The 57,671-nt window shown below is 52.8% G+C and carries 49 protein-coding genes and 1 riboswitch (2 of these 50 cut by a window edge); of the genes, 9 read left to right on the top strand and 40 right to left on the bottom strand.

From position 1 onward, the window contains the following. Both rnz and metH read right to left on the bottom strand, forming a co-directional pair. Positions 1–741, bottom strand: partial view of a ribonuclease Z gene (gene rnz / locus ACFVTB_RS00470; RefSeq protein ID WP_387743541.1) — the 5' portion only. Its footprint begins 195 nt before the window's first position; the window shows 741 of its 936 coding nt (coding positions 1–741); the start codon lies at positions 739–741; its stop codon lies beyond the left edge, outside the window. A gap of 50 nt (positions 742–791) precedes the next feature. Then, a complete protein-coding gene (metH, locus tag ACFVTB_RS00465; protein ID WP_387743538.1) occupies positions 792–4,232 on the bottom strand; it encodes a methionine synthase in 3,441 nt (1,146 codons plus the stop codon). Positions 4,233–4,380: 148 nt separating this feature from the next. On the opposite strand from metH, the gene ACFVTB_RS00460 reads away from it, so the two are divergent. Further along, complete coding sequence (locus ACFVTB_RS00460) at positions 4,381–4,926, top strand: 1,2-dihydroxy-3-keto-5-methylthiopentene dioxygenase (protein WP_387743535.1); 546 nt, start codon at positions 4,381–4,383, stop codon at positions 4,924–4,926. Between the two features lie 56 nt (positions 4,927–4,982). Here the strand turns inward: ACFVTB_RS00460 and ACFVTB_RS00455 are convergent, their stop codons facing one another. The 5 genes from ACFVTB_RS00455 to ACFVTB_RS00435 form a co-directional block, all read right to left on the bottom strand. Beyond that, entirely contained in the window at positions 4,983–7,040 is a 2,058-nt protein-coding gene (locus ACFVTB_RS00455) for an alpha/beta hydrolase fold domain-containing protein (RefSeq protein WP_387743532.1), read from the bottom strand. A gap of 259 nt (positions 7,041–7,299) precedes the next feature. Beyond that, complete coding sequence (locus tag ACFVTB_RS00450) at positions 7,300–8,088, bottom strand: HAD family hydrolase (RefSeq protein WP_387743529.1); 789 nt, start codon at positions 8,086–8,088, stop codon at positions 7,300–7,302. Between the two features lie 22 nt (positions 8,089–8,110). After that, positions 8,111–8,620, bottom strand: a complete 510-nt coding sequence (locus tag ACFVTB_RS00445) for a hypothetical protein (protein ID WP_387743526.1) — start codon at positions 8,618–8,620, stop codon at positions 8,111–8,113. A 221-nt stretch (positions 8,621–8,841) separates the two neighbouring features. After that, positions 8,842–9,027: a DUF896 domain-containing protein gene (locus ACFVTB_RS00440; protein ID WP_387743524.1), complete on the bottom strand. Its 186-nt coding sequence runs from the start codon at positions 9,025–9,027 to the stop codon at positions 8,842–8,844. 452 nt (positions 9,028–9,479) lie between these two features. Continuing rightward, a complete protein-coding gene (locus ACFVTB_RS00435; protein ID WP_387743521.1) occupies positions 9,480–9,848 on the bottom strand; it encodes a LysM peptidoglycan-binding domain-containing protein in 369 nt (122 codons plus the stop codon). Positions 9,849–10,007: 159 nt separating this feature from the next. Between ACFVTB_RS00435 and lexA the strand changes: the two genes are divergently transcribed. Then, positions 10,008–10,628, top strand: coding sequence for a transcriptional repressor LexA (gene lexA, locus ACFVTB_RS00430; protein WP_387743518.1), 621 nt, complete (start codon positions 10,008–10,010; stop codon positions 10,626–10,628). 200 nt (positions 10,629–10,828) lie between these two features. Here lexA and glnA read toward each other — a convergent pair whose 3' ends face one another. The 20 genes from glnA to ACFVTB_RS00330 form a co-directional block, all read right to left on the bottom strand. Next, positions 10,829–12,157: a type I glutamate--ammonia ligase gene (gene glnA, locus ACFVTB_RS00425; RefSeq protein WP_387743515.1), complete on the bottom strand. Its 1,329-nt coding sequence runs from the start codon at positions 12,155–12,157 to the stop codon at positions 10,829–10,831. A 55-nt stretch (positions 12,158–12,212) separates the two neighbouring features. Continuing rightward, positions 12,213–12,623: a MerR family transcriptional regulator gene (locus ACFVTB_RS00420; RefSeq protein WP_387743512.1), complete on the bottom strand. Its 411-nt coding sequence runs from the start codon at positions 12,621–12,623 to the stop codon at positions 12,213–12,215. Positions 12,624–12,685: 62 nt separating this feature from the next. Next, the gene (locus tag ACFVTB_RS00415) at positions 12,686–13,981 is read right to left on the bottom strand and encodes a methionine gamma-lyase family protein (RefSeq protein ID WP_387743509.1); all 1,296 of its coding nucleotides are present in this window, start codon (positions 13,979–13,981) and stop codon (positions 12,686–12,688) included. Positions 13,982–14,058: 77 nt separating this feature from the next. Then, entirely contained in the window at positions 14,059–15,351 is a 1,293-nt protein-coding gene (gene hflX / locus ACFVTB_RS00410) for a GTPase HflX (RefSeq protein WP_387743506.1), read from the bottom strand. Positions 15,352–15,381: 30 nt separating this feature from the next. Further along, on the bottom strand, positions 15,382–16,371 hold the full coding sequence (locus ACFVTB_RS00405; RefSeq protein ID WP_387743504.1) for an AAA family ATPase: 990 nt from the start codon (positions 16,369–16,371) through the stop codon (positions 15,382–15,384). A 278-nt stretch (positions 16,372–16,649) separates the two neighbouring features. Next, positions 16,650–17,207, bottom strand: a complete 558-nt coding sequence (locus ACFVTB_RS00400) for a ribonuclease FAU-1 family protein (RefSeq protein ID WP_387743501.1) — start codon at positions 17,205–17,207, stop codon at positions 16,650–16,652. Between the two features lie 187 nt (positions 17,208–17,394). Then, the gene (locus tag ACFVTB_RS00395) at positions 17,395–18,021 is read right to left on the bottom strand and encodes a peptidylprolyl isomerase (RefSeq protein WP_387743499.1); all 627 of its coding nucleotides are present in this window, start codon (positions 18,019–18,021) and stop codon (positions 17,395–17,397) included. Positions 18,022–18,094: 73 nt separating this feature from the next. Continuing rightward, positions 18,095–20,638: a transglycosylase domain-containing protein gene (locus tag ACFVTB_RS00390; protein ID WP_387743496.1), complete on the bottom strand. Its 2,544-nt coding sequence runs from the start codon at positions 20,636–20,638 to the stop codon at positions 18,095–18,097. 150 nt (positions 20,639–20,788) lie between these two features. After that, positions 20,789–21,031, bottom strand: coding sequence for an RNA chaperone Hfq (hfq, locus tag ACFVTB_RS00385; RefSeq protein WP_387743493.1), 243 nt, complete (start codon positions 21,029–21,031; stop codon positions 20,789–20,791). Continuing rightward, positions 21,028–22,044, bottom strand: coding sequence for a tRNA (adenosine(37)-N6)-dimethylallyltransferase MiaA (miaA, locus tag ACFVTB_RS00380; protein ID WP_387743490.1), 1,017 nt, complete (start codon positions 22,042–22,044; stop codon positions 21,028–21,030). Before miaA ends, hfq begins: the two co-directional genes overlap by 4 nt. Next, complete coding sequence (locus tag ACFVTB_RS00375) at positions 22,016–22,816, bottom strand: class I SAM-dependent methyltransferase (protein WP_387743487.1); 801 nt, start codon at positions 22,814–22,816, stop codon at positions 22,016–22,018. The genes miaA and ACFVTB_RS00375 overlap by 29 nt, the downstream gene beginning before the upstream one ends. Further along, entirely contained in the window at positions 22,813–24,897 is a 2,085-nt protein-coding gene (gene mutL, locus ACFVTB_RS00370) for a DNA mismatch repair endonuclease MutL (protein ID WP_387743484.1), read from the bottom strand. The genes ACFVTB_RS00375 and mutL overlap by 4 nt, the downstream gene beginning before the upstream one ends. 33 nt (positions 24,898–24,930) lie before the next feature. After that, the gene (gene mutS / locus ACFVTB_RS00365; RefSeq protein ID WP_387743481.1) at positions 24,931–27,624 is read right to left on the bottom strand and encodes a DNA mismatch repair protein MutS; all 2,694 of its coding nucleotides are present in this window, start codon (positions 27,622–27,624) and stop codon (positions 24,931–24,933) included. A gap of 411 nt (positions 27,625–28,035) precedes the next feature. Next, positions 28,036–29,481, bottom strand: a complete 1,446-nt coding sequence (locus ACFVTB_RS00360; protein ID WP_387743478.1) for a putative amidoligase domain-containing protein — start codon at positions 29,479–29,481, stop codon at positions 28,036–28,038. A 142-nt stretch (positions 29,482–29,623) separates the two neighbouring features. After that, positions 29,624–30,187 carry an outer spore coat protein CotE gene (locus ACFVTB_RS00355; RefSeq protein WP_387743475.1) on the bottom strand — a complete coding sequence of 188 codons (564 nt, stop codon included), beginning with the start codon at positions 30,185–30,187 and terminating at the stop codon, positions 29,624–29,626. 109 nt (positions 30,188–30,296) lie between these two features. Then, positions 30,297–31,265 carry an aromatic acid exporter family protein gene (locus ACFVTB_RS00350; protein WP_387743472.1) on the bottom strand — a complete coding sequence of 323 codons (969 nt, stop codon included), beginning with the start codon at positions 31,263–31,265 and terminating at the stop codon, positions 30,297–30,299. A 50-nt stretch (positions 31,266–31,315) separates the two neighbouring features. After that, entirely contained in the window at positions 31,316–32,113 is a 798-nt protein-coding gene (locus tag ACFVTB_RS00345) for an ABC transporter permease (protein WP_387744869.1), read from the bottom strand. 187 nt (positions 32,114–32,300) lie between these two features. Next, positions 32,301–33,101 carry an ABC transporter ATP-binding protein gene (locus tag ACFVTB_RS00340; protein ID WP_387743469.1) on the bottom strand — a complete coding sequence of 267 codons (801 nt, stop codon included), beginning with the start codon at positions 33,099–33,101 and terminating at the stop codon, positions 32,301–32,303. A 26-nt stretch (positions 33,102–33,127) separates the two neighbouring features. Continuing rightward, entirely contained in the window at positions 33,128–34,141 is a 1,014-nt protein-coding gene (locus ACFVTB_RS00335) for an ABC transporter substrate-binding protein (RefSeq protein ID WP_387743466.1), read from the bottom strand. A gap of 1,229 nt (positions 34,142–35,370) precedes the next feature. Further along, a complete protein-coding gene (locus tag ACFVTB_RS00330; RefSeq protein ID WP_387743463.1) occupies positions 35,371–36,885 on the bottom strand; it encodes a carboxypeptidase M32 in 1,515 nt (504 codons plus the stop codon). 122 nt (positions 36,886–37,007) lie between these two features. Here ACFVTB_RS00330 and ACFVTB_RS00325 point away from each other — a divergent pair, with 122 nt between their 5' ends. Both ACFVTB_RS00325 and ACFVTB_RS00320 read left to right on the top strand, forming a co-directional pair. Continuing rightward, on the top strand, positions 37,008–37,328 hold the full coding sequence (locus tag ACFVTB_RS00325; protein WP_387743460.1) for an iron-sulfur cluster biosynthesis family protein: 321 nt from the start codon (positions 37,008–37,010) through the stop codon (positions 37,326–37,328). Between the two features lie 63 nt (positions 37,329–37,391). Next, positions 37,392–37,958 carry a beta-class carbonic anhydrase gene (locus tag ACFVTB_RS00320; RefSeq protein ID WP_387743457.1) on the top strand — a complete coding sequence of 189 codons (567 nt, stop codon included), beginning with the start codon at positions 37,392–37,394 and terminating at the stop codon, positions 37,956–37,958. A 25-nt stretch (positions 37,959–37,983) separates the two neighbouring features. Here ACFVTB_RS00320 and ACFVTB_RS00315 read toward each other — a convergent pair whose 3' ends face one another. After that, entirely contained in the window at positions 37,984–38,529 is a 546-nt protein-coding gene (locus ACFVTB_RS00315) for a DUF309 domain-containing protein (protein ID WP_387743454.1), read from the bottom strand. A gap of 128 nt (positions 38,530–38,657) precedes the next feature. Here ACFVTB_RS00315 and ACFVTB_RS00310 point away from each other — a divergent pair, with 128 nt between their 5' ends. Then, positions 38,658–39,089, top strand: coding sequence for a hypothetical protein (locus ACFVTB_RS00310; RefSeq protein ID WP_387743451.1), 432 nt, complete (start codon positions 38,658–38,660; stop codon positions 39,087–39,089). Then, the gene (locus tag ACFVTB_RS00305) at positions 39,089–39,370 is read left to right on the top strand and encodes a YxcD family protein (protein ID WP_387743448.1); all 282 of its coding nucleotides are present in this window, start codon (positions 39,089–39,091) and stop codon (positions 39,368–39,370) included. The genes ACFVTB_RS00310 and ACFVTB_RS00305 overlap by 1 nt, the downstream gene beginning before the upstream one ends. Positions 39,371–39,477: 107 nt before the next feature. Here ACFVTB_RS00305 and ACFVTB_RS00300 read toward each other — a convergent pair whose 3' ends face one another. Next, complete coding sequence (locus ACFVTB_RS00300; protein ID WP_387743445.1) at positions 39,478–39,912, bottom strand: Lrp/AsnC family transcriptional regulator; 435 nt, start codon at positions 39,910–39,912, stop codon at positions 39,478–39,480. A gap of 152 nt (positions 39,913–40,064) precedes the next feature. Here ACFVTB_RS00300 and ACFVTB_RS00295 point away from each other — a divergent pair, with 152 nt between their 5' ends. Next, positions 40,065–40,556: a VOC family protein gene (locus ACFVTB_RS00295; RefSeq protein ID WP_387743442.1), complete on the top strand. Its 492-nt coding sequence runs from the start codon at positions 40,065–40,067 to the stop codon at positions 40,554–40,556. Positions 40,557–40,804: 248 nt separating this feature from the next. Here ACFVTB_RS00295 and ACFVTB_RS00290 read toward each other — a convergent pair whose 3' ends face one another. The 5 genes from ACFVTB_RS00290 to ACFVTB_RS00270 all read right to left on the bottom strand — a co-directional run bounded on the left by ACFVTB_RS00290 (position 40,805) and on the right by ACFVTB_RS00270 (position 48,210). Further along, positions 40,805–41,248, bottom strand: a complete 444-nt coding sequence (locus tag ACFVTB_RS00290; RefSeq protein WP_387743439.1) for a GNAT family N-acetyltransferase — start codon at positions 41,246–41,248, stop codon at positions 40,805–40,807. Between the two features lie 156 nt (positions 41,249–41,404). After that, positions 41,405–43,150: an allophanate hydrolase gene (locus ACFVTB_RS00285; protein ID WP_387743436.1), complete on the bottom strand. Its 1,746-nt coding sequence runs from the start codon at positions 43,148–43,150 to the stop codon at positions 41,405–41,407. Next, the gene (gene uca / locus ACFVTB_RS00280; RefSeq protein ID WP_387743435.1) at positions 43,147–46,821 is read right to left on the bottom strand and encodes an urea carboxylase; all 3,675 of its coding nucleotides are present in this window, start codon (positions 46,819–46,821) and stop codon (positions 43,147–43,149) included. The genes ACFVTB_RS00285 and uca overlap by 4 nt, the downstream gene beginning before the upstream one ends. After that, positions 46,814–47,488, bottom strand: coding sequence for an urea amidolyase associated protein UAAP2 (locus tag ACFVTB_RS00275; protein ID WP_387743432.1), 675 nt, complete (start codon positions 47,486–47,488; stop codon positions 46,814–46,816). The genes uca and ACFVTB_RS00275 overlap by 8 nt, the downstream gene beginning before the upstream one ends. After that, positions 47,485–48,210 carry an urea amidolyase associated protein UAAP1 gene (locus tag ACFVTB_RS00270; RefSeq protein ID WP_387743430.1) on the bottom strand — a complete coding sequence of 242 codons (726 nt, stop codon included), beginning with the start codon at positions 48,208–48,210 and terminating at the stop codon, positions 47,485–47,487. Before ACFVTB_RS00270 ends, ACFVTB_RS00275 begins: the two co-directional genes overlap by 4 nt. 81 nt (positions 48,211–48,291) lie before the next feature. After that, a riboswitch (guanidine-I (ykkC/yxkD leader) is annotated at positions 48,292–48,407 on the bottom strand. Positions 48,408–48,650: 243 nt separating this feature from the next. Here ACFVTB_RS00270 and ACFVTB_RS00265 point away from each other — a divergent pair. Beyond that, positions 48,651–49,982: an APC family permease gene (locus ACFVTB_RS00265; protein ID WP_387743427.1), complete on the top strand. Its 1,332-nt coding sequence runs from the start codon at positions 48,651–48,653 to the stop codon at positions 49,980–49,982. Positions 49,983–50,875: 893 nt separating this feature from the next. Here the strand turns inward: ACFVTB_RS00265 and ACFVTB_RS00260 are convergent. Genes ACFVTB_RS00260 through ACFVTB_RS00245 form a run of 4 tightly spaced genes read right to left on the bottom strand, consistent with a single transcriptional unit; the run spans position 50,876 to position 54,570 of the window. Continuing rightward, positions 50,876–52,114, bottom strand: a complete 1,239-nt coding sequence (locus ACFVTB_RS00260; protein ID WP_387743424.1) for a beta-ketoacyl-[acyl-carrier-protein] synthase family protein — start codon at positions 52,112–52,114, stop codon at positions 50,876–50,878. Next, complete coding sequence (locus tag ACFVTB_RS00255) at positions 52,107–52,580, bottom strand: SRPBCC family protein (RefSeq protein WP_387743422.1); 474 nt, start codon at positions 52,578–52,580, stop codon at positions 52,107–52,109. The genes ACFVTB_RS00260 and ACFVTB_RS00255 overlap by 8 nt, the downstream gene beginning before the upstream one ends. 45 nt (positions 52,581–52,625) lie before the next feature. Next, complete coding sequence (locus tag ACFVTB_RS00250) at positions 52,626–53,822, bottom strand: FAD-dependent monooxygenase (protein WP_387743419.1); 1,197 nt, start codon at positions 53,820–53,822, stop codon at positions 52,626–52,628. Continuing rightward, positions 53,815–54,570 (bottom strand): methyltransferase domain-containing protein, encoded by a 756-nt coding sequence (locus tag ACFVTB_RS00245; protein WP_387743417.1) that lies wholly within the window; start codon positions 54,568–54,570, stop codon positions 53,815–53,817. Before ACFVTB_RS00245 ends, ACFVTB_RS00250 begins: the two co-directional genes overlap by 8 nt. Before the next feature lie 156 nt (positions 54,571–54,726). Here ACFVTB_RS00245 and ACFVTB_RS00240 point away from each other — a divergent pair, with 156 nt between their 5' ends. Then, positions 54,727–56,652, top strand: coding sequence for a glycosyl hydrolase family 18 protein (locus ACFVTB_RS00240; protein WP_387743414.1), 1,926 nt, complete (start codon positions 54,727–54,729; stop codon positions 56,650–56,652). Between the two features lie 65 nt (positions 56,653–56,717). Here the strand turns inward: ACFVTB_RS00240 and ACFVTB_RS00235 are convergent, their stop codons facing one another. Together ACFVTB_RS00235 and ACFVTB_RS00230 are read right to left on the bottom strand one after the other, a co-directional pair. Then, positions 56,718–57,215, bottom strand: coding sequence for an MgtC/SapB family protein (locus ACFVTB_RS00235; protein WP_387743412.1), 498 nt, complete (start codon positions 57,213–57,215; stop codon positions 56,718–56,720). 65 nt (positions 57,216–57,280) lie between these two features. Further along, positions 57,281–57,671, bottom strand: partial view of a LacI family DNA-binding transcriptional regulator gene (locus ACFVTB_RS00230; protein WP_387743409.1) — the 3' end only. 635 nt of this gene lie beyond the right edge of the window; only the last 391 of its 1,026 coding nucleotides appear in the window; its start codon lies off the right edge, out of view; its stop codon occupies positions 57,281–57,283.

Genomic DNA, 57,671 nt, shown 5'->3' with positions numbered 1-57,671 from the left:
ACCGTACAAATGCGCTTTCTCTTCCTGCCCTGCGCCAAATGTCGCTTCGTGGACGAGCAAATCAGCATCGCGGGCAAGCCTTACCGTCCCCTCGCATGGGCGCGTGTCGCCTAATACCGTCACAATGCGGCCCGGCAGCGGTTGACCGGTTACGTCGCTGCCTCGCAGCATGGAGCCGTCCGGTAGCGTAATGTCTTCGCCGCGCTTCAACTTGCCGTACAGCGGACCCGCTGCGACGCCGAGCCGCTGCAGCAGGCCGACATCCAGCTTGCCGGGCTGCTCCTTCTCCATTACCCGATAACCGTAGCAAGGCACCCGATGCTCCAGTTTGCCCGCCTCGACCGTAAACCGTTCGTCTTCGTATACGACGCCATCTTCCGCAATTTCGACGTAACTTATTTCATAGTCGATATGCGTACCGCTGAGCCGCATCGCCGTTTCGATCATTTCACGGATACCAGAGGGGCCGATTACTTTCAACGGTCCGTTGCCGCCGACATAAGAACGGGTGCTTAACAACCCCGGAATGCCAAACGTATGATCGCCGTGCATATGGGTGACAAACAAGACGCTCAGCTTGCTCATTTTAAGCGGCGTGCGCATCAGTTGATGCTGCGTCGCCTCGCCTGCGTCAAACATCCACAGTCCGCAGTCCGGCTCGGGCAGCTTCATCGCGATCGACGTGACGTTGCGTTCCTTCATCGGCCGTCCTGCGCCTGTGCCGAGAAACCATAATTCCATTGCGGCCCCCTTATTCGCCGGAATGAGATCCGGATGTGCCTAACGGCAAATTAGACTTTCTCGACGTTGAAGTAATTCGCTTCCGGATGAGCGAATACCATCGCCGATACGGATGCTTCCGGTTCCATCATATAACCTTCCGTCAGCTCGACGCCGATATCCTCTGGCTTCATCAGTTGGAACAATGGCTCCTGATCTTCCAAATTCGGACACGCCGGATAACCAAACGATACCCGGATGCCTTGATATCTTGCGCCGTGACGCTGCTTCATCGTCATTGTCGCCGGATCCGGGAATCCCCATACGTCGCGCATCATGTGGTGGACGCGTTCGGCAAGTCCTTCCGCGACCTCCAGCGCAACCGATTGAAGCGCGTGAGAGCGTAAATAGTCGCCTTTATCCTTCCATTCATTCGCTTTGTCACGAATGCCTTCGCCCGCCGTTACAACCAGGAAGCCGACGTAATCCATGACTCCGCTTTCCACCGACTTCAGGTAATCGGAGAGGCACAAGTACGGATCTACCTGCTGGCGCGGGAACGTAAATCGTTTGATTTCCTTCGTATGATCGGCTGGGTCGTAGATGATAATGTCATTGCCCGACGACTGCGCCGGGTAAAACCGGTACATGCCGTGCGCCTTGATCATACCGGTTTCTGCGCCCTCGCGTAGAATACCGTCCACCGTTTCTTTCAAATGGACCGCTTTCTCGTTGCCTTCCTTCAGCAAGCCCTCTACGTTGCCCTTCAAGCCGAGATGATGGCCGAGCAGCATTTGCATGTTGACGTAAGGCACAATGTGCGCAAGCGGCACGTCCCGCAAAACATGGCGTTCCAGATCTGGCGGCAGGAAAACCGGTGCGTCGGTCGAAATTTTCGAACGAACGGCGCGCGATAGCTCAGGCAGCGGCTTCTTCTCTTCCGCCTCAACATTGCCGGCAGCTTTGAACTCGGCCATCTCTTCTTCCATTCTGCTGCGATGCCCTTTATCCATCAGCTTATTGGCAATATCGAGCCCGTCCATTGCGTCTTTCGCGTACAGCACCAATCCGTCGTATTCCGGGCCGATTCTCGTCTTCGTAAATTTCCGCGTCAGCGCGGCGCCGCCGACAAGAATCGGAGCATCGATGCCTGCATTTCGCATATCCTGCGCCGTAATGACCATTTGCTGCGCCGATTTAACAAGCAGGCCGGACAGTCCGATTGCATCCGCTTTCTCTTCGCGGTATGCCTCGATAAGCTTTTCAGGCGGTACTTTGATGCCCAAATTAATAATCTTATAGCCGTTGTTGGACAAAATGATTTCGACCAAGTTTTTGCCGATGTCGTGAACATCGCCTTTAACCGTCGCCAAAATAATTTTCCCCTTCGTCGATGATTCGTCTTTCTCCATAAAATCTTCAAGGAACGCAACGGAAGCCTTCATCACTTCGGCGCTCTGCAGCACCTCGGCTACGATCAGCTCGTTGTTGTTGAACAGCCTGCCGACCTCTTCCATTCCTTTCATCAGCGGTCCATTGATGACTTCGAGAGCGGAATATTTGTTCAATGCCAGCCCCAGATCGGGAATAAGCCCTTCTTTCGTCCCTTCGACAACATAGGACGCAAGCCGCTCCTCAAGCGTCAGATTGGAAATCTTCTCTTTCTTCACGACCTTCTTCTCGCGGAAGGCGGCGACGAATGCAGCCAGCGTATCGTCGTTCGTGTTGTAGATGAGATCCTCTGCCAGCTTGCGCTCTTCCTCCGGAATGGAGGCGTAGCGCTCCAGCTTTTCCGTATTGACGATCGCATAGTCGAGACCGGCTTTCGTACAATGGTACAAATAAACGGAATTGAGCACTTCCCGGCCCGCATCCGGCAAGCCGAACGAAATGTTGCTCAATCCGAGAATCGTCTTGGCGCGCGGGAACTTCTCTTTAATCATCCGAATGCCTTCGATCGTTTCAACAGCGGAACCGATATATTGCGGGTCGCCCGAGCCGACAGGGAACATGTTCGGATCAAAAATAATATCGTCTGGGTTCATGCCGTATTTATCGACAAGCAGATTGTATGAGCGTTCTGCCACTTCCATCTTCGCTTGACGCGAAACAGCCTGGCCGCGCTCGTCGATGAGAATCATAACGACAGCCGCGCCATATTGATGTATAAGCGGCAAGATTTGCTCGAATTTCGATTCGCCGTCCTCGAGGTTGATCGAGTTGATAATCGCTTTCCCTTGGGAATAGCGCAAGCCCAGCTCGATGATATGGTCGTAGGTGGAATCGAGCATGAGCGGCACTTTAATTTTTTTGACGACCTGCGGCAAAAATTCCTGAACCGCATAGGCCTCGTCGATATCCGTGTCTTGCAAGTTAATATCGATGACGTGGGCGCCGCCCTTTACTTGCGCCCGGGCAATCTCGGAAGCTTCGTCAAACTTGCCTTCTTTAATGAGCCGCTTGAACTTGCGTGAACCGGATATATTGGTCCGTTCGCCGATCATAATCGGGCGGTTCTCATCTTCAATAAAGACAGTCTCGATGCCGGATACAGCCGGCGGATGGGTGCCGAACACCGTGCGCGGCTCATATTTCGCCATCATATCAGACAGCGCTTTAATATGGTCCGGGGTCGTTCCGCAGCAGCCGCCGGCGATGTTGAGCCAGCCCTGTTCAGCAAAAGCAGAGATTTTCAACGCCAGCGAATCCGGCGATTCGTGGTAATGACCGTTCTCGTCCGGCAATCCCGCATTCGGATAGCAGCTGACTGCCGAATCGGCGATCTCACTGAGCGTGCGGATATGATCCCTCATAAATTCAGGTCCCGTCGCGCAGTTTAGCCCGACCGAAATCGGCTTCAAATGCTCCAGCGAGATATAGAACGACTCGATATTTTGACCGGCAAGCGTTGTGCCCATCGGCTCGATCGTGCCTGAGATCATAATAGGCAGCTCGCGCCCCGTCGTCTCGAACGCTTTGCGGATACCAATGCTACCCGCTTTCACGTTAAGCGTATCCTGCGACGTTTCCAGCAGAACGGCATCAACGTCGCCCTCAATCAGTGCGACCGTTTGCTCATAATAGCTGTCGACAAGTTCCTCGAACGTGACGCCGCCCGTAACCGAAAGCGTCTTGGTCGTCGGTCCAAGTGCGCCCGCTACATAACGAGGACGCTCCGGCGTCGAATACTTATCAGCCGCCTGTCGTGCGAGCTTCGCAGCTGCGAGATTGAGCTCTCGTGCTTTTTCCGGAATATCATAGTCCGCCAGCACGACGCTCGTTGCGCCGAACGTATTCGTTTCCAATATATCTGCGCCAGCCGCCAAATATTGCTCGTGAATCGACTGGATGACGTCGGGACGAGTCAGAACGAGCATTTCGTTGCAGCCGTCCAGCTCTTCCCCGCCAAAATCTTCGGGTTTCAAATCCGCTTGCTGAATCATCGTACCCATCGCTCCATCAAGGATGAGTATGCGTTCTTGCATCATTTGTTGTATAGTAGGTTTGGACATTCTGTTTGCGCGCCCTTCTTTCCAAAATCATTACCCCATAGTTTAACAGAATAGCCGCATTGTGAAAAGGCAATCCATCGACATTCGGGCGTTTGTGAGGTATAATTGTACTTAATCAGTTAATTTCAATTGGAAAAGAGGGAATAACATGGCTGAAATTCGAATCCGCAATACTAATGAGCGCATCTCGGGCGAGGAGAACGTTCGCCAATTTCTAGAGGGGCAGGGCGTGCTTTACGAGCATTGGGATACATCGAAGCTGCCAGCTCATTTGCAAGAAAAGTTCGTATTGTCCGACGAACAGAAAGCCGAAGTGCTGTCTTCTTTCGACACGGAAATTCGCGATCTCGCGTCCCGTCGCGGCTATAAAACATGGGATTTGATCACATTGTCCGACGCGACGCCTAATCTCGACGAGCTGCTCAAAAAATTCGAGAATGTGCATACACATACAGAAGACGAAGTTCGCGCCATTACGGCCGGCAGAGGCATTTTCATTATTAAAGGCGACGAGGAGCTTGGCTATTTCGACGTCGAGCTGGAAGCTGGCGACGTTATTTCCGTGCCGGAACGCTACCCGCACTTCTTTACGCTAATGGATAATCGCCAAATTGTAGCCGTTCGCCTCTTCATCGAAACGGAAGGCTGGATCGCCCATCCTTTCGACGATCCTTCTTTCGCTAAAGCGCAATAATGATATGGAATCCGCAAAATAGCTGTCGTCGACTTTTCATCGACGACAGCTATTTTTTATGGCATCAAAAACACATCGCCATACTGATGAACGTCCTTAACCGTTCCGATGCCTCCGTTATATTCAACCCATCCCTTGCGGCCGTCACCGTCATTGTCATTGACTAGCAATGAAAATTTCAACTTCAATCCTGCTTGGATACGGCTGGCGTTGACGTTTAGTTCCTCCCAAGGGATTTTCAGCTCATAGATCGTTTTACCGTCCCGCCGAACGACACCCCCTTCTAATTGTACGGAATCGTCTGCTCGCATACCGGTTGGAGCGATCCATCTCCATTTCAGGAATCGATCGCCTTCTCCTAGTGCCGCTCCCATTTCGCTGAAAACTTTCGGATCGCTGCCATCCTCGTTCGCTATGCCAATCCCGAACTGAACGCTGTCGCCGCTCCAAATATCGATCCCGCTGCCCTGCTGGAAATGCGTATCATCTGTCGCTTCCGCCGTAATGTACAGAAAACGCTCATCCCAGCTCAGGCGTCCGAACACGTTTGCGTCTTCCAGTCCACTTCCTTGTTCGACTTTGGCTCCACTCGCTTCGAACCTACCTTCTTCATCCGAATCACCCAGCTTGTCGTCATGACGTTTAGGCTCTCCCGTTTTAGGAACGGCCAGCAGGTGAAGCTCATCCTCTGTGCGTTGCTTCCAGACGCCAGACTCGCCCAACGCTTCAAACGTTCTTTTTCCTGCGATCGCGTAAGGAATCGATAAGTTTGCCGTTTTCTGCGGCTTCAATGTTTCGACTTTAAACTCAGATACATCTTCATTTCCTAGCTCTCCTTGATACCGGATGCGAACGGTACCGTTAAACGGCTCGGATGATTGATTAAGCACACTAACCTTTGTTTTAATTAATCGATCGTTCTTGTCGTAAAAGGTTTCGTATCCGACTTTCAACGGATCGGCGATACGGACGCTTAGCGCGAAGTTCTTGTCCTGCGCGGTTCCGGAAGGTGATGCAATATACACGGTCTGGATTCCGCGTTCCAGGCTGTCTGGGGTTTGAATAAGAATCGTCCCGTTATTCTGCCGATTGGACGTCCATCCTTTTGGCAAATACATTTCTGGCGCAGCAGCGGCTGGTAAATCATCGTAAGCGCTCGGCAGCTTCAACTCAAACGCATGGCCGGAAACGACTTCGACGGCAGTTTGGTTCGGCAACGAGCCGACTTCCTGTCGGTTCATCACATTGTACAAAAAATGTGCGGTCGTTTCGACAATCCAATCAAAACATTTTTCATTTTTATAATCGTGGCCGATGCCTTCCAGCGTTAAAAAATTATGATATAGCCCCTTGTTGTCCAATTGCTCCGCAAATTTAGCGCTCACTTCATATGGCACCTCCAAATCGTTAGTGCCGTGCACAATTAATACAGGAGGCAAAGCCGTTTGTACGGCCGCATTCAAATTGCCTCCGTAAATGTCGATGATTGCGAAGACTGATTTTACAAATTCAGGATTGCGAATCAGCAATTCATTAACAAAATTAAGCGCCAAGTGTCCTCCTGCTGAATCACCTCCGATGGCGATACGATTCACGTCCAATCCGTATTCCTCCGCATGATCGCCAATCCAGCCGAAAACATCGGAAATATCCTCATAGGCATCGTTCAGCGTACGCATAAAATTGGCTTCCGGTTTTGTTTTCAATCGATAATCTATTGAAAATACGGCGTATCCCCGCTTGGCCAAAGCTTCGGAGAACGAGGCCCCATCGTTTTTCGTACCCTCCCTGAATCCGCCTCCGTGAATGAAAATAAATACCGGCCTTTTTTCTTCCTTATTGTCCGCGGGCGTATACATATCGAGCATTAACTGCTCCGTCGCCTCGGATTCGTTTTTCTTGCTCGCGTACAACAGATCATGCTTCACGGTCACTTCGGACTCGGGTTGCAAATATCGCTTCTGAAGCGCCGAGACGGAAGACACCGTTAATAGCGTCGGCTCGTTGGATGCGCCAGGCTTATTATCCGCGGTATCTTTTTGTAAAAACCAGAACAATCCCGCACCGAGAATGACGATTACGATCAAACCGGCCGTAATTAATTTAAATTTCATTCTGACAACCTCCAACTGATAGAGTCAGCAGTCCGAATCGGATCCTGCCCATTTTATGGTAGCATGTCGGAATGAGCGCGAGTAAGGTGTCCTTCTTGGTAAATCAGGAGCGATATTATTGACTGTAATTCCTTTATATACTATGTTTTATACCATTTATAATGCAATCAACAGAAAAAGCACTTCACTGTACGGATAACCGAGACCGGTTGTCCAGCGTACAATAAAGTGCTTTTCGCAGCTTGTATGGTTAAAGAAATTAAGATTCCAAAATAGTAAGCAGCTCGCCCAAATGAGTGATTTCATGGCTTGGTACAATTTCGTCATTGCGAACCGATCCGTGGCGATTGACCCATACGGAAGTCATACCAATCGTATTCGCTCCCAAAATATCGGTCGTCAGCTTATCGCCGACCATAATACCGTGATCCGGTTCGATTCCAAGGCGCTCTAGCGCATGGCGGAAGATCGATGCGGCCGGTTTGCCCTCGCCGAATTCTCCAGAAATAATAATATGGTCAAAGTACGGAGCCAGTTGCGGAACGCCGGCCAGCTTCTCACGCTGCAAGTCAGGCGATCCATTCGTCAGCAGAAGCAGCTTGTACTTTCCTTTCAGTGCGTCGAGTACGCGGAACGTCTCCTCGTATACGAGAGGGCGTTTACGGCGCTCTGCCGGAAACTGCTCAGCCAGCTTGGCGCCAAGGACTTCGTCTTCTACACCAAGAGCGCGCAGCCCTCTCGTCCACGCTTCCTTGCGGTAGCCTGGTGCAAGCTGCTCCAGCTTGCGGAATTCCTGCTGTTCGCCTTCGCGAAAATTAGCCCACAGCCCTTCAAACGGGTTGATGCCGATCATCTTGGTGAAAGCGAACGTCTCGTATGACTCGTACAACGCTCTCGCTTCTCTGCGAACCGCTTTCTCCAATTGTTTGGCATCGACGCCGGTTGCGGCAGCGCCTGCCTCGCAGGTTGCGTCGAACGATTCCTGCACGCTGCGGTCGTCCCACAGCAACGTATCATCGAGGTCGAATAAAACTGCTTGTTTAGCCATTATGAATGAACTCTCCCGCTCTCTATTTTTGTTGAAAAGCAATTCCGTTCGCTTTCGCGAATTGCTCTAGCCGCTCGCCGATCTCAACCGTCGGATAACGGTTGATCAGGCGGGAAAAGACCCAATTGCCGCCTTTTTGCTGCTCGATAACTACGTAACCGGATTGGATGGTGATTCCTTTGATCGCAGCAACGGCAAGACGCTTGTCCCCCGTAAACTTCCTCGTTTGCACGTAATCTTTGCCTACGGCAATATAAGGACGACGAAGGAAGAAGAACACAGCCAGTAGTACATACAGAGCGATTGTAACATAAAACATGCTTGACGGAACGAAATCCGGCGAGGATGCTGCTAAAATAACATACAATGTGATAAAAAGAATGAGCAAAATCGGGGCGGCGATGCTTCTGCCGCGATAACGATCCTCTTTCGCCGCTCCCGGAAGAGGGGCTTTAATTCCTTGCTTTTTGCGCGCTTTAACCAATTGGCTCTGATTTTTGCGGACTTTTCGTTCCCAACTGCGTGAAGACAATCGAATTCCTCCTAAATAATATGCAATTCAGCTAGGCGATGAGTTATGCTATCACCGCCATTGTGCTGCGTTCTTACGAAAAGCGCCTTCGGCGCCATAACGCGCATCGGGAGAGAAGCGCGGAAAGTTCAATACTCGGCAGATGTAGCTTCGCCTATATACTTGTTAATGGTCTAAAAGTTAGTAGTGAAAATGATGCCTTTGTACTGTTTATACGACAATTATTGCTTCTTCTCTTGCGGCTCGTCCACAAACTCGATATTATCCAACTGCTGACGGAAATTGCTGCGGAAGTTTTCCAAGTACTTTTTACGAAGCTCGTCTCGCTCGACGGTCTCTTCCGGCGTTAAGCCTTCCGTTTTATGTTTGCGCGAAAGCTCATTAATTCGCGTAATTAATTGTCCCATTGCACGTTCACCTCGCTTGCTGTCCAAAAGTAATACCTTTTATCTACTTTGACATTTCGCAGAGGCTGTTGTCAAGGCGAGGCGGGCATATTAAGGCCATGCTGTATTTAATCATATTAATTATTTAATTGTTTTGCGAATGTTTGTTCTATATTAATGTTGCGCTCTATCAATTCGAGTGTTCATGATGCAACTACCTTCGTTTCTCCAGAATCCCTCTGCCCCTTCGTTTTACTCCACTTTTCCGTCAAGCACTGATTTTAAGTTTGATCCGCATTTAAATAATTCGATCTGCACAGACTTGACTTTGATAGATAATATAAAGAAAAGAACAGGAAGAGGAACGCGATGCTGCCGCAATTGCGTTCCTCTTCCTGTTCTTTTGCAATCTACCCGCCAAATTTCTGCCCGAAGGCTGACGTTTGGTTCCGCTATGAAAAAGACTTTTAAGATTACTGCGGGACAATAAGCTGTTGCCCCGGATGTAAATTGACCGATGAGAGACCGTTGCGTTCCTTCAACTGGAACACGTTGTACCGGATATCCTTCGAATCGTCCATATGCAGCTTCGCAATCTCCCACAGTGTATCGCCCGTTCCAACGATAACGATCTGCTCTCCTGCGGAGACGGCAGCAGGTTCAGTTGAAGCGTTCGTACCTACAATCAAAAAACTAGTGAATAATAGTATAAAAAAAGCTAGCGCCACGATCAGCTTGGCAGCTCTGCGGTTAACGGATAGTTGCATAGTTCTCCGTCTCGGCGACCAACCGGCGTCTTCTTTCGTATGTATCGACTTGTAGAAGGAAGGATTCATTAACATATCGACCAACACCCCAAACGTTTGTTCTGTTTTCAGATTACACGAACAAACGTTTGCCGTCAATAGCGAATGCGAACTTTTGTGCTCAAGAACTTATGTTTGTGCGAACTCCGGTTCTATGTTATAATTTTCTACAAATATATTAATGGAGTGATATCTTTGTCGAAGATTTCCAACCGTCAACAGGCGATTCTTGAATTTATAAAGAATGAAGTCAAGGATAAAGGATATCCGCCGTCCGTCCGCGAGATCGGCGAAGCAGTCGGGCTCGCTTCAAGCTCCACCGTCCATGGCCATTTGGACCGACTGGAGAAGAAAGGGCTCATCCGCCGCGATCCTACCAAGCCGCGCGCAATTGAAATATTGGACCAAGAAGACGTCGACGGAATTATCCGCCCAGCAGTCGCGCAAGTTCCGGTTGTCGGCAAAGTAACGGCCGGCGTTCCGATCACTGCAACGGAGAACATCGACGAGTACTTCCCTCTCCCTTCCCACTTCGTCGGGGATGACGACGTCTTTATTCTGAACGTCATCGGCGAGAGTATGATTGAAGCCGGCATCCACAACGGCGACTATGTAATCGTTCGGCAGCAGCAGTCTGCTAACAACGGCGACATCGTTGTTGCGATGACGGAAGAAGACGAAGCGACCGTCAAGACGTTTTACCGTGAGAAAGACCATATCCGCCTGCAACCGGAGAACGCCACGATGGAGCCGATCCGGCTGAAGAACGTCACTATTTTGGGAAAAGTCGTCGGTTTATTCCGAGACTTCCATTAATCCGCCTTGTATCGTATGAAGTAAGAAGCCGCTCTGAAGACGCCTAGTAGAGGCGATCATCTTGAGCGGCTTTTTGTTTGCAAAGTATACGGAAGCCCACCATCGGTGTCGTCATCGATGGTGGGCTTCTTTCCAGAACGGATGAACATTCTCATCAATTAAAGAGGGCCGTCCATTGCTGGACGGCCCTCTCATACCTATTAGTACAGCGTCAAATATTGATCGCGTTCCCATTGGTGAACTTGCGTCTTATACATATCCCATTCAATTTCCTTCAGCTCGTAGAAATGCGCCAGCGCGTGGTCGCCCAACGCGTCGCAGATGACTTCGCTGCGGAGCAACTCGTCGAGCGCTTCCTTCAGGTCTGCCGGCAAGCTTGGTACGCCGGATTCAATACGCTCTTCTTCCGACATGATGTAGATGTTGCGGTCGATTGGAGCCGGCAGCGGCGTTTTGTTCTGAATGCCGTCGAGTCCGGCTTTCAGCATAACCGCGAGTGCCAGGTAAGGGTTCGCCGCAGGGTCCGGGTTACGAACTTCGACGCGAGTGCTAAGACCGCGTGAAGCCGGAATACGGATCATCGGCGAGCGGTTGCTTGCGGACCATGCAACATAACACGGAGCTTCATAGCCAGGCACCAGACGCTTGTAAGAGTTGATCGTCGGGTTCGTGATTGCCGCCATTGCGCGAGCATGCTGCAAAATACCTGCCATATAGTAACGAGCCGTCGTACTCAGACCTAAGCGATCGCTCTCGTCGTAGAATACGTTCGTGTTGCCTTGGAACAGCGATTGGTGGCAGTGCATGCCGGAGCCGTTAACGCCAAACAGCGGTTTAGGCATGAACGTCGCATGAAGGCCATGCTGTCTCGCAATTGTTTTTACAACCAGCTTAAAGGTTTGAATCTGGTCGGCCGCTTTGATGGCGTCCGCATATTTAAAGTCAATTTCATGCTGGCCTGGAGCAACTTCGTGATGGGACGCTTCGATCTCGAAGCCCATTTCTTCAAGCGTAAGCACGATCTCGCGGCGACAGTTCTCGCCAAGATCCATTGGAGCCAAATCGAAATAGCCGCCTTGATCGTTCAATTCGGTCGTTGGCTCGCCGCGCTCGTCCGTTTTGAACAAGAAAAACTCAGGTTCCGGACCGACGTTCATCGCCGAGTAGCCCATTTCTTCCGCTTCCTTCAGCACGCGCTTCAGAATGCCGCGCGGATCGCCGGCGAACGGAGTCCCGTCAGGCATATAAATGTCGCAAATAAGACGCGCAACGCGGTCTTGGGACACCCAAGGGAATACAACCCAAGAATCGAGATCCGGGTATAAGTACATGTCAGATTCTTCAATACGGACGTAACCTTCAATGGAAGATCCGTCAAACATCATTTTGTTGTCCAGCGCCTTATCAAGCTGGCTGACCGGAATTTCAACGTTCTTGATCGTGCCGAGCAAATCGGTGAATTGCAGGCGGATAAAGCGTACGTTCTCTTCTTGAGCAATGCGTTTAATATCCTCTTTTGTGTAGCCCATGCGATCATCTCCTTTAAATGCTTACCTTGCTTGCTTCATCCTTGTGGCAACATCATTAACGTTTGTGTAAAAAACGCGAAAGCTGACCTTGAATAAGCGAGGCTTGCCCCGGACGTTTCTCAAGCAGCTGCTGCTTCAACATGCGGTGCAGCTGCGCGTCCGACAGCTCACGGCGCTTAACCTCCGATTGCTCGCTTACGATTGTCGCTTCGTCGGACTCCTTCGACACCGGATTCATCACTTGCTTAATTCCGGCAATATTCACGCCTTTCTCTATCAGCGCCTTTATCTCAAGAAGTCGTTCTACGTCGTTAAATGAGAATAGACGCTGATTGCCGGCCGTACGGGCCGGCACGATCAGTTCATGCTGCTCGTAATAACGGATTTGGCGGGCCGTCAGATCCGTCAGCTTCATCACGATGCCGATCGGAAACAGGGCCATATTTCTACGTATATCATCACCCATTGTCGCATCAACCTTCCAGTAGCTCTTTTATACGTATATATTAACGTCCTTCCAAAAACGTGTCAAGTTATGTTAGGTTTGATCACAATTAATTCATTATTCAGCAAGCGCTCAAGAGCCGTTAGAACACCAAATTTGACGTGCGAATAGGTGAGCCCGCCTTGCATATACGCGATGTATGGCTCACGTATCGGCGCGTCCGCGGACAGCTCCAGACTGCCCCCTTGAATAAACGTTCCGGCCGCCATAATGACGGGATGCTCATAGCCCGGCATATCCCAAGGTTCGGGAGTGACATGCGCATCGACAGCCGCGGCTTGCTGAATGCCCTGCACGAATGCGATCAAATGATCAGCGCTGCCGAAGCGGATCGCTTGAATCAAATCAGTGCGCGGCGCGTCCCAGCGCGGCTGTGTCTCGAAGCCCAGTCGCTCAAATAAAGCTGCGGCAAAGATGCTCCCTTTGACGGCTTGTCCGACCAAATGCGGGGCAAGAAATAATCCTTGATACATGGAGCGAAGTGTATCGAGCATAGCTCCCACCTCTCCGCCGATGCCCGGCGCGGTCAGCCTGTACGACGCAGCGGTGACGGCCGCCTCCGTGCCAGCGATATAGCCGCCTGTTGCAGCCAAGCCTCCGCCCGGATTTTTGATAAGCGAACCGGCGATTAAATCGACCCCGACCTGCGTCGGTTCCAACAGCTCAGTGAACTCGCCGTAGCAATTATCGACAAAGACGAGCGCGTCAGGCTTGAGCTCTTTGACCCGACGAACCATTTCGCCGATTTCAGCGACGGTAAATGACGAGCGCCAGCTATATCCGCGCGAGCGTTGAATTCCAATCACCTTTGTCGAAGGCCGAATCGCTTGTCCTATCTCTTCCCAATCAAGGCTGCCGTCTTCTTGTAATGCCACTTCGTTGTAGCCGATGCCCCAGTCCTGCAAAGAGCCTGTCCCATCGCCCGGCTTGCCAATCACTTTGTGCAGCGTATCATAGGGTGAGCCAGTGATGTAAAGCAGTTCATCCCCTGGCCGAAGGAGGCCGAAGAGCGCAACGCCGATCGTATGCGTGCCGGATACGAAATGCGGACGCACCAAAGCAGCCTCCGCACCAAAAATATCGGCGTAGACGAGATCCAGTACTTCCCGCCCTCTATCGTTGTAGCCGTATCCTGTCGATCCGGCGAAATGGTAATCGCTAACGCGATGCTTCTGGAAAGCTCGAATAACCTTCCAATGATTTTTCTCCGCGATTCGGTCAATTTCCCGCAAACGGCCGTCTGCCGTCCGTTCGGCCTCTTCCGCAAGACGCTCCAACCGGCTCCAATTGCCCTCTAGTTCCATACTTTGCTCAGTCATACCCGATTCTACTCTCCTTGAGTTAAGCAATCCCTGCTTCTTTTATTTATAACAGACGGCTAACGAGCCGCCTTCCGCTAAACCAGATACGGCTGAAGCTGATAGCCGCTTTTCTCATAATGGCTGCGGCTCACCTGGACCGTTATATGAACCGTTTCCCCGTCTTCTGCAGTATCGCTTCCCAGCACCTCACCGCTGCGGTACGCCAGGGCGATCAAATCGCCGCGGTTCACCGGCAAAGCGAACGTCAAAGTAGACCCCGTCAGCATATCCTGTACCGCGAGCCGCAATCGCTCCAAATCGTCCGCTTCGTAAGCGCTGATTACGAGCGATTCGCCGCTCGTGGCGCGAATCATCTGACCCGGATCTCCCTCGTACAAATCTTTTTTGTTAAACAGCGTTATCGTTGGCTTGCCGGATGCGCCTAGCTCGCCGAGCAGATCTTCGACGACTGCCATTTGTTCCTCGCGCATCGGCGAGCTGCAATCGACGACGTGAAGCACGACGTCGGCTTCGTTTACTTCCTCAAGCGTCGCGCGGAACGCGGCAACAAGATCGTGAGGCAAGTTTTGAATAAAACCAACCGTGTCGGTTAAAACGATTTCCCGTCCGTTCGGCAGCTCCATCGTCCGCGAGGTCGGATCAAGCGTGGCGAACAGCTGATTTTCTACATAGACATCCGCGCTCGTTAGTTCACGCAGTAACGTAGACTTGCCCGCATTCGTATAGCCGACCAGCGCCACTTGCGTGACGCCCGATTTTTTACGCCGCTCGCGGTGCAGCTTGCGATGCCGCACAACCTCTTCGAGGTGCGCTTTCAGTTCGCTGATGCGTCCGCGAATATGGCGTCGGTCGGTTTCCAGCTTCGATTCCCCGGGACCGCGCGTGCCGATGCCACCGCCTAACCGCGACAGGTTTTTACCGTGGCCGGACAGACGGGGGAGCAGATAGCTAAGCTGCGCAAGCTCGACCTGGATGATGCCCTCCCGCGTCTTGGCGCGCTGTGCAAAAATATCCAAAATAAGCTGCGTGCGGTCGACGATTTTCAAATCGAGCGCTTCCTCCAAATTGCGTACCTGAGCCCCGGACAGCTCTTGATCAAAAATGGCGGTCGTCGCGCCAAGCTCGTCTGCCGCCGCGCGCAATTCCTCCACCTTGCCTTTGCCAATAAACCATTTCGTATCCCGGGATTCTTTATTCTGCACCATTACGGACAACACTTCAACGCCCGCCGTCTCGGCAAGCTGGGCAAGCTCTTCGAGCGAATGCTCGGGATCACCGCCCGCCCTCTTCGTCTCCGGCGTTATTAAACTGACTAATATCGCTTTTTCGTACAAATCTGTATTCGTGTCGTAAGTTTTGTCCCGCATGAAGCGCTCCTCTGGTTTCGTATCGTTACTTTATTTTGGCTCCCATCGCAAATCTTCGGGCTTGATGGCCATCAGCTCCTGCTTCGGAGGCACACCGCTCGCATATTGATTCAGAAGCCGCACCGCCTGATAGCGGATCGCTTTCTCGATGACATTGCGCACGTATCTCGCATTGCTGAACGAGAATAGGTCATTCAGCTTCTCCTGCATCAAATGCTGCCTTAGCTTAAATATGGACTGCGGCATTAAAAAATAATCCCTGTCTTTCGTCATCAGCTCCGAAATTTGAATAAGCTGGTCGACCGTATAGTCCGGAAAATCGATTTGAATCGGAAAACGGGACGGCAATCCCGGATTCGTCATCAGAAACTGATCGATCTCAAGCGGGTAGCCAGCCAATATGAGTACAAACTGATTGCGCTGGTCCTCCATAGCCTTTACTAATGTATCGATCGCCTCTTTACCAAAATCCTTCTCGCCGCCGCGCGCCAAGCTGTACGCTTCGTCGATAAAGAGAACACCGCCCAGCGCCTTGCGTACGAGGTCCCTCGTTTTTTGCGCCGTATGGCCAATGTATTCCCCGACGAGATCGGCTCGTTCCACCTCGATCAAATGGCCTTTAGACAGGACGCCCATTTTCTGAAACAGCTTTGCCACAATCCGCGCAATTGTCGTCTTGCCCGTCCCGGGATTGCCCTTAAAAATCATATGATAGACTTGAGAGCCGCCGACAAGTCCGGCTTCAGAACGCATGCGGCTTATATAAAGCAGGGCGTAAATTTCAAAAATAAGCGCCTTTACATTATCCATGCCGACCATCGGCTCCAGCTCCCGCTGAATTTCGGTATAATGGTCGCTGCCCGGGAGCGGCTTCACTTGCGGCAGCGATTCGCTGTCCGCTGCCGGCGCCGGGGCGGAAGCCGCCAGAGCGGCTATAGGCTCCGGCGTTCTAAGCACTACGTTGATTTGACGGGATGGCCTCGTTCCGTTGCTCGATCCCGCTATGACATGTCCGCTCATCTGTCGCTTCACCTATCCTTCGCACCGTCGCTGCTGGAATTCGCTTTAGCGGCATGCCCCGCGACGTACCCAGGCATGGTCACTAGCGATCCGCTTTACAATTGTATTCTAGCGAAAGGAACCATATTAACAGATTTGCGGAAAGCGGCGGCAGCAATAGGAATCTGCGAATAGACGGCTTCTATTGTCCAGAAACCGCCTTGCATAGTGAAACAGGAGCAGCCTCGCGGATCCCGGTCTATCCGGCCTGAGGCATGCTCCTGTCTCGCCTGCGGCGCCTATGATTCGCTCAGCTCACCCATTCGTTCGGACAAGCTCTTGCGATGCTTAAGGCTCAGCGTAAAATAGCGGAAACGTCCATTTCGAATGCTGGACAACAGCCGGCCGGCTGTCTTGCGAGCGAGAGCCGCTTCCTTGCCGGTCACTTCTCCTTGTCGGAGCGCATCCTCCAGCTCATCCTCATCCAGCAGAAATACTTCGCCCGATGGCAGAACGACGACGTCCAAATACAAATCGTCGAACCAAGGCACCTGCTGATCCGTTAAGCCTTGGGTTTTGCATATATCGATATACCATTGCACGACTCGGCCTTTGTCGTCGAACATCGTTGTGACAACAAAGTGCTCGCCCTTCGGAAAGTGTTGCATCCACAAATACCCGCGATCGGCGAGGCACAGCCGGCGTCCGTTGTATTCCTTCCACAGCGGATCGCGCAGCTCATGAATCCGGTAAAACGTGACAAGACCTTTGAACTCATCGTTATCGAGCGCCAAGCAGGTGTAGCTTCTCCGTAAGATGCGACGCCAGTTAGCGCGGTCCGAAAATTTTCGTTTCATACGGAACGTACCTTTCCGCTCAAGATAAGCCTCTAACAGATGGCTTTCGATGTTGATGAATAACGTTGTAAAAAGCTTACCATATCTTAACGTCCATCTCCAGCGCGCAAGCAAAATAAACCAAGCATGCCTGCCTCCGCTTCAAAATAAATAAAAAAATCGCCGCCCCTAATCGGGCGGCGATTTTTTATTTTTCCTGTATGACAATTTTCTCGATAATGACCGGTTCGATCGGTGTCGTATTTTTGACCGGTGTCTTGGCGATAGCAAGCACCGTATCCATGCCGTCCTGCACTTTTCCGAAAATCGTATAGACCGGATTCTGATTTAAATTGCCAACATCCTTACCCGTACCGATAAAAAACTGGCTGCCGCCCGTATTGGGCTGGCCGGCGTTCGCCATCGCAACGATGCCCGTCTCGTACTTCAAATCCGGGTCGAGCTCGTCCGGTATTTTATAGCCCGGAGAGCCGGTACCGTTGCCTTGCGGGTCCCCACCCTGAATCATATACGACTCGATGACGCGATGAAAGGTTAACCCGTCGTAAAAGCCTTCCCTAACCAAAAAGACAAAATTGTTGACTGCAACCGGAGATTCTTCCGCCAGCAGCTTTACCGTGAAGTCGCCTTTGCTCGTCGTAAAGGCTGCGGTATAGCTTTTGTCCAAATTAATGGTCATCTCCGGCATTTTATCCCACTTCATTGTCTTATGATGCTCGGAGGAAGCCGAGCCCTTGCCGCAGCCGGCTATTAACGCCGCTGCGGCAAGAAGCATCGCAACGACTGTTAGCCTGCTACTCTTCTTTATGCCCATCTCTTGCCTTCAGCTCCTTACTTGCGGCCGTTACAATCTATCGGCCATGGTAGGTTCGCTTAGCGCCAAAGAGTCAGACGCCCCCGTTGTTATTGCCCGGACCGCCGTCAGGCGGCGGAACGTGGTTTCCGCCACCGTCGCCGCCGTTTCCGTCCGGCACTCCGCCGACCGGATTATCTCCTCCGTTCGGCGTTCCCGAAGGCAGCGGCGTTTCGCCCAATCCGCCTTCTCCTCCACCGTTATCCGGCGGGTTCGTCACCACAGGAGGCAGCGTCGGAACGTCTCCTCCGCCTTCATGATCCGGCAAGCCTTCACCCGTATCCGGATTGTCCGGTTCCATCGGAACTTCCGGCAAATCGATGTCGATCTCCGGAATAGGGACCGTAATCTTCTCTGAAGGCGCGCTAGCGAGATCCCTCTCCGCGTCGTAAGCGACGACATAGTATTGATATTTCATGCCCGGCGCGATCGTCATATCGTCGACTCGCGGCTGTACCGCATCGACGAACAGCGAGAACTCCGACGCGTTCTCTTCTTTGCGGAACACTTGATACGTCAGGCCTGTGCTCTCCGCAGGCGGCTGCCAAGTCAACTGTACCTTAACTTCTTCCGGTACGTACACCGCGTTGAAATTCGTTACCGGAGCCACTTCTTCTTTCTTCGGCTCTTCGACGCCGCCCGGTTTTTCAAAGCTCGATTTCGGCACGCCCTTCATCGCCTTGGACATAACCTTGGCGAACATGGCAGCGGACTGCGCGCTGCTTTTCTTAAGAACATGCTCTTTATCAGTCTTATCGTAGCCCATCCATACCGAAGCTGTCCACTCCGGCGTGTAACCGACAAACCATGCGTCGCGGTTTGCGCTCGAAGTAAAGCCTGGAATACCGTGCTGTGTCGTACCCGTTTTGCCTGCTACCGGCCTGTCGATACGAGCTCCGGTACCTGTGCCGCCTCTTTCTACCACCGTTTGCAGCATTTGCGTCATATACCACGCCGTTTGCGGCTTCATCAGCTGCTTCGATTCCGGAGCCTTGTACTTGTATACTTCTTTGCCCGACGCATTCTGAATGCTCGTAATCGTATGCGCGTTGACTGCCTTGCCGCTGTTAGCGAACACGCTGTAGGCTTCGGCCATTTGCAGCGGCGTAACGCCATGAGTCAGGCCGCCGAGGGCGATCGATAAGTTGCGGTCGTTCTTGCTGTCGAGCTCAAAGCCGAGCTTCTCTGCAAAGGACATGCCGCTCTTGATGCCGACCTGATTGAGTGTCCAGACCGCTGGAAGGTTGCGTGACTGCTTGACCGCCTCCTGCATCGTAATCGGGGTTGCCCCTTTGGAATCCTTCGGACAATAGTTGCCGAAGCATTTCTGATCGTTGGCGAGTACCGTCCAAGGCTCGAAATTACCCGACTCGAGCGCTGGGCCATACGAGGTAATCGGCTTGAAGGCCGATCCCGGCTGACGCGGCACCGTCACGCGATTAAGTCCTTTTTTCACATAATCCCGACCGCCCGCCATCGCTTGGATTGTGCCGTCACGGTGATCCATGATGATCATGGCGCCTTGCACCTTCTGGTCGTCAGGACTTTTCTCGAAGTTATCGTCGTCTGCGAACGCCTCTTCGACAGCCGTCTGAGCCGTCGGATTAAGTGATGTATAGATTCGGTAGCCGCCGACGCGAAGCTCCTCCTCCGTTTTCCCGTCCATCACTTTAAGAGCTTCCTGAACAACGTAGTCCACATAAACCTTATATGGATCTTTCTGCTTCTCGTCAATATTGGCCGGAACCACATATTTTACCGCTTTTGCTTCGTCCATTTGCTCTTGTGTGATATAGCCTTGATCGAACATGAGCTTCAACACGACAGCTCTGCGAGATTCCGAAGCCTCCGGGTCGTTAATCGGATTATACTTGTTCGGGCCCTTCGGCATAGCTGCAAGTGTTGCCATTTCCCATAGCTCCAAATCCTTCGGATCCTTGTCGAAATAGAAGTTGGCGGCATTCTTGATACCGTATACTCGTTTACCGTAATAAATCCGATTCAAGTACATCGTCAAAATCTCTTGCTTCGTCTTCTGATTCTCCAACGCTACCGCGATAGAAGCCTCCGTCGCTTTGCGGAATATCGTCTTATCCGCCGACAAAAACATATTTTTAGCCAACTGTTGCGTGATCGTACTGCCGCCTTCTACTGCACTGCGGGCGATAACGTCTTTCACGAGCGCCCTGCCGATCGAGAAAAAGTCGATGCCGGAATGCTCGTAGAACCGCTGATCCTCCGTCGCGACGAATGCGTCCAGCAGCAGCTTAGGAATCGCATCGTACTCCACGTTCTCCCGGTTCTCGTCGGCGTTGTAGAGCCTGCTCACTTCATTGCCTTGCGCATCGTAAATGATGCTGGCTTCACCGAGCGTGAGCATATCCGCTCTCTCCGCAAGTATTCTTTCACCGTTAAAATAAATTAACAAATAACCGCCCATGCCGCACACTATAGCGATGACCGTCGTAAAGAACAGTCCAAAAAACCACTTTCGAGGCGTCATTCTCCGCTTCTTTTTCCCTTTGCCTTTACTTTTGCTGTTCTGGACCGCGTTTCTTCTGCTTGGTTGTTCAGCCATGCTGACTCCCCTCCTATACTGCTTGTTCGCTGTCTCTATTTATTCCCCGGAAAGAAAAGGAACAACCCGCAGGTGAGCGGGTTGTTCCTTGCGATCCGCTATCTAGTTAAACGTTGCTCGTTATAAGAAAGTTTCATATGGCTCCGGCCTTTAGTTGTCGGACCCGCCGTTATCCTGTACAAGAGACACGTTGCGCTGCGGCGTAAATGTTGATATCGCATGCTTGTACACCATTTGCTGACGGCCTTCGCTGTCGATAATGATCGTGAAGTTATCGAACGCTTTAATAACGCCCCTAATTTGAAATCCATTCATTAAAAAAACCGTAACCGGAATATTGTCTTTGCGCAGTTGGTTCAAGAACGTATCTTGAATATTGATCGATTTGTTCATTGGACGTTACCTCCGTCTAAAAAAGATTGATTAGAAGTATATTCAAGATTGACTTGAAACTTTCCTGCTATTATACCATGAATCCGATGTAAATTGTTGCGAAAATTTTCCCCCATATCGATCCATTCGATATCTTTCATGTGACGAAACCATGACAATTGCCGTTTGGCAAACCTTCTCGTATCCCGCTTGAGCAACTCCACCGCCGCTTCGAGCGAGCATTCCCCCCGTAAATGCGCCGCAATTTCCTTGTAGCCGAGCCCTTGCATTGCGACCGCATGGGGAGGAATGCCCGAGCCGAGCAGCGCCCGAACTTCGTCGACCAGCCCTTGTTCCATCATCAGATCGACGCGTTCTTCGATTCTCGCATATAATTCAGCCCTGTCCCTCGTTAGACCCAAAATACAAAGTTCGTAAGGAGATTGTTTTTTCTGTCCTTCCAGCTGCGAACTCATCGTCTCTCCTGTTAGATGAAAGATTTCGAGCGCTCGAATTACTCTACGCAAGTCATTCGGATGCAGCCTCTCGGCCGAATGCGGATCCACCGCCAAAAGCTTGCGGTGCAGCGCCTCCGCGCCATTCTCCGCAGCATACCGTTCCATGTCGGCGCGGAATGCTTCGTCCGAGCCGTTCTCCGCGAACTCGAAGCCGTAGCAAACCGATTCGACATACAGTCCGGTGCCGCCGACAATAAATGGAAGCTTGCCTCTGCTGGTGATATCCACGATGCTTCTCGCGCACTCCGTTTGAAAATCTGCGACGGAGTACGGCGACTGCGGATCGCAGATATCGATCAGATGATGTGGAATACCCTTCTGCTCCGAAAGCGGCAGCTTGGCCGTTCCGATATCCATCCCCCGGTACACCTGCATGGAATCGCCAGAAATAATTTCTGCGCCGTAAGCTTCGGCCAGTTCGAGACTCAGCTCGGTTTTGCCTACCGCGGTCGGTCCGACGAGCACCAGCAGACGCTGCTTGCCCGTATCATTCGCTTGCGCTTGCTGTTGTTGCAACCTCTATCACTCCATATGCTATTTTCGACGTATTAACATGACGGCGCTCGAAGCCGAGTCTGGCGAACTCCCCGCTATCGCGGTGTTCTTTCAGAATAACTGCTTTTCTGGCGGCTCTGACCGCATCCGCAACCGCCTGCTCGCTGAGCGCTTCGGGATTCGCAAGTTCGCGCAGCGGCTGGAGGGCGCTCGATTCATGAATCGGCTGGCGGAACATCGGATCGAAATAGACGATATCGACGCTATTATCCGGCAATTCCTTCAAATAGTCGCCGTGATGCCGAGTCCGCAGCTCAATCCGCCGCATCGCCGCATCCACGTCCGGCAAACCGGTACGATAGTCAGCTAACCCTTCTCTCACAATCGCAGCGAGCACAGGCTCGCTTTCAAGCGCTGTCACATGCCCCGTCTCCCCCGCAGCATAGGAGAAAACAAGGGAGTCCGAGCCGAGTCCGGCAGTGCAATCGACGACGATATCGCCTTCGCGGCAGCCGGACAGCTCGATTAACGGATCACTGTCTCCTTTGCGCAGCCGCTTCACCCGGACAAAAGCCATGCTCGGATGAAAAAACAACGGCTGCTCCGTTTGTCCTTCGTAAAACCGCACTTCCTTCTCGGTAACGGCAATCAGCCGCTCCTCGCTATGCTGATCCGCCAATTGCCTTAATGTATACCTTCCTCTGCGAACATAGCGGCCGCCTAGCTCCTCGGCCAGCCGTTTCGCCTTTTCTAGCGCTGCCGTAGACGGCTTGTCGCTGGTCGTTACGATCATGACATCACCCGTTTGAACATTTTTTCCAATTGATACGTCGAAAGATGGACGACGATCGGCCTTCCATGCGGACAAGTATAAGGCTGCTTACAGGCTCCAAGTCGGGCCAATAGCGCATCCCCTTCCTCCCGCGTTTTCCGATCGTTCGCTTTGATCGACGCCTTGCATGAACACATAATAGCCGCTTTTTCCCGCAGCTTGGCAATATCGATCGATTTGCGCTCGGCAAGCAGCAGCTCGGCCATCTCTTCGATGATCGACTGTTCGTCTCCGGCCGGAAACCACTCAGGGTGCGAACGGACGAGGAACGTTTGCGGACCGAACGGCTCCAGCTCTACGCCAGCTTCCAGGAATAGCTCCAGCATGCTGCGCAGCCGCTCCGCATCGCCCGGCGTAAACTCCAGCGTCAGCGGCACTAGCAATTGCTGGCTCGCAGCAACAGGATTTCCGAATTTTTCATAATAATACTCGTAATTGATCCGCTCGTGCGCGGCGTGCTGATCGATCAGGTACAGCCCATCCTCGCCTTGAGCAACGATATAGGTGCCGTGCAGCTGCCCGATCCAGTACAATTCCGGAAAAGCCGGCCCTTCCCGCTCCACCATATCGCCCGCAGAGGCTTCCGGTTGCGCGGGCGCCGCGGCTGCCGCAACAGCTTCAATAGCCGCTGCGGCATTCTCCTCGATATGCGCCTCATCCATCCAGGCTTCGCCTTCTTTAAACGGCGGTGAAGACGCCGCTGCGGACGAGGAGGATACCGCCGATTGCTCCCATGGCGCAGACGCTTCGTGAACGGCTGTTTGCCGAAGCTCGGACGGCTTGTACAGCCGCTCGGCGGCATCGCGAGGCACCTGCTCTCTTTCGAGCGGCCGCCCGGTAAAACCGGCGTACCCGCTGCTGTTGCTATTGCTGCTATTGCCGCGGCTGCTGCCATCCAAGACTCCAGCTTGCCAAGGCCGCTCGAAAGGCGAAGGCGCGGAGGACGCGGTTTTTCCGTCATCCGGTTCGGGACGATGAAACGAAATCGCGTCCTGAACGAATAGCGGCTTAGAACGCTCCTGCTTAAAGGCCGCGTCCGGTCCCGGAATGTGGCGCTCGCGCCCAAGCGCTTTTTTGATCGCTTCCTCAATCAGCGCCTTTAATTCTACTTCCTTGCTGAAGCGGACCTCCATCTTCGACGGGTGCACGTTTACGTCCAGCAGGCTCGGATGCATGCCAAGCTCGAGTACGACAAGCGGAAACCGATTGATCGGCAGCAGCGTATGGTAGGCTTGAAGCACGGCCTGATTGACGGCAAAGCTCTTAATGTACCGGCCGTTCACAATGACGGTCATGCCGTTGCGGTTCGCCCGAGTCAGCTCTGGCTTAGATACATAGCCGCGAAGCGTATAATCCGGGCTTTCCGCTTCAATTGCAAGCATCGCTTTGGCCGTATTGGAGCCGTAGACGGCCGCAATGACTTGGAGACGGTCGCCTGTGCCCAGCGTGCGAAGCAGCGTGTTGCCGTTATGCGTGAGCGTAAACGCAATGCCCGGATGGGCAAGCGCGATACGGTAAATATAATCCGAAATATGGCCAAGCTCGGTTTGGATCGATTTCATATATTTCAATCGGGCAGGCGTATTGAAGAACAGATCGCGAACCGTCATATCCGTTCCCTTCGGCGAGTTGGCCGGTGTTTCCTCGGTCGTCTTCCCGCCTTCGATCGCAATCCGCTGCGCGAGCCCGCTCGCATCCGTCGACGAGACGCATGAGAGACGGGATACCGCCGCTATACTTGGCAGCGCTTCGCCTCGAAAACCAAGGCTGGCGATCCGGAACAAATCGGCGCTCGTCGCAATTTTGCTCGTCGCGTGCCGCTGGAATGCAGTCCCCAGATCGTCCGCCGCAATGCCGGAACCGTTGTCCGTTACCCGAATAAACGTCAATCCGCCCTCTTCGATCGTTATGTCGATCTCCGTGCTGCCGGCATCAACCGCATTTTCGACCAGTTCCTTAATGACCGAAGCCGGCCTTTCGACCACTTCGCCGGCAGCGATTTGGTTGGCAAGCTGATCGTCCAACACCTGTATTTTCCCCATTGAAATGCTCCTCCCCGTTACCGGCTTCTTCGCCTATTCGTCGATTTTCCGTTTCATATCGTTCAGCCATTGCATTGCCTGCATCGGCGTCATATTGAACAAATCCAGCTTACGCAGCTGCTCCGCGAGCTGCTCCGCTTTTGGACTTGCCTTGCGCTTCGGCTCGGCCGGAACGGCAGCAACCGGCGCCGGTTCATCGAAGATAGACAGTTGAACAGCGGCGGCGGTTTCTCTTACCGCTTCCTCTTGTTTAACCGTCTCGGCCAACGGAGCGAACAGCGTTACGCCGACATTCTCGACACCGCCGATCCGCTCCCGGAACGTTTGCTCCAGAATCAAGGCCGATTCGGAACGCTCCAGCAGCTCGTAGGCTCTGCCGATAACCGTCTCCGGCAAGCCTGCCAGCTTGGCGCAATAAATGCCGTAGCTGGTGCTGGCCGCTCCCGGAATAAGCTTGCGCAGGAAAGTGACGTGATCCCCGCTCTCCTGAACGGCCATGCAGGCGTTCGCCAGCGAAGGCAGCGTTTCTTCCAGATGCGACAGCTCGTGGAAATGCGTCGAGACGAGCGCCTTGCAGCCGATATGATGATGAACGTGCTCGATCACGGCTTGCGCGATCGCCATTCCCTCGCCGGTGGACGTTCCTCTTCCCAACTCGTCGATAATGACGAGGCTGTTCGCCGTCGCTTTCTCCGTCATGATCTGAATGTCCTTCATCTCGACCATGAACGTGCTCTGGCCGCCGATCAGGTCGTCTGCCGCTCCAATCCGGGTGAAGATCCGATCGATCATCGGCACCTGCGCCCGCTTAGCCGGCACGAAGCAGCCGATTTGCGCCATAATGGCAATTAAGGCGACCTGCCTCATATAAGTACTCTTGCCGGCCATATTCGGACCGGTGATAAGCAGCATAGAATTTTCTTCTTTTGTCAGATCAGTGCTGTTAGCAATAAATGGCGCGCCGCCTGCCATCGCCTCGACGACCGGATGGCGCCCCTCCTCGATCGACAGATCATAGTCGCCGTTTAACTGCGGCCGTATGAATCTCCGTTCCGCGCTCACCGTTGCGAACGATTGATACACATCCAACTCCGCAATCACTTCGGCAAGCTTTTGCAGCCGGCTCAACTGCGAGGACAAATGATCTCTCAGCTCGATAAAACGGCTGTACTCCAAGTCGACCATTTTATCTTCAGCTTCCAAAATAAGCCGTTCCTTCTCCTTCAACTCCGGCGTTACGAAGCGCTCCGCGTTCGCCAGCGTCTGCTTGCGCTCGTAACGGCCTTCCGGCAGCTGCGACAAGCTTCCTTTGGATACCTCCAAATAATAGCCAAATACTTTGTTAAAGCCGATCTTGATCGTCTTAATGCCGGTCGCTTCGCGTTCCTTACGCTCTAGCTCGGCCAGCCACTTCTTCCCGTTCGTGCTCGCTTCTCTTAATTGGTCGAGGTATTCGTCGTAGCCCGACCGGATCAATCCGCCCTCGCGAATCGATACCGGCGGCTCGTCGACGACAACCGTCTCGATCATATCGGCCAAATCGCCGCAATTGTCAAGCGAAGCGACTAGTGCCGCCAGACGCTCGGAGCCAGACGATTCGCACAAGGCGACGAGCGACGGCACACGGCGGATCGAATTTTTGAGCGCGACCATGTCTCTACCATTCGCACTGCCGAAAGCGACCCGGCCGACAAGCCGCTCCAAGTCGTAAATGCCGTTTAGCTCGGCGCGAATATCGTCTCGTAAAATGAGATTCCGGTAGAGCTGATCGACCGCCTCATGCCGCGATTCGATCGCGGAACGGCTGAGCAGCGGCTTATCGATCCAGCGGCGCAGAAGGCGCGCCCCCATCGACGTCTGCGTTTTGTCGAGCAGCCATAGCAGTGAGCCTTTTTTGCTGCGGTCGCGGACCGTCTCCGTCAACTCCAGATTGCGTCTTGTATAATGATCCAGAATCATATATTGATTCGGCTCATAGCTGCGAATGGTTCGAACATGGCCGAGCGAGCGTTTCTGCGTTTCGTCCAAATAGCCGGTCAACAGACTTATTGCGCGATAGCGCGCTTTGTTCAGCTCCGTCAACGAGGAGGAATCGAACTGCTGCCGCAGCTTCTCGTCCGCCATCGGCTCGCGCGGCGTCAGCAGCACCGGGCGATTCCATACGGCAGCCTCGCTCAGCTTGTCCAACAGAGCGGCGTCCCCTACGATTTCTGCCGGCTGATAGACGTTGATCTCATCCACCAGCGCTTCCGCGCTGCCCGCAAGCGAAGTAGCATACAGCTCCCCCGTCGACAGGTCGCAAGCGGCCATGCCAAGCTCCGAGCCGTCCACAACCGCTACCGACACGATAAAATTATTGCTCCGCTCGGTCAACGATTTAGCTTCCATCACCGTACCGGGTGTAATAACGCGGACGATTTCCCGCCGAACGACGCCCTTCGCCGCCGCCGGGTCTTCGACCTGCTCGCAAACCGCTACCTTGTATCCCTTCTCTACCAAACGAGCAATATAGTTTTCCGCAGAATGATGGGGCACGCCGCACATCGGAATTTTCTCTGCCGCGCCGCCTTCCCTGCCTGTCAGCGTTATATCAAGCTCCCGTGCGGCATTAATAGCGTCTTCGAAAAACATTTCGTAAAAGTCGCCGAGACGGAAAAACAGAAACGCGTCCTTCGCTTCTTCCTTCACGGACAAATATTGTTGAATCATCGGGGTATAGCCTGCCACTTGATGCCCCTCCTAATATATATGTAGTCATTCCAGCCATGTTATGAGTCCAGCCGTTCGCGCCATCTGGCGAAATCAGCACTCTGCCATTATATCAAGCGCCTTGCCGTTGCGCCATTGCGACAGTCGAATCCGCGCCGCGAAACAGCGTCGAGCCTTACAAATAAACAGCCCGCCTTGCAGAGCAAAGCGGGCGCAATAGATTCGATAGCGAGAGTAGATCTCCGCTTGACTTGAAAACTGCTACCAGTATAACAAACAAATGTTCGTCCGGCAACCTAGCCGTTAACGACGCAAACGCAGACGGACGCCGGGAGGAGGCAGTTCGAGCGTCAGGTGAGCGGTTCGTTTCGGTTGTCAGCAGTGAGGTTGTTTGGACGTAAGCATCAGTGATAATTACGATAGCTTTACTCATTCATCCGTCAAAGGGATGCCCCACTTCACACGAAGATCGGACTGTTCGTTCCACGTTCGGCCTCGCCTTGCGGCCTCGAACAGCGGTTCAATGAACGGAGCGAGCGTTTCATAGCTTGCGGTAGCCGCTGCCGCGGCAGCCACGCGGTCAAGACAGCCGGCCAGCTCCGCCCGGTCTCCGGCGTAGTACGCTTCGACATACCGATCTTCCAGAGACGGTATGTCAGCAAGCGCCGCCTCCTCGCGCGCGCACAGAAGCGCAAGCGCAAGGGCGGCTTTGGCCGCGGCCGGCGAGACGAGCCAGCTTGGCAGCGTCCGGTATTCGAAGCCGCCGTGCGGCTGTCGGCGGAAATCGCCGAGCGAGCCGTAGCGCGGGCGCCGCCCGCGACCGGCCGGGTCCTCGACGAGCGCCAGCGGAAACGCCGCATAGCTGTCGAGCAAGCGAAGCAGTCGCGGCGTTAACGGTGTGCCGCTCAAATGAATATGCCCGCCAAGGGCCAGTCCCTGCACAGGCATTGCTCCTGCAGCCCAGCGCAGACCGGGCTCGCGAATGCGGCGCGCTGCTTCACCCAGCAGCCGCCGCAGCCGGACAGCAAGCTCGCCAGGCTCTTCCGCCGGCTCCGGACGAAGCTCCGCTAAGGGATAAACGATGCGATTCCCAATCCTCATCGCGTCGCTGCCCGCGGCCCGGACCGTTCCTTCGCCCAAATAACGAGATGCCGGGACGAGCCGTCCATTGGGTTTGACGAGAGCAAATTCCGGATCGGCTCCGAGCAGGATCGGCTTTCCTGAAGACGCTTTTACAACAGAATCGTAACGCAGCAGCGCATCCGCCAGCTCCGGCGAAGAGCGAAGCGGACGGACCCCCCTCACCGAAATAGCGAGCCTATCGTCAACCGCGACGTCCGCCGATCCAATATCGATGCCGAGCGCGTACAACCCTTTGATTGCCGCCTGCACAACCCGTTTGAGCATAGAATCGTCCAACGGAGCCAGAGTTCTTCCCGCTGCATCTGCCGCCGGTTGGAACACAGGCACTCGCGCGCTTGCCGTATGTTCCCTGCTATTCGGGGCATTCGGCCTTTTGGCAACCGCTGAGCTTCCATATTTGTTCATACGGCGCAGCGCTATAGGCTCCAGTTGACATACGTCGACCCTATACAAACGCTCATATCCCCGTTGCTCACGAAACAATCCCGCCCTCGCCAGCCGTCGTTCCCGCTCCCTGTCCGTCATCATGAAACCTTCTGAAGCGTGCGCATTCAGCCAAATGGCTTCGGCGGGAGGATAACCGTCTTTCGGAACAGCATGTCCATGAAGCGCAGCAATCGTGTCGCCCGGACCGGCATCCTGAATACGGCCTAAGCCTTCGATGCTCATAGAATCATACGGACTCAACTTCTTCGGCTTGCCTCGACCATCCCATATCCATATGCCAGTCATCGGCGACCCTCCCTTCCTGCGCAGCTCAACAGCACTTCCTAATTACGGAGCGAGATCAAGTTTTTTTCAACAAAAAGAGGGCTTTCGCCCTCGAATTTGCCGAACCGCCCGCATATCATACCGTAGAGGATGCGGCTCCGAATTACAGCTCGTCGTCCAGCAGGCTCGGATCCAAATCCTCGTAATCGCCGTCGCCGAGTTCGAAATCGAGTTCTTTCCCCTCCAGGCCGTCCAAACCGCCAGGGAAGACCGCGACAAAGATCTTCGTTTCGGCAACCATCTCTACCGCAAATTCACGCTCAACGCGAATAACGACGCCCGAACCGCTGGAAGAGATGTTGGCTTCGATGCAGTTAGGCTCCTGAATCGCTTCGGCGGACACTTCTTCCGTCGACGCGCGGTGCCTAGGGTCTACATACGATAACGGCACGTGCTCCACATAATGTACGGATTCCTTTGCTACGTCGGTTTGCGAGTTTTTGCTGTACGAATACCAGATGTTGATATCGTAAGTACCGATTACCTCAATGCCGTCGCCCGATCGAACCGCCTCATACTGATGGTTGATTATCCATGCGCCGAGAATGCTGGTCGGATGATGAGGCGGTGTTACGGTATGGGTAACCGTGGAGAACTTACGACCTTTGCCGCAGACAGCTTTCGTTATAATTTCTCTAGGTTGAAGCTGTTTATCTGCAATAGTCATCGATTTTAACCTCCTCCATACAATCATTCATTTAAAGTGTATGCAGGACATTCGTCTAGGGTGACTGATTCTTTTCCGCGCGCCGCAACGAATTTTTTCCCTCTTTATTCTATGACTGAGCTGTTTCTAAAATCACTTTTCTTTTTTTCAATCGTTTTGCGACGTCCAAATAACGTTCCAGTTCATGCATCAGCTTCAATAATGAAGCGCGCACCTCGAACTCCTCCCGAGTCTTAGGCAGCTCCGCCGTACGGAATACGACGGCCAGCTCTTTCAGCTTTTTCTCCGTCATTCCGGTATAAACCTCCGACTTCACATCTTCAGAAAGCTGCTCCATCAGCTCGGCGATCGGATCGTTCTGCGGCCATTTCTCGTAGACGAAAGCAAGCTGGACAAGCATGAGCTGAATGAGCTCCTGCTGCTGCCTGCGCATTTCGAAATAGGAGGTCCAATACTGCTCCTGCCCCCAAATGCGATTGTCGCGATTCAACGCGGACCGCCTGACGCCCTCCGTGATCGCCGCGTCCGCGTCCAGCAGCTCGGCTCCGCCCCAAATATGGGAAGGATTGCGCAGCGTTTGCGCCATTTGCGTGAAAATAACGTCAAAGCTCCGTTCCGTCTTCGCTTTCAGCTCTTCCAGCAAATGCTTGTCCTTTGGCATATAGATCAGGTTAATGACGGTCGCCCAGCCTAAACCGACGAGCAGCAGCAAGATTTCATTCGTAATGATGTCCACCGTCACTTCTTGCCGGCCGAACAGGTGAAAAACGATAACCGAGCTCGTCACGATGCCGTTGCTCAGCTGAAACCTTGCCAATACAGGGAAGGTTAGCAGGATGAAGAGCGCCACGGCCCAAATATGAAAGCCGAAAATCGTAAAAATAAACGAAGCGAAAAAAAGTCCCAGCACCGAAGCGATAAACCGGACGAGAGCGCTTTGCAGCCCTTTCATCCGGCTCACTTCAACGCCGAGAATAGCAAGAATACCGGCTCCGAGCGGCGGTTCCAGCCCGAAGTAGACGGCGGTATAGATGGCGGCGATCGTCGCCAGCGCTGTTTTAATAATTCGAATTCCCATAGGTTGATGCCCTCTTATAATGGTAGTATTGACGTTCGGATACGTTCATCCTACCTTTCGCGCCAGCCGGAAGTCAACCGCTTCTCTAGCGCAGACACAAGCTGGTACATAACTGTTGCTACCGCCGCGATGACAAGCAGGCTGGACAGCACGAGCGTAAAGTTGAATACCTGGAAGCCATAGATGATGAGATAACCCAGGCCGAGCTTCGCCACCAGAAATTCGCCAACGATGACGCCTACCCAAGCAAGGCCGACATTGACCTTCAGCGCTGAAATAATGACCGGAAACGATGCCGGCAAAATAACGAGGCGGAACAGCTGCGTCCTGCTGGCGCCGAACACGCGGACGACTTTGATATAACCGTCCTCGATCTCTCGAAACCGGTTATAGATGTTAATTGTCGTAATAATGACCGTCACGGACAGCGTAACGGCAACGATCGACATAAAGCCGGGACCGAGCGTGACGATAAAAATCGGACCGAGCGCTACCTTCGGCATGCTGTTCAGCACAACGAGATACGGATCGAATACGCGGGACAAAAAAGGAAACCACCACAGCAGCGCCGCAAGCGCTGTGCCGAGCAGCGTTCCGAGCGCGAAGCCCATCGCCGTCTCTGATACGGTCATGCCGATATGGGGCCACAAGGAACCATCGGCAATCGTTGTTGCGATCTGATGAAATAGCTTCGAAGGATAGCTGAACAGCAGCGGATCGATCCATTTTAGCCGCCCCGCCGTCTCCCAGAGCGCCACAAGCAGAATGAGAATCGCGATTTGCGTTGTTCCTACAGCTGTAGACAGTCTCCCGGCCCTGCGCTTATGGCGAAGATGCAATTGCGCCATCCAGGCGGAGCGGTCCTCCTGGATGCTTGCGATTTTCACGATTTTTCCGGTGGCGGCTTTGAAGAAATTTTGTTTTTGCGCCAGCTCTTGCGCTGGCCCTTGATGCTGCGCCTCTTCCGTCTTGCTCCGTTCATTTTCTGCGGAAGACGGCACCAGCAGCTCTCGCTCGCATTCATCACTGCGCCCGTTATCGCTCATCCTCGTCTCCTCCTCCCTTGGCTGCGTCCAGCTCCGCCCATAGCCCGTCGAATACGGCTTGAAAACCGGGCAGACGACGAGCTTCCATTGGCGAGGCTTCGCGGATTTCCTCCGGAATTAGCATTTCCGCGACTATTCGTCCAGGATTAGCCCCAAGCACGATAACGCGGTCGCTCATGGCCGCCGCTTCCGCCAAATCATGAGTAACAAGCACAGCCGTTTTACCGAGCCTGCGGAGCGTCTGTTGAACGAGATCTTCCAGTTGCAGCTTTATATGCAGATCGAGCGCAGAGAACGGCTCGTCGAGCAGCAGCACCTCGGGCTCTGTCGCCAGCGTTCGGGCAAGCGCAACCCGCTGCCTCATGCCGCCAGACAGCTCATGCGGATAACGATCGCCCGATCCAGGCAAACCAAGCTCGCCCAGCAGCGTATCGACGCCAGCCAACGCAGTGCGATTTTTGCGGCCGGCAATTTCCAATCCGATAGCGGCGTTATCCCGTATAGTACGCCATGGAAACAAATAATCTTGCTGGAGCATGTAGCCGACCTTTGTAGACGGTCCTGTAACCGGCTCGCCTGCCAGCAGCACGATGCCGCGAGTCGGAGGGAACAGGCCGGCAAGCATGCTCAAAATAGTCGTTTTGCCGCAGCCGCTTGGACCGACCAGCGAGATGAACTCGCCGCGCCTCACGGTTAGCTCAAGCTCTTCGGTCGCCAAGGATGCGCCTTTATCGTTTACATAGACATGAGAGACGCCGTGCATTTCGAGCATCCGGTTGTCGCCCGCCATTTCATCCCCTCCGCTCTATCGCTTACTCAGTCCTTCGCTTCTTTAATCGCTTGTTCAGCGAAGCTGTTATTGACAATTTTGTCGTGTTCGGTTCTTGCTTTAAGCTCGCCGGCCGATGTCATTACATCAAGCAGGTTGTTCCACTCCGCCTCGTCGATGATTGGATCGGTGGCATAGGAGCCCTGCTTCTTGTAACGGTCGATGGAGCTGACCATAATCTCAGGATCAACGTTATCGAAGTATGGCTTCACAGCTTCAGCAATCGTCTTGGCGTCATTTTCAGCTACCCACAGCTGTGCTTTGTGCACAGCATTTGTAAATTTTTGAACCGTTGTTTTGTTTTTATCGATAAAGCTTTGTTTTGTCATGAAGACGGTGTATGGCAAATGACCGCTTTCAACGCCAAACGATGCCACTACTTGACCTTTGCCCTCTTTCTCGAAAACGGATGCCGTCGGCTCGAACAGCTGCACATAATCGCCGGTGCCGGACGCGAACGCTGCCGAGATATTAGCGAAATCAACGTTTTGAATCAGCTCCAGATCGCCGTGCGGATCGATGCCATGCTTCTTAAGTGTAAATTCTCCGGCCATTTGCGGCATGCCGCCTTTTCTTTGCCCGAGGAATGTCGAACCCTTCAGCTTACTCCAGTCGAACGCATCATCTTTATTGCGAGCTACGAGAAACGTGCCGTCTGTTTGCGTCACTTGCCCGAAATTGATAACGGGATCGTCCGCCCCTTGCTGATACACATAAATAGACGTTTCCGAGCCCACCAGCGCGACGTCGATAACGCCGGACAGCAGCGCAGTCATCGTTTTGTCGCCTCCCGCCGTTGTTTGCAGCTCGACGTCAAGCCCTTCCTCCTCGAAGAAGCCCTTCGCCAACGCCACATACTGCGGCGCATAAAATAGCGAGCGCGTCACTTCCCCGATCTTCACCTTCGTTTTTTCCTTCTCTCCGCCGCCGCAGCCGGCGATGACCGCCGTGACCAGCAGAACGGCAGCCAGCAAGAGCGGTATCATCCTTCTTCTGCTCATCTCTATTCCTCCCCAACCATTCTCGAAGTTTTTGGTACTTTAGCCTATGCCGGGGGCCGACCAGCGGTGAATGACATGAAAGCTTCCCTGCCGAGGGTTGGGTCGTTTGAACTTTGGATGGGTATGTGTACGTGGGAAAATAAGTTGCTTGGCCGTTCGGCTTATTGGCGAAACAGGGCAAAACGGAGCGAATATGGAGTTGCGGGAAATGAAATATTGGTTTGATCGCTAGCCGGACCAAGTAGGTGTACGTGTGAGTGGAAAAATAAATTGCTGACCGTTCGGCTTGGCAGCAAAACGGAGCGAGTGCGGAGTTGCGAGAAAAAATAATTGGGTCAAGCGTTAGCCGGACCAAGTACCTGCGACCTGCTCACAGCTGACCATATGAAGCGGTGGCATTACGGGGGAGAAATCACTATCGTGGCGTCGAAACTGTGGCTTTAACCCCCTTTGCTCTCCTTTTGCGTGTTCTCAGCAGCAGGCAACTTGAGAAATAACTGCAATTCAGCAGTTATTTCTTTCATATAAACTAGAAACCAAGTAAATAACTGCAATAAGGCAGTTTTTCGATAAGATTTGATAGCAAACGGCGCTGTGGTCAGTCAAATAAATGCCAAAGGCAGTTACTGTCCATTTTTCGAGCAGCGTACGGGAAATAACTGCATTTTGGCAGCTATTGGTTCGGCGATGTTAGAGCTAGGCTTTTTGTCGATGGGAAAATACGCGGTTTACTGTGTATTTGTTTTTCCGTGTGGATTTATTTACTTGAGGTTATCAAATTTAATAATCAGTATTTTACTGAAATGGAGGAACAGTGGAAGAGCAGAGGGATTCTGGAGAAACGAAAGTGGTCGCTTTTAAAGCCAGATTCCTACTGCAAACCTCAATAAAATAAAGGAATCAGGCTTTAATGGCGATCGGAAGAACCCTCTGACCTGCAACGCTTCCCTCACTTCAAGTCAAGTGCTGATTTCGGTTTTGAGCCACTTGAGGGGGTAAGTTAGTATGGAGCGTTAGCTTACTGCATGTATTAAACTTTTGCTTAACGAGGCGCGTGTATTAATGGAGGCAGCCTTCTATATTGGAATGACGCGATTGGCTGAGGAGACTAACTTACCGACCGCGAAAAAGATTCAAATATAAACAAAAACGGCTCAGTCCGTCGATACTTTCTCGACAGCCTGAGCCAGCATACTCTTACAGATTACCGTTTCCTAACCGCGCTGCGGTTACAGCTTGTAAATCTGTTTGTATTTATTTTCCAAATAGCGAACCAAATAACTGGAATCGAGCGATTTGCCCGTTACCGCGTTTATCAGCTCGGAAGGCGTGCGAAGCTTGCCATACTTGTAAATACGCTCCGTCAGCCAATCTTTAATGGGATGCAGCTCCCCGCGCCCAACAAGCGACCAGAAGTCGGGCAGCTCCCGCTCCATTGTATCGGCAATCTGAGCCGCATACATGTTGCCTAGCGAGTAGGATGGGAAATAACCGAACATGCCGCCCGACCAGTGAACGTCCTGAAGGACCCCTTCCGCGTTCGAGGCAGGCTCAACTCCCAAGTACTCCTTATATTTGGCGTTCCAGATTTCCGGCAGTTCCGACGCCTTCGCACCGCCGTTAAAGATCAGCTTCTCGATCTCGTAACGAATAATGATATGCAAGTTGTACGTCAGTTCGTCGGCCTCGATGCGAATAAGAGAAGGCTCGACGACGTTAGTCGCCGAGTAGAAGGAATCGACCGGCACCGTCAGCTGTCCCGGGAACCGCTGCTGCAAATCGGCATAATAACGTTCCCAGAAAGGTTTGCTTCGCCCGATCACATTTTCCCAGAATCGCGATTGCGATTCGTGAATGCCCATCGACGTGCCCGTGCATAGCGGAGTGCCGATCAGCTCCGACATTATGTTTTGCTCGTACAGCGCATGACCGCCTTCGTGAATCGTGCCGAACAGCGCGCTCGTCACGTCATTTTCCAAGTATCGGGTCGTAATGCGCACATCGCCCGGATTAAGTCCAGTCGCGAACGGATGCACGCTTTCATCCAACCGTCCAGCTTCGAAATCATAACCCATCTGCCCTAAAATAAATAGGCTGTAATCCTTTTGCGCGGCTTTGCTGAACGTTTGCTGCAGAAAAGATGTATCCGGCTTATGCGGCGATTCCGCAATAGCCGATACGAGCGGCACCAGCTGCTCGCGCAGCCCGCCGAACACGCGGTCAAGCTCAGCCGTCGTCATCCCTGGTTCGTATTGATCGAGCAGCGTATCATAGCGGGTCGCTTTCGCCCCCCACAGGTCGATAAACTGCTGCGTATAGTCGATTACTTTTTCCAAATAAGGCTGGAAAGCGGCATAATCGTTATTCGCCTTTGCTTCTTCCCACTTGTTCTCCGATTGAGCCGCAAGCACCACATACTCTTGATAGAGTTTCGGTGGAATTTTGACGCTGCGGTCGTAGTCCTTGCGCGTTTCCGTTACGAGCCGCTGCTCGATTTCCGACAATTGCGCAAACGCTTCGGGGCGCTCCAGATCGGCAAGATTTGCTCCCAGCTCCTCCGAGGTTTGGAGCTTGAACATATCGCCGGACAGATTGCCAATCGCCTCCGAGCGCGCGTCCATCCCTTTGCGCGGAGCGCCAGTCCGTAAATCCCAGTAAAGCACGCCAAGCGCTTCTTCATAGCTTTTGATTTTACGAATCGTCTCCATAAAAAGAGGAAGCGTTTTCTCCATATGTACCGTCATTTGATTAACCGCCTTTCCATATTAAAATACGTCCTGCTAACTTGATCTTACCGATTGCAAAACGTATAATCAACCGTAGCTTTATTCCTAGCTATTCATACTTGCAATGAAAGGTGAGGCCCATGCATATTGCTTTCTCCGCTTCAGCGGCGGACTATTTGGCCCCTTTTCTGGCCGACGGGAGCAGTCAGCTGAAGCTGCTGCACGATACCGAAGGCTGCGGCTGCGTGATGAGCGGCGTCCCTGCCCTGCAATTGATTGCAGAAGCTACTGTGGACGACAAGCTGGCTCAAGGCGATCCTTTGCCCTTCTGGTACGAGCCGCGTCACGAGGTGTTTTTCGAGCCCGAGCTGCGGATCGATTACAACCCGGACAAGGAAAGTCTCAGTTTAAAGAGCGACAGTCAAATCTATACGCTCGATCTGAGGTTCATCAAAGCCTGAGCACTTACAAGCATTATTATCGGATTTACACCACATGCAAACGCAGGAAAAGGAGATCATACGATGAGCAAACTGAATCAAATTTTGGAACATAACAAGCATTTTGTGGAGCAAAAAGAATATAAGCAATTCGTCGCATCGAACGATCGCCGGATTGTTATTGTTACCTGCATGGACGCCCGCTTAACCGAGCTGCTGCCAAAAGCGCTGAACATCAAAACAGGCGACGCAAAAGTGATTAAAAACGCCGGCGGCATTATTACGCAGCCATTCGGCAACATCATGCGTAGCGTTCTTGTCGCGATTTACGAGCTGAGAGCAGACGAAGTGTTCGTCATCGGTCACCACGACTGCGGCATGACTGGCATTAACCCTGAAAATGTCGTGAGCCACATGCTCGAGCGCGGCATTCCAGAGCAAACGATCGAAACATTGAAAAATTCCGGCGTCAACCTGATGCGCTGGCTGACCGGTTTTGACAACCTGCAGGATAGCGTTGAGCAGAGCGCCAACATCGTTCGCAAGCATCCGCTGCTGCCGCCTAATGTTCCGGTGCACGGCTTAACGATTCATCCGGAAACCGGCCAGCTTGACCTTGTGGTCGACGGCTACGAAGCGATGCGCAAATAAATTTAACCGTATTAATTACATCCCGCTAAAAGCCTGCTTGATCCCGGCTTTTGCGCTTTCTTTCAACCGCCTCCGCTCGCGCCGCGATAACCTCTGTGCGGTCGCGCAGCTTGTGGCGGTCGATGAGGGCGGGGTCATTCATCGGACTTTTTATTCCCCAGATCAATCCCTTTGCGAGGCATATCGTCTCGCAACGTGCACGAAGCTCCGCATCGACAAGCCGCATATCCATCTCCGTATAATCGAAGGTTTGTCCAGCCTGGAGCAGAATCCTTCTATCTTTAAGCGCCGCAAGCAGCAAGTCCCCGTCTATTCCCAACCTGCTTATATCATCTTCCTTCAGCCTAAGCGCCGCATTGGCGTACAGCATTGAAGCCCCTCTCGTATTACCGCGCCGCAAATGATAGTGCCCTACAGCCAGCTGAATGAGACCAACCCATGTTTCCGCGCGCGGATCATTCGGATGCTCCTTCCAATACTCCTCCAACAGCTCATGACATTCAAAGTAGTCCCGCGTAGCATGATATTCGACCAAATAGTCGATATAAGCGTCCGGATAGGAGTCGTTCATCACGGATTCTCCCCCTTTTACTAATACGTTTCGGTTTTTCGAAATTTTTTTGAAACCTTCGTTAATTCTAGCCGTAAATGTATATGATAGCAACGAAAGCACCTATAGATGCAGGAGGAGAAGAAGCTATGAAAAAAGGTATTCTTATTATGATGGCGCTTACCGTATTCCTGACCCTCGGGTTTGGACAAGTCGCTGACGCTGCTAAACGCGGGGGCGGAATGAAATCGCCGAAACAAAGCTTTACGCAGACGCCAAAGAAATCCGATAACGTCAGCCAAAGCAATCCAGGTTCGACGACAGGCACCGGCTCGAAAGCGGGCGCAGCAACGACGGCTGGCACGAAATCCGGCTTCGGCGGCAGCTTTATGAAAGGCATGCTTGTGGGCGGTCTTGCCGGCATGCTGTTCGGCGGGCTGTTCGGCGGCATGGGCGCATTCGGAGAAATACTCGGATTCTTGGTCAATATGCTTGCAATCGTGGCGGTCGTTATGGTTATCATTGCCGCATTCAAGTATATTCGCCGCAAAAACAATCCTGAGCCGCGGAGACCTTACTAATGATTCGCATTTACACGGACGAGATTATTAATGCCGTATGCCTTCATATGGCTGAGCGTAAAGGCGTCAAGCCTCAGGATGTAGAGGTTCAGCTCTCCTGGGAAGAGCAATACGGTTTTACGGCTGAAGTCTGGGTAAGCGGACGAAGCCAGTACTTAATCGAGTCCAACCTGCTCGAAGCGATCGAGCAATATATGTACACCGAGTATAACCGTCGCGTTTTCCGTTCCAACATTAAACTGGATGCGGACGAAGAATTTTTCGCTGATATTGAGGAATAACGATAGCAGGCAATAAATAGCATCCATTATGGGTCCCCACATACTTAACGCTTAGAAAAGGCGTTCAGACTGCGGGGACCTTTAATATGTTGTGGTATAACCGCTTTTTATAGCAAAATCCGGTTCTCCAATATATTTTTCATACTGATATGGGATTTGGACGGACCCAGTCCAGCAAGGGAATCCTGAAATTCCGCTAACTCCTCAATCGTGGCCGTCTGTATCTTAATCAGATAGTTATACTCTCCGCTGATGCGGTATAAATCCGTCACCTCCTTCGCTTCCCGGCAAAATTCCACCACCTCTTGGCATCGCTCGGTCTTCAGCATAATAAACGTCGTTGTCCCCCGATTCAGCTCCGGTAAACGAAAGGTGGCGGTATAGCCCGCAATGATTCCTTTCTCCTCTAACTTGGTTATTCGCTCCTTAACCGATGGCTGGGACATAGACACCTCCTTGCTGATCTGGGAAATCGTCATTCTGGCGTTGCTTTGAAGCAATTGCATAATCTTATTATCAATATCATCAACAGCCTGCTCCATCTTGTGACCTCCAGTGTAAAAAATAAAGTAATTCTCCTAAAAATCCTTATTATTCATAAGTATCGCATGACAACTCTCTTACTTATCTTATGTCCTTCAACTTTCATAGTCACTATAATTAATTTCAGACTTATTGAAGGAGCGCGATACTCATGGGAGTTCAAGGATTAGCACATATAGCTATTCAGGCTAAAGATTATAGAGCAACAATTGACTTCTACACCGAAGCACTGGAATTTAAACGTGGACACCACTGGAGCCTGCCTGCCTTTCAGATTACGGAAGCTTGCATGCTGATCTCGCCTGACGGGCGGACCTGCATTGAGGTTTTTGACGATCAAGCCATTATCCCGGCCCAAGGCAGGAAAGCCCAGTCCGAAGCCGATGTTGCGCATGGCGCACTGCTTCACTTTGCCTTTTACGTAGATGATGTAGAGGAAACCTATCAAAAAGCACTTTCTCATGGAGCAAAAGCTTTTGTAGAACCGGATGCACTCTCGCTCGGAGAACCGCCGCTTTTTGTAAAAAATGCCCTTGTTCACAGTCCTAACGGAGAGGTGATTGAGTTTCTGGAGAGTGTCGATTTTGATGGCGCTCATGTTCGGCGGAAAGCAGGTACGGAGTTCGCGTCGCCGAAGCCGTAAACACCATCGAGACGGCCTCGTCACTCGTGGAATACGGCAACGAAATCGATATCCGCAGTCGGGTCTATCCGATCCAGAATCGTTGGCGGCAGACAGCCGGCTTTCTCGCGGCGGTTTCCTCGCTGGAAATAACGTAAAACGCTGATTTCTAATTCAAACCCAAAATAGAAATGAACGAAAAAAGATAATTCCTGTGCCTTACACCGTACAGGAATTATCTTTTTTCTTTTTCGTAAGGTTATGTCAGATTAACTTGACTCTACTACCATAGACATGTAAATATCTACGGGATCCTCACGATCCACTTTAAAACCATACCGTTCATAAAGACGTTGAGCCGGGCTTCCTTGAAGGACATTTAAAGTCACCCGTTTTCCTACTACATCGTCTTGTTTAAAAACATATTCTAATACCTGACTTCCAACGCCTTTGCCTTGGTAATCGGGATGAATATAAAAATGTTCCAACAAATACCCATCTAATATCGGTTTAAAAGCGATGCAACCAATAAAGGAAGTATCCTTAATGATCCATGTATGAACGGGGTCAAATGCGTCACGAAAGCGTTGGCGAACCTTCTCTTCATCAAATCTTCCTAATCTCGTTAAATCGTCGCGCAGTACGATTGCCCGTAAATTAGCAATTGTCTCCATATCGGAATTTTGGGATTGGTGAAGAGTAATCTGTTCCATCGAATGCAATACTCCTTTTCGGTCAAGCGCTGATTTGAAGTTAGAACCCCTTTTACTTAACCTGAATCTCATCTCATAACCAAGATGCTACCCCAATTATAGAACCAGAGTTCGTAGGGATCAATTCTCAACACCTGATGCAAATCGAAGCTGGCTTTAGGCAATTGGACTCTTTAACCAATTTCTCCACCCGCCTGCCTCCGAAATATTGCGTTCTGGATCGGCTGCATAGCTTTCGCATAGGAACCCGGGAACCGTTCGTCCGTCCGTCAATTCGACCTTGCCGATGCCGAGCGGAGCTGGAATCGACGCCGTAAACTTACCGAAAGAACGATAAGGCATTCTCCATAACTCAATCGCGATCTCACGGCCCCCTTCCTTTTCGCTTACCCGTACAAGCCCCGGCTTCGGCGGAGTTGTAGGCAATCTATACATTTCATATCGAGGAGCAGTCTGCGTTTCTTCTATAAAAGTCGCCCCCAGCCCCAGCATCTGCTGCTCAAGCGGCATCCCTCTCATATGCAGCCCACATACGGCTACTGTCACCGTCTCCGCCTGAAGCAGAAAAGCCCGGGCGGCGGAGCTCAAGTTTGCTTCCTCGTCCGCCAGCGAAAACAACGTAATGCCAAAAGGCAGACCTTCCTCCGCTTCTCCTGCAGGAATCGCAACCGCGCTCATATCGAGCAGATTGCAATGATTCGTGTAAAGCCCCATTTTCCGATTTGTGTCCACTGGATCGGCCGCGACCTGCTCGCGAGTCCAAGTGCCTCCAGCTGTCGGGAGTACAAGAATCGCATTTTTCAGCCATTTTTCCGTCATGCGTTTAATCTCGGCCAGCCTATACTGAGCTTGAAACAGTGCTGCCGCCGTATAAGTTGCTTTCTCGCCTGAGCGAAGTATTTGTTCCGTAACCGGGAGAGTCGCCCCGGGATGGGCGATCACAAAAGCTTCCAAATCCGCCCAGCGTTCGGCAACGAGCGGACCCTCATACAACAACGACGATGCCTCAAGCAGCATAGATATATCGATTGCTTCTACTAGACAGCCGGTATCAATCAGCGTCCGCTTGGCCTGCTCCCACGCTTGCTCGTAAACAGCTGCGAAAGGTCCAAAAAACTCCAACGGCCCTTCTGGAATAAGAAATAACTCAGGCATAACCGGATTGCTCAACGAGCGAGCGGCCGAATAAGGATCGCTCTCTACGTACCCCCTTGCCTGACGATCTACCGTTAGGCAGTCGTCAATCGAATGAGCAAATACGGTCACGCAATCGAGACTGCGGCAAGCCGGGATAACGCCGGCCGAAGGCCAAGCCCCGACGGCAGGCTTATAGCCAACCAGTCCGTTTAATGCCGCCGGCACCCGGCCCGAACCGGCCGTATCCGTTCCAAGCGCAAAAGCCGCTTGGCCGCATGCAACAGCGATGGCGGAGCCCGAGCTTGAGCCGCCGCTAATCAATTCGGGACGCAGCGCGTTATGCGCGGCGCCGTATGGACTGCGCGTGCCGACCAGACCGGTCGCGAACTGATCGAGATTCGCTTTGCCAACCGGTATCGCCCCAGCAGCAACTAGCCTCTCGACAACAGCCGCATGGCTTTCAGGCGTATAGGCAAAATCGGGACATGCCGCCGTTACCGGCCAGCCAGCCACTTCGATATTGTCTTTTACGGCGAATGGAATCCCCCATAACGGACATTGCTCCGGGCTGAGTCGTTCGAGGCGCTCTAAGTACGGCTGAATCCGCTCCATCACCGGAGGCGCAATCCAAATATGGCTCTCTGCACTGGCCTCCGCGCGTTCCAATATCGCTTCAATAACATCAATCGGCGTAAAACTCCGATTCCGATAGCCTTTTCTTAGCGCCTCAATAGTCAATGACCTTGGCACAGCTTGCTTGCTCATGATGCCTTCCCCTCCTCTTCTGGATAAATAGCTGCAATTCGGTCTCCTGCTCGTACTTGATCGCCCGGCGAGACGGCAACGGATGCAATCACGCCGCTGAACGGCGCCTGCTGATGGAACTCCATTTTCATGCTTTCTTCAATTACAAGGGTGTCTCCCTTGTTCACCCTCTGCCCCGGTTCCACCAGCACCTTCCATACGCTGCCGGACATCGAGCTGTTGACAGCCAAGCTGCCCTCCGGCAAAGCATCAGCCTCCTGCGCGTCTGCTGTCTCCGTCTCGGATACATGCTCGGCGATGCCAAGCTGCTTCCACAGCTCCCTTTCCTGCTGGAATGCAGCTTGTCTCGACTGCCGGAATTGATCCGATTGTTCCTGAACAGTATTTAACCACGCTAAGTATTCACCAAGCCGGAATGTCGTCTCTTCCGTTTCTACAATAAAATCGCCTCGCAGGAAATCCTCTCGCATTTGCAGCAATTGTTCTTTCTCAACCGGATAAAACCGAATTTGGTCAAAAAAGCGAAGCAGCCACGGCTTGCCTGGCTCAAAATTAGATGTGGATCGGAATTTGTTCCACATTTGCACGGTCCGTCCCACGAATTGATAGCCGCCCGGACCTTCCATGCCGTATACGCATAAGTAAGCTCCGCCGATGCCAACAGCATTTTCCGGCGTCCATGTCCTTGCTGGATTGTACTTGGTCGTCACCAGCCTGTGGCGCGGATCGAGCGGCACGGCAACCGGCGCCCCGAGATACACGTCACCCAGACCCATAACGAGATACGATGCGTTGAACACGACCTCCGCCACTTCCTCCAATGATCCGAGTCCGTTTATTCGCCGAATAAACTCCAGATTGCTCGGGCACCATGGTGCATCCGGCCGGACATTTTGCTGATAGCGTTCAATAGCCAGCTTTGTTGCCGGATCATCCCACGAAAGCGGAAGCTTCACGATACGTGACGGCACCTCAATCGACTCCAGCGGCGGCAATGTCAGATCAAGCTCCAAAATGCGAGCAGCCGCCTCTTTTACCGTCATACGCGTCCGGTCTAAATGAATTTGCAGCGAGCGAATGCCCGGGGTCATCTCGATATACGGAATAGCGCCGCTCTCCTTGACCGCCTGCATCAACACATACGCCTGAAAGCGATACAATAGATCAAGCTCCCGATCGCCGTACTCGATCAAAATATTTTCGTCGCCGGAGCATCGGATCGCTAGTTTGAAACGCCTTCCCTCTTCTTCGTAAGCAAGCAGAGGCTGGTAGTCTCCGCTAGAGCGTTCAGGCAGAACCGGCAATTTAAGCGGCAGCTCCCTTGCGCCAGCCAACTCCGAGCTTCCTGCAAGCACTCTCTGTACGGCAATTCGGTCTAGAAATCTCTCCTGCTCCCTACGAAGCTCTTCCGCTTCTTCAACTGTAATGAGCCGGAAACGAATTTTGTCGCCCGGGCGAAGCTGACCAATCTTCCATAGCTCGGCCGATGCCGTCGTCACCGGACAGACGAACCCGCCCAGACTTGGACCGTCCGGCCCTAACAGAATCGGCATATCGCCCGTCAAGTCCAGCGCGCCGACCGCATAAGCGTTGTCGTGGATATTGGACGGATGGAGCCCGGCGTCGCCGCCGTCTTCCCTTGCCCAAAGCGGCGCAGGGCCGATCAAACGAACCCCTGTGCGCGAGCTGTTGAAGTGCACTTCCCAGACCGTATCCGTTAATTGCTCCAAGTAAGCAGGAAGCAAATATTCCTGCGTGCAATGCGGACCCGGAATGACGCCGATCGTCCATTCGTTTGCCAACGCCGGACGGGACTGCAACGGAAGCGGCTGCGTCGAGTACGGTTGTGAAGCCGGCGGCCCCGCCGGCTTGATGCGCAGCACAGCACCAGGACGCAAGGCGCTGCCGCCATGCCCGCCGAACCCGCCCAGCGTAAACGTCGATACGCTGCCAAGCGTCAGCGGCATATCGAAGCCGCCTTCAACGAGCAGATAGCTCCGCATGCCCGACTTTGACTCACCCAAAACGAGAACAGCTCCCGCAGCAGCCTTTACTGGCGTGTAGAGCGGAACCGGCTCTCCATCCAACTGCGCGGACATATCAGCGCCGGTCAAACAAAACGTCAAGCTGTCCCGGAAACGGTAGGCTCCGCCGCGAAGGGTCATTTCCAATCCCGAGGCGGACTCCTCATTGCCTAGCAGCCGGTTGCCCATCCGAAACGCCAAAGCATCCATCGGCCCCGATGGCGGCACCCCGATATCCCAATAGCCGACACGTCCCGGATAATCCTGTACGGTTGTCTGTATGCCGCCGTCCACAACTTCAATCGCACGCTCTATGGGCTTGAACCCTGACAGCATGCTTGTGTATACGCGGCCTGACTGGAAGTCGTCCGTCCCAAGAAAAGCTTCAATATATGCCTGATTGGTCGTGATGCCGTATACACGCAGTTCATGGAGACAAGCAATCATTTTCCCGATCGCCTCTTCACGCGTCTCCCCATGGACGATCAGCTTTGCCAGCATCGGATCGTACAGCGTTGTCACTTGAACGCCCGGCTGAATCCAAGACTCCACACGCGCATTCCCCGGCCAAACGATGCTGTCAATTTGTCCGTCGCTCGGCCGAAAATCATGAAAGCAATCCTCTGCATACAGACGAACCTGCAAGCTGTGTCCAAGCGGTTTCCGAAGCTTATCCTGCAAGTTTTGCAGCTTCCCGGCCGCTTCGAGCACCATCCATTCCACCAGATCGACGTCCAGCACTTCCTCCGTTACGCCATGCTCCACCTGCAGACGAGTATTGACCTCCAGAAAATAATAGTGTTCCGTTTCGGCGTCGTACAGAAATTCGACCGTGCCCGCATTCCGGTAGGATGCAGCGGCAGCCAGCTTTCGGGCGCTCTCATGCATATGTGCGCGTACAGCTTCTGGCAGCTGCGGCGCCGGCGTTTCCTCAATTATTTTCTGATTGCGGCGCTGTACCGAGCAGTCCCGCTCTCCAAGCGCCGCTGCTTCGCCGTAGCCATTTCCGAAAATTTGCACCTCGATATGCCTTGCACGCGCAATATATTTCTCGAGGAAAACGCCGCCGTCGTTAAAATTAGCTGCTGCCAGACGCGTGACCGATTCATAGGCTTCGGCCAGTGCGTCTTCGCTGTCGCATATGCGCATGCCAATACCGCCGCCTCCAGCGGTACTCTTCAGCATGACCGGATAGCCGATTGTCCCGGCATGTTCGATCGCTTCATCCAGACTGCCCATTAGCCCCGTTCCGGGCAAAAGCGGCACGCCCGCCTGCTGCGCCATTTCCCTTGCCGTGTGTTTTAAGCCGAATAGCTCGATATGCTCAGGAGACGGCCCGATGAAGGTGATGCCCTGCTCGGCGCACGCTTTTGCGAAGGCTGCATTTTCGCTCAAAAATCCATATCCCGGATGAATGGCGTCGACCCCATGCTCAATTGCCGTCCGCAAAATCAGCTCGGCATTAATATAGCTTTCTTTTGCCGGCCCTTCGCCGATCTGCACCGCTACATCCGCCATCGTCACATGCAGACTGTCGCGGTCGGCTTTGGTGTATACGGAGAGCGAAGCGACGCCCATCTTTTGCAGCGTTCGGATGACGCGTACCGCTATGGCGCCCCGGTTGGCAATTAATACTTTTTTAAACATAGCTCTCTTCCCCTTCCGCGTTCCAAATGATGACTCTCGCCGGCGTTGGATTATAGCCATTGCACGGATTATTTAGCTGAGGACAGTTGCTGATTAGCACGGTAACTGGGGCGATCGCCTCCAGCTCTACGTAACGGCCAGGACCGGAAATGCCGTCCGCGAAAGTCAGCTTTCCTTCCGGCGTGACCGGCACGTTCATGAAAAAGTTGACGTTTGGCGCTAAGTCCCTTTTGTCGAATTCGCTTCGGCCGGACAGCATCAGCATAAACGTATCTCTGCAATTGTGCATCGGCAGCGTATCATGCGAATAGCGAACCGTATTGCTTTGAGCCGAGCAAGCGCCGCCAATCGTATCATGTCTGCCGCAAGTGTCGGCGGTAATCCGAAGCAGCTCTCGTCCCGATTCCGCGAGAAGCACGGAGCCTGCCGTCAAATAGAGATTTTGCTGATTCGTAATCGTGCGAATTGCGCTGTAGCGGTCGGAAGGATCATCCGTTGTGTAAAACAAAGTGTCTACCGCCTGATTGCCTTCCAAATCTTCGATCCGGAGCACCTCGCCGGGAAGCAGGTCATGCAGCCAGCCCTCCCCGGCCGGGATAATGTGCTCATACTTGGCATTTCTCGGATCCAGCTTGCTCGTTACAGGAGTAAAGGCGGTCGTTGTCATGGTCGAATCGCTCCTCTCATCAGTTCGTAAGCATTCCATGTATTTTCGAAAGCTCGGCGATTCTCCGCGCAATGATTTAAGCAGCGGTCATCTTCGCGAAGCGGCAAAGCATCGCCCACTTCAATTTCAATTGCGCTGCCGGTCTGGTACCGGATGTTGGGGTTCAGCGGATTCGGTGTATTGGACAAGATCAGCAAGACATCCATTTCCGTACGCAAGGTTACGCTGCGGCCTTCCGTCTCCTGCTCGGCATAGCGCATGGTGCCGTCAAGCTCGCACACAACCTTCGAAAAGAAATTGATTGGCGTCGTCAAATCTCTAGGCGTCAACCGATGGCGGTACATTTCTACGATCAAATTCTCCTCGCCGCTGCGATACCAGCCGTTGCGTTCGGTCTGATAGCGGGTTATGCCGTATTTCTCATCCGTCCCGCTCCTTGTCGTATAACCGGACAGCGGATCATGCCAGCCGACGGTATCCTCCGTTATAGAAGCCATTGCCTTACCCTGGTCGCTCATCAGAATATGGCCTTGTGTCAACAAAGCGGTATGCTGCGCTTTCAGCGTATCGGGCATATTGTAGCGCTCGGAAAAATAAGGGGCATGGAACAGAAGCGCCGAAAGATTGGCCTGGCTGCCCAGCGATTTCATATGAATGGTCTTCCCCCGGCCAATGATGCCGGACCATTTCCCTCCCGCTTGAATCGAAAAAACTGCTGCCATATGGCATACCTCCTTGATGGAATTAGATAAAAAAATAAAAGCCCGGGAGAAACTCCAAAGCATATGAAATGCTCTGACAGATTCTCCCGGGCTTTTATCCCGCCGTGGACATCAACTCATGCTTAGCATGCAGCTAATGCGTTTTCTCTCGGACCAGCCAGCTGCAGTTACAGCCCGGAACCCTAGAAAACATAACTATTTTGTTTATGTTAGGAATAGTAACATGTGATTCTTGTTTTCGCAATAAAAATATTTTTTTGTCCCTTCACGCGTGATGCATTTATAAGAAGTCTTTCATTTTAGAGCCCAAAAAGAAACAAATGTTCTTATTTACAGGTTGGAGAACCCCTTGCTATAGTCGAGTTGTTCTTTATTGTGTTAGGTATTTTAACATTTTATTCTGAGTTGGATTGATTACGCACTGAAAAGAGGGGAACTGCATGTCCAATCAAAATGTTCTGAAACGGGATTTATCACTGTCGCATGTCGTCACGATGGGCCTGGCCTGGATGTCTCCGATGATTTTCTTCACCAGCTTCGGAGTTCTTCACGAGGGTTCGGGAGGAATGCTGCTTGCGGCTTACATGCTGGCTTTTACAGCGATTATTTTCACAGCCGCCAGCTATGGACAAATGGCTACCGCTTTTCCCGTGTCTGGATCCGCATATACTTACGTTTCCAAGGCAATGAACCCACTCGTCGGTTTTATAGTAGGCTGGGCGATATTGCTGGACTATTTGTTCTCCTGCATTGTAGCCGTGCTGATGTTCGGAATTAACTTGAGCGCCCAGTTCCCGGCCGTCCCCTCTTATGTTTGGATTTTATTATTGACGTTAATTATTATGGTCATTAATATCATTGGCATTAAAACATCGGCTAATATCAGTAAATTGTTCGTGTTGATGCAAATTATATTTATTAGCGGTTTTTGCGCTCTGCTCGTCTATAAAGCTGCCAACGGCGGCATTGCTGCAGGTATAAATCCTTTTGCCGTCAGCGAAGGCGTTTCCTGGACAGCTATTTTGGCTGGCGCATCGCTCGTATGCTTTTCCTTTTTAGGATTTGATTCTATTACGACAATGGCGGAGGAAACGAAGGAGCCGAAAAAAACAATTCCGCGCGCCATACTGATCATCGTTCTGACAGCTGGTTTGTTATATTTCGTGACCGCGTATTTGATTCAGCAAATATATCCAAGCTTCGCCTATGGCCATGTCGACTCGGCAGGTTATGAGCTTATGCAGGTAATAGGCGGCGGAACGCTTGCCGGCATTTTCACCTTCGTTATCATTTTTTCCATCCTCTCGCAAGGCATGTCCTCCATGACAACTGTTTCTCGCCTGCTGTTCGTCATGGGCCGCACCTCCCTGCTGCCGAAGAAATTCGCATCCGTTCATCCTAAATACCGCACTCCGGTATTCAATATCATTCTAGTATCGATTATCTCATTGTCCGCACTGTTTATCAGCCTGGAGATGGCAATCAAATTCGTGAGCTTCGGCGCATTAACGGCATTTTTATTCGTGAACCTATCCGTCATCTTCCACTATATCGTTCGCCAAAAACAGCGTACTCCTCGCGATTTGCTGCTTCGCCTCCTCTTCCCGCTAATTGGCGCCAGCTTTATCTTCTACTTGATCACGCAGCTGGACAAAGCCTCTCTGATGCTAGGTACGGGATGGATCGCAATCGGGCTGATTTACTATTCGTTGATTAAAGCAAGAGCCGCTGCCTTTCCTGAAGCCAAGGCGACGACGATATCGGAGAGCTGATGACGAGGGGAAATAGACGTTGTCGACTAATTGCTGAGGAGAGTAGGTTCGTCGTCTGATTGGTTTAGGGGTGTAATCTGGTTTATCCGATAGTTAGTTGACAGTCTGACAGTCTGATTGCTACAAGGAGTAAGGTTGGTGGTCTGACTATTGTAAGAATTCGCTTAAAAGGGGGCTCGACAACTTCATTTTAGACGAGTTTCTATTTCGCGGACTCGGCGACGGTGGACATGAAAGCGAATCACTAAAGGACACCTAGCTCCAATTGCCTGTCGTTAGCCCGCCAACGTGTATCCCAAGTAAATAACTGCAAAAAAGCAGTTATTTCACCTGATTTTGATAGAAATCAAGAAATAACTGCCATATTGCAGTTATTTGATGCGGAATATGTACATACGGCTTTTCAACTCTGGAAATAACTGCAAAAAGGAAGTTATTCCAAAATGATGGGCTTAATCTACAAAAATAACTGCAAAAAAGCAGTTATTTTTGTAGATTGTGTGCTACTGCGGTGCTTGGACTACTGTAGAGCATGAGCTACTGCGGTGCTTGAGCTACTGTAGAGCAAGGGCTACTGCGATGCTTGGGATACTGCGGTGCATAAGTTACTGCAATGCTTAGGCTACTGTGGTGCATAAGCTACTGCGGTGCTTGGGCTACTGTAGAGCAAGGGCTACTGCGATGCTTGGACTACTGTAGAGCAAGAGCTACTGTGGTGCATTGGCTACTGTAGAACATAAGTTACTGCGATGCTTGGATTACTGTAGAGCAAGAGCTACTGCGGTGCATGTACGCGATGTAATCGCTCATGTGACATATGGATAGTGAAACAGGCTGTCGAAAAAGTCTCGACAGCCTGTTTTGCTCAACTTAGGACGGGTCGCCGGACGAGCTCACGCTCGGCGAAACGCAAGCACGGCGTTCACGCCGCCGAAGCCGTACGAGTTGGAGACGGCCGCGTCGGCTCTGGTTACGCGGGGGAGTCGGGTAACCAAATCGATTTCCGCAGCCGGGTCGGGCTGGTCCAGATTCGTCGTCGGGGGCAGCCAGCCGTGACGAAGCGACAGCAGCGTAATGGCCGCTTCGATCGCGCCGGATGCACCGAGCGGATGGCCGTACAGCCCTTTCGTGCCGCTGACCGCGACCGGACGGCTGCCGAATACGTCGCGGATAACCTTAGACTCCGTCACATCGTTAAGCGGCGTCGAGGAGCCATGCGCATTCACGTAGCCGATATCGCTTGGCGATAGATCGGCGCTTGCCAGCGCCAGGCGCAATGCTCGCGCCGCCTGTTGCCCGGTCGGCAGCGGGGCGCTCATATGATGGGCGTCGTTCGTCAGCCCGAAACCTGACACTTCGCCGTAAATAGCCGCACCGCGCGCTTTGGCGTGATGCTCCGCTTCAATGACGAGCACAGAGGCTCCTTCGCCCATCACAAAGCCGTCGCGGTCCCGGTCGAACGGCCGGCTGGCCACGCCGGGCGTCTCGTTGCGCGTCGACATTGCCCGCAGCATGTCGAAGGCGCCGAAGCTTAACGGCGCAAGCGGAGCTTCGGATCCGCCGGCCAGCGCAATGTCCGCCTCGCCGCGCCGGATGGCCTGCATCGCCCGCCCAATAGCGACCGCTCCGGAAGCGCAGGACATCGCGTTCGTCTCGTTGACGCCTTGGAAGCCGAATTCCATCGCCAAGTTGCAGGAAGCTGCGCCGCCGAATACCGAGAAGCCGAGCGTCGGCGATACGGAACGATAACCGCCCCCATAGTAACGGCCGCACTGCTCCTCGGCGAATGCGATTCCCCCCAGTGCGCTGCCCATAAAAACGGCTGCCCGCTCCGGATCCACATCGATCGACGACAGACCGGCGTCGCGCAGCGCCAAGACGCCCCCGGCAACTGCCAGCTGCGAGTAGCGATCCATGCGGTGCGCCTGCTTCCTGTCCATGTAGCTCTCAGGAGCAAACCCTTCAATTTGCGCCGCGATTCGACTTCGCAGGCCTTGCGGGGTAAAGCGGTCGATCTCCTTTACCGCGCTCGCGCCCCGTTTCACGCCTTCCCATAGCTGCTCCACGCCAACGCCAATCGGCGTCACGCAGCCGATTCCGGTCACAACCGCCCTAACTTCACCACTACTCATTTCCCGCACGCCCCTTTCCTAATTCCGCCTGCAGCCGAAGCCCGTTAAGCGTTCGCTGCGCGATTACATAGACAAACCATGCGCCGATCAGCCGCGCAATGCGTCTTCGACCGAAAGGCGGCTCGTTCCATACATGCTTAATCGATACTTTGACCGACGATTCTCCTTCCGGAACAAGCCTCCACTCCACTTCCATCCCTTTCGTAACACCGCGAGTATGCGTATATAGCACTCGCCGGCCGGGTTCATCAACCTTCATTTCGCTTCGCCACCAGACTGGCCAATTGAAGAACGGGAATGGCCGTACTGCCGCCATCTCGACAACGCCGCCTTGCCTGCCGTTCCCTTCGTAAAAAAACGTGCTGCGGTAATGCGACAGCAGTTCCGGCCATTTCTCAACCTCACTAGCATACCGGAACGCGATCTCCGGCGAGCACCGCATCGTTGTTTCGTTATACGTGTACATTTGCGCATCCCACCCTTTCCATCCATTCCGTCCATTTCTTCAGGCTTAACGGCAATCACCTATGGTTCTCGCTAGTTTGCTTGTAAGCGCTGTGGAAGATCCGATTGCCGCAATAGCTCCCTGCCATAGCCACGGGTGCCTGCTCACCCGCTCGATCCATCGCTGTAGCCTTACCGCGCCGGCAAATTCGGCCGATCTCCGCTTGCTATATCGGACGAGCGGCTCGCCGCTCCCACCCGATAGCGCCTCCAGCAGCGCAGGGGCCGCCAGCTCCGCACTGCGCATCGCTCTGTAAATGCCTTGTCCCGTCAGAGGATCGAAATAGCCGGACGCATCTCCAACAAGAACAATCCCTTTCTTGCCTCCTTCCTTCACCGGCCGGTCGAACGGTCCACATGCCAGCACCTCTCCTTCCAACACGGCAAAGCGAAGTCGTACACTGAGCTCGTCGAAGCTCCTTGCTTCTTGAAGCAAACATTCCGCCTTACCGACTGCCGCAGCCCGCGCTGCCGCTTGCGGGGAGCGCATCGAAACGGTCACGTTCGCTTGCCCTGCGCCAATCGGCGCAATACCGACGACGCTGTCCCCGCGAATGAACAGCTCGACCTTATCGCTCAATCCTTCCATTCCGTTTACCCTTGCGGTCAGCGCCGCTTTGCGCAGCGGCCCGAATCGGCTGAGCGCGGCGCTCCGCGCTATCGCCGATCGAATGCCGTCCGCACCCGCAACGAATGTTGCGGAAATATGCTGCAATCGATTGTCGGAGCTTCGCGCCTCTACGCCTGACACTGCCCCATCCTCCCAGACAAGGCGCTCGACTCTTGTCCGGTCTTCGAACTGAACCCCCGCTAAGCAGGCTTGCTGGACGAGCCAATCGTCCAGCAAATCGCGGCGGCAGCCGATGCCGCGCAAGCCCGCCGGAAATTCGGCTTCAAGCGCAGCGGCAGCGCCCGATCCGCTTAATCGCCACCCACTCAACAACGTGTATGGAAACGGAAAAGGCAGCGCTCCAGCACCAGCTATCCCCCCAGCTTGGGGCGATCCGTTACTCCCCTCTTCCTCCGATAAATCAAACAGCCGCCGAAGCAGCTCGACGCCGCCCGGGTTGACTGACTCTCCGCACGGCTTTCTTCTCGGAAAGCGGGCTGCGTCTAGCATCAGTACCTTCACTCCTTGCAACGCCAGCTGGCGCGCCAAGACGCTGCCGGCCGGTCCGGCGCCAACCACGATTACGTCATACATGACCGTGACCTACCAGTGCAAGCCGACACGGAAAGTGCCGATATACGCGGCCGTTCACGCCCGAACGTTCGACTAACCGCCGAGCTTCCACTGCCGTAAACGACCGACGGACAGACAATGGACCGTCATGCTTTGTAATTGGGCTGCGCCATACAAAGGCCGCCAACAGCCGAGCGGCCGCATACGCGACGGGGTGCCGTTCCAGATCGGTGACGACCCAGCCGACGCGAGAAACGCGGCTCAGCTCGGAAAGAAGCTTCATCGCCTCATCGTCGTCCATGTGATGCAAAGCCAAATTGCTAAACGCGATATCAAAGCTTTTATCCCCAAAGGGCAGCGCTCTGCCGTCCGCCCGCACGATGCGAATATCTCGCTCCGCGGCCGTTCTCTTCTCCGCCAGCATCACGATATCCACACTGGAATCGATGCCGACGATCGATAATTCAACCCCTCTCTTTCGGCAGCGCCGCAGATAGGCGAGCGGAATATCCGCTAATCCCGTCCCGACATCCAGCAGACTGACTGGCCGCTTATCCTGGCCCGCCTGCTGCAGCAGGCGATCCAAGTGTGCAAACAAGGACGGGTTGCCGCCCAAGAATCGATTGACGTTCCATACTTCCTCCAAACTGGTTTCCAGCTCAGAAGGAGCAAGCAGCGACGCCTCTCCCTCATCAAGCCATTCCTTCGTCAGCACCCTGGTCATCTTCAGCCGCACCTCCACTTTTTGGTTATTGTTATTCTTTTCCATCTTTTTTATCCATCCCCGCAAAAATCCGATGGAAACATTTGCTTCGACAAGAAAAGCCATTTTTACGCAACATCTGACTTTCTACTGCGTCTATTAATCGTTAAGAGTTATATTGCAAGTTTTTGAGATTCCGGAAGGAGGAGATGGAGAAGCGTTATGAGGAGAAAATTAACGGCCGCCGTGCTCGTGCTGTTCGCCTTGCAATCGTTGATCTTGGCGCCTTACACGATGGCGGCCGGCGCAACCGCAAGCGGGGGAACGACGAAGTACCGCGTCTACCAGAACGACAAAGCGCTGCGGGAGTTCGTCACTGAGAATCAGGCAATCAATTATGCGAAAAGTTTTGAGTACAGTCATGTGGAGCTTATTACCGGAAGAACATGGGTGTGGGATAATTTCCCGCAGTTTAAGCTGTATCAAGGCAGCGTTTCATCGAACAAATGGGAATATCGAACGTATAAGGAGGCTCTTTCCGCTGCTTCCAAACTGTCGGGCGTACATATACGAGATTTAGAGAAGCCGGGCTGGGTCTATCAATCTTATCCGAAATACCAGCTTTATCAAGGCGACAACACATCAGAGAAATGGGGATTCACAACACTCGCTGCTGCCAAGAAAGAAGCGGCGAAGTGGAGCAACTCCCGCATTATGGAGCTCGCCTCCAACACTTGGGTGTGGGACAATATTTCCGAAGCTCAGAAAAAGAAATTGCGCACTGGCGCTGCCGTCTATGAAATTCGCAAAGACGGCGAGCCTGCTGAGGGCGCATCCGCTTACGCGTTTCTGCAGGACGCTATTAAGGCGTCCGCCGCAGTCGCAGGCAGCACGGTCTTCAATACGAAGACTGGAAAAACGGTTTATTCCAACGAAGAAGCTTACGAGGTTTGGCAAAGCGGAAAACCGGTCAAAGCCTTTATCTCGCTGGACAAAGCGGTGGCGTTCGCTAGCTATTACGCGAATTCCGACGTGATTTATAACGGTGAAGTACGATGGACGAGCGTCCCTTACCTCTCCGTCTATCAAGGCGACAAGAAGCTGAAAGGCTTCAATACTAGAAAAGCGGCCATCGACTATGCGAAAGGCTTCTCGAACAGCTCGGTGCAGACGTTAGACGGACGCAAGCTGTGGAGCAATACAAAAGCACTCATTCTGCTTGGCTGGAACGGTTCTTCGAACTCTTCTACGATTATGAGCCATGTCGCCAATACGCAAGGCCTCAATATCGATTCGCCGACCTGGTTTGAGCTCGCGGCTGCCGACGGCACGCTGAAGGACAGCTCCGACCCTACGGTCGTCTCGACGCTGAAAGAGCAAGGCATTCTCGTCATGCCGCTCGTACACAATCAGTTCAATAAAAAAATGACAACGGACTTTCTCGCCAATCCGCAAGCGCAGCAGTCGTTTATCACCAATTTGACCGACCGGCTTGTGTCGCTTGGGGTTTACGGCGTCAATCTCGATTTCGAGGAAGTCGCCGGAACGGATCGGGCGAACTATACCGCCTTCGTTAAAGCATTGGCAAAATCAGTTCAAAGCAAAGGCTTAAAGCTGTCGATCGATCTTCCGCGCGGCAGTACGAGCTGGAATCATCAGACCGCTTACGACCACGCCGCACTGGCTTCGATCGTTGATACCATCATTATTATGGCGTACGATCAACATTGGAGCGGAAGCCCAACAGCTGGCCCTGTTGCGGGACTTTCTTGGGTGGAACAAGGCGTCGAGCAATTTTTGTCGTACGGCATCCCTCGCGAGAAGCTGATGCTTGGCATTCCGTTCTACGTACGTGAGTGGAAAATAGACGGCGCCGGCAAGCTGATCAGCAACCGCGCCATTTATATGAAAGAGCTTCCGAAGCTCATTGCGGATACAGGTGCGACCGGCGAATACGATGCAACAGCAGGCACGACTAAGTATACGTATACGAAAGACGGTTTCACTTATGTATTCTGGACAGAGACGACCGAAACGGTGCTTGCTCGCCTCAAAATTGCCAAGAAGTACGATTTGGCTGGTATTGGCGCTTGGCGTCTCGGCTATGAAAGCTCGGACCTGTGGACTGCTATTCTACGAAACAAATAATGAACGGCAAAAAAGAGCGCTTCATCCTCCGTATTGGAGGGCGAAGCGCTCTTTTTTATTGCCTGTTAGGCGGATAGATCGTTATGTTCGTCTTTTGCATGCATTCTCTTTTGTTCCCATTTCTCGATCCAGCCGCCCACTCGTGTAAATAAAAAAGCGACCGCAATCGTAAATAGAACAATACCGTAAAATCCCGCTCCGATGCCGATGCCGACGCCGCCAGCAAAAAGAATCATCGCTGCCGAGGTTAAGCCCTTGACCTCGAAACCGGTCTTCATAATGAGACCTGCGCCCAAGAAACCGAGTCCAGTTACAATTTGAGCGGTCAAACGCATCGGATCCATCATAATCCGGTCGGAAATATGACCATAAATGACGACGCTCTCGATAGAGACGATCGTAATAAGTGCAGATGCTAACGTGACAAACGTATACGTTTTGACGCCGGCAGGCTTGTTTTTATGCGTTCGGTCGAAACCGATCAGCAGCCCCAGCGCAGCGCTTAAAAAAATGCGAAAATAAAATTCATATTGACCGAAAAATTCACTTATTGCATGGTCCATGTACTCGTTATCATCCCCGTTTGTTTGCGAATCTCCGTCAGCGTTTTAAGGCATAGACCGTCAAATCAAACGGCTGAACAGGAGCTTCTTTCTATTATATTACTATTGACGATCCAATTGTCCAAGTAATCGCCTTCCAATACACCCAGCTTATGCATCAGCAGCTTGACTGATTGCACGCCGAGTTCAGAGGGCTGCAAATCCATGCCAGAAAGAGGCGGCGTTACTTGATGCATCATCGACAAATCGCCGCAAATGACGAACAACGATATATCTTCCGGTACGCTCATACCGATATCCTTAATCGCATTCAACGCGCTCAAAGCGGTGCGGTCATCATCAGCGATGATCGCCGTCACTCGCTTTTCCAACGTGCCGAGGATGTGATAGGTTTCATCGTATCCGTATGTGATATACTTCTCTGAATGAATGTCCGGCTTATAATGGACCATATAA

The sequence above is a fragment of the Paenibacillus sp. NPDC058071 genome (genome assembly GCF_042885235.1).
In the GTDB taxonomy this organism is placed as follows: Bacteria; Bacillota; Bacilli; order Paenibacillales; family Paenibacillaceae; genus Pristimantibacillus.
Note: the sequence above shows the minus strand (reverse complement) of the source record. Positions and strands in the feature narration are given on the sequence as shown.

Bases quoted from the DNA above. Each gene is read 5' to 3' on its own strand.
- ACFVTB_RS00320 (WP_387743457.1), top strand. From the start codon at position 37,392: ATGAGCAAACTGAATCAAATTTTGGAACATAACAAGCATTTTGTGGAG.
- ACFVTB_RS00460 (WP_387743535.1), top strand. From the start codon at position 4,381: ATGGCTGAAATTCGAATCCGCAATACTAATGAGCGCATCTCGGGCGAG.
- ACFVTB_RS00290 (WP_387743439.1), bottom strand. From the start codon at position 41,248: ATGGAACAGATTACTCTTCACCAATCCCAAAATTCCGATATGGAGACA.
- ACFVTB_RS00340 (WP_387743469.1), bottom strand. From the start codon at position 33,101: ATGGCGGGCGACAACCGGATGCTCGAAATGCACGGCGTCTCTCATGTC.
- ACFVTB_RS00285 (WP_387743436.1), bottom strand. From the start codon at position 43,150: ATGAGCAAGCAAGCTGTGCCAAGGTCATTGACTATTGAGGCGCTAAGA.
- ACFVTB_RS00315 (WP_387743454.1), bottom strand. From the start codon at position 38,529: ATGAACGACTCCTATCCGGACGCTTATATCGACTATTTGGTCGAATAT.
- ACFVTB_RS00345 (WP_387744869.1), bottom strand. From the start codon at position 32,113: ATGGCGCAATTGCATCTTCGCCATAAGCGCAGGGCCGGGAGACTGTCT.
- ACFVTB_RS00355 (WP_387743475.1), bottom strand. From the start codon at position 30,187: ATGACTATTGCAGATAAACAGCTTCAACCTAGAGAAATTATAACGAAA.
- ACFVTB_RS00415 (WP_387743509.1), bottom strand. From the start codon at position 13,981: ATGACTGAGCAAAGTATGGAACTAGAGGGCAATTGGAGCCGGTTGGAG.
- hfq (WP_387743493.1), bottom strand. From the start codon at position 21,031: ATGAACAAATCGATCAATATTCAAGATACGTTCTTGAACCAACTGCGC.
- ACFVTB_RS00310 (WP_387743451.1), top strand. From the start codon at position 38,658: ATGAAAAAAGGTATTCTTATTATGATGGCGCTTACCGTATTCCTGACC.
- ACFVTB_RS00300 (WP_387743445.1), bottom strand. From the start codon at position 39,912: ATGGAGCAGGCTGTTGATGATATTGATAATAAGATTATGCAATTGCTT.
- ACFVTB_RS00395 (WP_387743499.1), bottom strand. From the start codon at position 18,021: ATGGGCATAAAGAAGAGTAGCAGGCTAACAGTCGTTGCGATGCTTCTT.
- mutL (WP_387743484.1), bottom strand. From the start codon at position 24,897: ATGGGGAAAATACAGGTGTTGGACGATCAGCTTGCCAACCAAATCGCT.
- ACFVTB_RS00455 (WP_387743532.1), bottom strand. From the start codon at position 7,040: ATGAAATTTAAATTAATTACGGCCGGTTTGATCGTAATCGTCATTCTC.
- ACFVTB_RS00260 (WP_387743424.1), bottom strand. From the start codon at position 52,114: ATGAGTAGTGGTGAAGTTAGGGCGGTTGTGACCGGAATCGGCTGCGTG.
- ACFVTB_RS00330 (WP_387743463.1), bottom strand. From the start codon at position 36,885: ATGACGGTACATATGGAGAAAACGCTTCCTCTTTTTATGGAGACGATT.
- hflX (WP_387743506.1), bottom strand. From the start codon at position 15,351: ATGCGGGACAAAACTTACGACACGAATACAGATTTGTACGAAAAAGCG.
- ACFVTB_RS00435 (WP_387743521.1), bottom strand. From the start codon at position 9,848: ATGTTAATGAATCCTTCCTTCTACAAGTCGATACATACGAAAGAAGAC.
- ACFVTB_RS00450 (WP_387743529.1), bottom strand. From the start codon at position 8,088: ATGGCTAAACAAGCAGTTTTATTCGACCTCGATGATACGTTGCTGTGG.
- ACFVTB_RS00295 (WP_387743442.1), top strand. From the start codon at position 40,065: ATGGGAGTTCAAGGATTAGCACATATAGCTATTCAGGCTAAAGATTAT.
- ACFVTB_RS00270 (WP_387743430.1), bottom strand. From the start codon at position 48,210: ATGGCAGCAGTTTTTTCGATTCAAGCGGGAGGGAAATGGTCCGGCATC.
- ACFVTB_RS00360 (WP_387743478.1), bottom strand. From the start codon at position 29,481: ATGACTGGCATATGGATATGGGATGGTCGAGGCAAGCCGAAGAAGTTG.
- metH (WP_387743538.1), bottom strand. From the start codon at position 4,232: ATGTCCAAACCTACTATACAACAAATGATGCAAGAACGCATACTCATC.
- ACFVTB_RS00255 (WP_387743422.1), bottom strand. From the start codon at position 52,580: ATGTACACGTATAACGAAACAACGATGCGGTGCTCGCCGGAGATCGCG.
- ACFVTB_RS00275 (WP_387743432.1), bottom strand. From the start codon at position 47,488: ATGACAACGACCGCCTTTACTCCTGTAACGAGCAAGCTGGATCCGAGA.
- ACFVTB_RS00250 (WP_387743419.1), bottom strand. From the start codon at position 53,822: ATGTATGACGTAATCGTGGTTGGCGCCGGACCGGCCGGCAGCGTCTTG.
- ACFVTB_RS00335 (WP_387743466.1), bottom strand. From the start codon at position 34,141: ATGAGCAGAAGAAGGATGATACCGCTCTTGCTGGCTGCCGTTCTGCTG.
- ACFVTB_RS00420 (WP_387743512.1), bottom strand. From the start codon at position 12,623: ATGGGTGATGATATACGTAGAAATATGGCCCTGTTTCCGATCGGCATC.
- ACFVTB_RS00390 (WP_387743496.1), bottom strand. From the start codon at position 20,638: ATGGCTGAACAACCAAGCAGAAGAAACGCGGTCCAGAACAGCAAAAGT.
- ACFVTB_RS00375 (WP_387743487.1), bottom strand. From the start codon at position 22,816: ATGATCGTAACGACCAGCGACAAGCCGTCTACGGCAGCGCTAGAAAAG.
- uca (WP_387743435.1), bottom strand. From the start codon at position 46,821: ATGTTTAAAAAAGTATTAATTGCCAACCGGGGCGCCATAGCGGTACGC.
- ACFVTB_RS00400 (WP_387743501.1), bottom strand. From the start codon at position 17,207: ATGAAACGAAAATTTTCGGACCGCGCTAACTGGCGTCGCATCTTACGG.
- ACFVTB_RS00350 (WP_387743472.1), bottom strand. From the start codon at position 31,265: ATGGGAATTCGAATTATTAAAACAGCGCTGGCGACGATCGCCGCCATC.
- ACFVTB_RS00240 (WP_387743414.1), top strand. From the start codon at position 54,727: ATGAGGAGAAAATTAACGGCCGCCGTGCTCGTGCTGTTCGCCTTGCAA.
- ACFVTB_RS00245 (WP_387743417.1), bottom strand. From the start codon at position 54,570: ATGGAAAAGAATAACAATAACCAAAAAGTGGAGGTGCGGCTGAAGATG.
- glnA (WP_387743515.1), bottom strand. From the start codon at position 12,157: ATGGGCTACACAAAAGAGGATATTAAACGCATTGCTCAAGAAGAGAAC.
- ACFVTB_RS00405 (WP_387743504.1), bottom strand. From the start codon at position 16,371: ATGAGCGGACATGTCATAGCGGGATCGAGCAACGGAACGAGGCCATCC.
- ACFVTB_RS00440 (WP_387743524.1), bottom strand. From the start codon at position 9,027: ATGGGACAATTAATTACGCGAATTAATGAGCTTTCGCGCAAACATAAA.
- ACFVTB_RS00265 (WP_387743427.1), top strand. From the start codon at position 48,651: ATGTCCAATCAAAATGTTCTGAAACGGGATTTATCACTGTCGCATGTC.
- ACFVTB_RS00325 (WP_387743460.1), top strand. From the start codon at position 37,008: ATGCATATTGCTTTCTCCGCTTCAGCGGCGGACTATTTGGCCCCTTTT.
- ACFVTB_RS00305 (WP_387743448.1), top strand. From the start codon at position 39,089: ATGATTCGCATTTACACGGACGAGATTATTAATGCCGTATGCCTTCAT.
- ACFVTB_RS00235 (WP_387743412.1), bottom strand. From the start codon at position 57,215: ATGGACCATGCAATAAGTGAATTTTTCGGTCAATATGAATTTTATTTT.